Annotated in this window: 51 protein-coding genes and 1 tRNA gene (1 of these 52 cut by a window edge); 29 read left to right on the forward strand and 23 right to left on the reverse strand. The window is 61.6% G+C overall.

The window, feature by feature from the left end; translation table 11 throughout:
- Positions 1-43: 43 nt before the first annotated feature.
- The 4 genes from SM766_RS13370 to SM766_RS13385 all read left to right on the forward strand — a co-directional run bounded on the left by SM766_RS13370 (position 44) and on the right by SM766_RS13385 (position 3854).
- Positions 44-856: an ABC transporter ATP-binding protein gene (locus tag SM766_RS13370; protein WP_368948071.1), complete on the forward strand. Its 813-nt coding sequence runs from the start codon at positions 44-46 to the stop codon at positions 854-856.
- Between the two features lie 33 nt (positions 857-889).
- On the forward strand, positions 890-1807 hold the full coding sequence (locus tag SM766_RS13375; protein ID WP_368948072.1) for an ABC transporter permease: 918 nt from the start codon (positions 890-892) through the stop codon (positions 1805-1807).
- Entirely contained in the window at positions 1804-2649 is an 846-nt protein-coding gene (locus SM766_RS13380) for an ABC transporter permease (RefSeq protein ID WP_368948073.1), read from the forward strand. Before SM766_RS13375 ends, SM766_RS13380 begins: the two co-directional genes overlap by 4 nt.
- 218 nt (positions 2650-2867) lie before the next feature.
- Complete coding sequence (locus tag SM766_RS13385; RefSeq protein WP_065270519.1) at positions 2868-3854, forward strand: ABC transporter substrate-binding protein; 987 nt, start codon at positions 2868-2870, stop codon at positions 3852-3854.
- Between the two features lie 97 nt (positions 3855-3951).
- Here SM766_RS13385 and SM766_RS13390 read toward each other — a convergent pair whose 3' ends face one another.
- The 8 genes from SM766_RS13390 to acs form a co-directional block, all read right to left on the reverse strand.
- Positions 3952-4452 carry a flavin reductase family protein gene (locus SM766_RS13390; RefSeq protein ID WP_368948074.1) on the reverse strand — a complete coding sequence of 167 codons (501 nt, stop codon included), beginning with the start codon at positions 4450-4452 and terminating at the stop codon, positions 3952-3954.
- 15 nt (positions 4453-4467) lie between these two features.
- Positions 4468-5922 (reverse strand): 3'-5' exonuclease, encoded by a 1455-nt coding sequence (locus SM766_RS13395; protein ID WP_368948075.1) that lies wholly within the window; start codon positions 5920-5922, stop codon positions 4468-4470.
- Complete coding sequence (locus SM766_RS13400; protein WP_368948076.1) at positions 5922-6437, reverse strand: hypothetical protein; 516 nt, start codon at positions 6435-6437, stop codon at positions 5922-5924. The genes SM766_RS13395 and SM766_RS13400 overlap by 1 nt, the downstream gene beginning before the upstream one ends.
- A gap of 25 nt (positions 6438-6462) precedes the next feature.
- Entirely contained in the window at positions 6463-8286 is a 1824-nt protein-coding gene (locus tag SM766_RS13405) for a DUF294 nucleotidyltransferase-like domain-containing protein (protein WP_368948077.1), read from the reverse strand.
- A gap of 128 nt (positions 8287-8414) precedes the next feature.
- The gene (locus SM766_RS13410) at positions 8415-10196 is read right to left on the reverse strand and encodes a sodium:solute symporter family protein (RefSeq protein ID WP_274829061.1); all 1782 of its coding nucleotides are present in this window, start codon (positions 10194-10196) and stop codon (positions 8415-8417) included.
- A 2-nt stretch (positions 10197-10198) separates the two neighbouring features.
- A complete protein-coding gene (locus tag SM766_RS13415) occupies positions 10199-10483 on the reverse strand; it encodes a DUF4212 domain-containing protein (protein ID WP_065270513.1) in 285 nt (94 codons plus the stop codon).
- 217 nt (positions 10484-10700) lie between these two features.
- Positions 10701-11384 carry an adenylate kinase gene (locus SM766_RS13420; RefSeq protein ID WP_368948078.1) on the reverse strand — a complete coding sequence of 228 codons (684 nt, stop codon included), beginning with the start codon at positions 11382-11384 and terminating at the stop codon, positions 10701-10703.
- A 4-nt stretch (positions 11385-11388) separates the two neighbouring features.
- Positions 11389-13350 carry an acetate--CoA ligase gene (gene acs, locus SM766_RS13425; protein ID WP_368948079.1) on the reverse strand — a complete coding sequence of 654 codons (1962 nt, stop codon included), beginning with the start codon at positions 13348-13350 and terminating at the stop codon, positions 11389-11391.
- A 501-nt stretch (positions 13351-13851) separates the two neighbouring features.
- Between acs and SM766_RS13430 the strand changes: the two genes are divergently transcribed.
- The 4 genes from SM766_RS13430 (at position 13852) to SM766_RS13445 (ending at position 18937) form a co-directional block, all read left to right on the forward strand.
- Positions 13852-14868: a C4-dicarboxylate TRAP transporter substrate-binding protein gene (locus SM766_RS13430; RefSeq protein ID WP_065270510.1), complete on the forward strand. Its 1017-nt coding sequence runs from the start codon at positions 13852-13854 to the stop codon at positions 14866-14868.
- An 81-nt stretch (positions 14869-14949) separates the two neighbouring features.
- Positions 14950-15621, forward strand: coding sequence for a TRAP transporter small permease subunit (locus tag SM766_RS13435; protein ID WP_274829066.1), 672 nt, complete (start codon positions 14950-14952; stop codon positions 15619-15621).
- 9 nt (positions 15622-15630) lie between these two features.
- Positions 15631-17031 carry a TRAP transporter large permease gene (locus SM766_RS13440; RefSeq protein ID WP_065270508.1) on the forward strand — a complete coding sequence of 467 codons (1401 nt, stop codon included), beginning with the start codon at positions 15631-15633 and terminating at the stop codon, positions 17029-17031.
- Positions 17032-17443: 412 nt separating this feature from the next.
- Positions 17444-18937, forward strand: a complete 1494-nt coding sequence (locus SM766_RS13445) for a methyl-accepting chemotaxis protein (protein ID WP_368948080.1) — start codon at positions 17444-17446, stop codon at positions 18935-18937.
- A gap of 127 nt (positions 18938-19064) precedes the next feature.
- Here the strand turns inward: SM766_RS13445 and SM766_RS13450 are convergent, their stop codons facing one another.
- The 4 genes from SM766_RS13450 to SM766_RS13465 form a co-directional block, all read right to left on the reverse strand.
- Positions 19065-20366: an MFS transporter gene (locus tag SM766_RS13450; RefSeq protein WP_274829071.1), complete on the reverse strand. Its 1302-nt coding sequence runs from the start codon at positions 20364-20366 to the stop codon at positions 19065-19067.
- 74 nt (positions 20367-20440) lie between these two features.
- Entirely contained in the window at positions 20441-21586 is a 1146-nt protein-coding gene (locus SM766_RS13455) for an ABC transporter permease (RefSeq protein ID WP_368948081.1), read from the reverse strand.
- Positions 21583-22521: an ABC transporter ATP-binding protein gene (locus SM766_RS13460; RefSeq protein WP_368948082.1), complete on the reverse strand. Its 939-nt coding sequence runs from the start codon at positions 22519-22521 to the stop codon at positions 21583-21585. Before SM766_RS13460 ends, SM766_RS13455 begins: the two co-directional genes overlap by 4 nt.
- Positions 22518-23477, reverse strand: coding sequence for an HlyD family secretion protein (locus tag SM766_RS13465; RefSeq protein WP_368948083.1), 960 nt, complete (start codon positions 23475-23477; stop codon positions 22518-22520). The genes SM766_RS13460 and SM766_RS13465 overlap by 4 nt, the downstream gene beginning before the upstream one ends.
- A gap of 218 nt (positions 23478-23695) precedes the next feature.
- On the opposite strand from SM766_RS13465, the gene SM766_RS13470 reads away from it, so the two are divergent.
- Genes SM766_RS13470 through SM766_RS13515 form a run of 10 tightly spaced genes read left to right on the forward strand, consistent with a single transcriptional unit; the run spans position 23696 to position 31073 of the window.
- Positions 23696-24571, forward strand: coding sequence for a universal stress protein (locus tag SM766_RS13470; RefSeq protein ID WP_368948084.1), 876 nt, complete (start codon positions 23696-23698; stop codon positions 24569-24571).
- A 1-nt stretch (position 24572) separates the two neighbouring features.
- Positions 24573-26027: a F0F1 ATP synthase subunit beta gene (atpD, locus tag SM766_RS13475; RefSeq protein ID WP_368948085.1), complete on the forward strand. Its 1455-nt coding sequence runs from the start codon at positions 24573-24575 to the stop codon at positions 26025-26027.
- Positions 26024-26482, forward strand: coding sequence for a F0F1 ATP synthase subunit epsilon (locus SM766_RS13480; RefSeq protein ID WP_368948086.1), 459 nt, complete (start codon positions 26024-26026; stop codon positions 26480-26482). Before atpD ends, SM766_RS13480 begins: the two co-directional genes overlap by 4 nt.
- Positions 26479-26766 (forward strand): AtpZ/AtpI family protein, encoded by a 288-nt coding sequence (locus tag SM766_RS13485; protein ID WP_065270499.1) that lies wholly within the window; start codon positions 26479-26481, stop codon positions 26764-26766. The genes SM766_RS13480 and SM766_RS13485 overlap by 4 nt, the downstream gene beginning before the upstream one ends.
- On the forward strand, positions 26763-27050 hold the full coding sequence (locus tag SM766_RS13490) for an N-ATPase subunit AtpR (RefSeq protein ID WP_368948087.1): 288 nt from the start codon (positions 26763-26765) through the stop codon (positions 27048-27050). The genes SM766_RS13485 and SM766_RS13490 overlap by 4 nt, the downstream gene beginning before the upstream one ends.
- On the forward strand, positions 27050-27718 hold the full coding sequence (gene atpB / locus SM766_RS13495; protein ID WP_368948088.1) for a F0F1 ATP synthase subunit A: 669 nt from the start codon (positions 27050-27052) through the stop codon (positions 27716-27718). The genes SM766_RS13490 and atpB overlap by 1 nt, the downstream gene beginning before the upstream one ends.
- Positions 27719-27731: 13 nt before the next feature.
- A complete protein-coding gene (locus SM766_RS13500) occupies positions 27732-27977 on the forward strand; it encodes a F0F1 ATP synthase subunit C (RefSeq protein WP_065270496.1) in 246 nt (81 codons plus the stop codon).
- A 2-nt stretch (positions 27978-27979) separates the two neighbouring features.
- On the forward strand, positions 27980-28714 hold the full coding sequence (locus SM766_RS13505) for a F0F1 ATP synthase subunit delta (protein ID WP_368948089.1): 735 nt from the start codon (positions 27980-27982) through the stop codon (positions 28712-28714).
- Positions 28715-28717: 3 nt separating this feature from the next.
- Positions 28718-30262, forward strand: a complete 1545-nt coding sequence (locus SM766_RS13510; protein ID WP_368948090.1) for a F0F1 ATP synthase subunit alpha — start codon at positions 28718-28720, stop codon at positions 30260-30262.
- Positions 30216-31073: a F0F1 ATP synthase subunit gamma gene (locus tag SM766_RS13515; protein WP_368948091.1), complete on the forward strand. Its 858-nt coding sequence runs from the start codon at positions 30216-30218 to the stop codon at positions 31071-31073. Before SM766_RS13510 ends, SM766_RS13515 begins: the two co-directional genes overlap by 47 nt.
- Positions 31074-31084: 11 nt before the next feature.
- Here the strand turns inward: SM766_RS13515 and SM766_RS13520 are convergent, their stop codons facing one another.
- From SM766_RS13520 to SM766_RS13535, 4 genes are all read right to left on the reverse strand, one after another.
- Positions 31085-31444, reverse strand: a complete 360-nt coding sequence (locus tag SM766_RS13520; RefSeq protein WP_368948092.1) for a SpoIIAA family protein — start codon at positions 31442-31444, stop codon at positions 31085-31087.
- A gap of 72 nt (positions 31445-31516) precedes the next feature.
- Complete coding sequence (locus SM766_RS13525; RefSeq protein WP_274833447.1) at positions 31517-32896, reverse strand: MBL fold metallo-hydrolase RNA specificity domain-containing protein; 1380 nt, start codon at positions 32894-32896, stop codon at positions 31517-31519.
- 3 nt (positions 32897-32899) lie between these two features.
- The gene (locus SM766_RS13530; RefSeq protein ID WP_368948093.1) at positions 32900-33733 is read right to left on the reverse strand and encodes an LOG family protein; all 834 of its coding nucleotides are present in this window, start codon (positions 33731-33733) and stop codon (positions 32900-32902) included.
- A gap of 356 nt (positions 33734-34089) precedes the next feature.
- Positions 34090-34179: transfer RNA gene (locus SM766_RS13535), tRNA-Ser, on the reverse strand.
- Positions 34180-34515: 336 nt separating this feature from the next.
- On the opposite strand from SM766_RS13535, the gene dusA reads away from it, so the two are divergent.
- Positions 34516-35511, forward strand: coding sequence for a tRNA dihydrouridine(20/20a) synthase DusA (dusA, locus tag SM766_RS13540; RefSeq protein WP_274829097.1), 996 nt, complete (start codon positions 34516-34518; stop codon positions 35509-35511).
- A gap of 68 nt (positions 35512-35579) precedes the next feature.
- Here dusA and SM766_RS13545 read toward each other — a convergent pair whose 3' ends face one another.
- Genes SM766_RS13545 through ccmI form a run of 3 tightly spaced genes read right to left on the reverse strand, consistent with a single transcriptional unit; the run spans position 35580 to position 37538 of the window.
- Complete coding sequence (locus SM766_RS13545; protein ID WP_065273486.1) at positions 35580-35813, reverse strand: DUF1289 domain-containing protein; 234 nt, start codon at positions 35811-35813, stop codon at positions 35580-35582.
- Between the two features lie 4 nt (positions 35814-35817).
- Positions 35818-36291 carry a Holliday junction resolvase RuvX gene (gene ruvX / locus SM766_RS13550; RefSeq protein ID WP_274829099.1) on the reverse strand — a complete coding sequence of 158 codons (474 nt, stop codon included), beginning with the start codon at positions 36289-36291 and terminating at the stop codon, positions 35818-35820.
- Entirely contained in the window at positions 36288-37538 is a 1251-nt protein-coding gene (gene ccmI / locus SM766_RS13555) for a c-type cytochrome biogenesis protein CcmI (RefSeq protein ID WP_368948094.1), read from the reverse strand. The genes ruvX and ccmI overlap by 4 nt, the downstream gene beginning before the upstream one ends.
- Positions 37539-37784: 246 nt before the next feature.
- Between ccmI and SM766_RS13560 the strand changes: the two genes are divergently transcribed.
- The 5 genes from SM766_RS13560 to SM766_RS13580 all read left to right on the forward strand — a co-directional run bounded on the left by SM766_RS13560 (position 37785) and on the right by SM766_RS13580 (position 43714).
- A complete protein-coding gene (locus SM766_RS13560; protein WP_368948095.1) occupies positions 37785-39029 on the forward strand; it encodes a sarcosine oxidase subunit beta family protein in 1245 nt (414 codons plus the stop codon).
- Positions 39030-39135: 106 nt separating this feature from the next.
- Positions 39136-39477, forward strand: coding sequence for a sarcosine oxidase subunit delta (locus tag SM766_RS13565; protein ID WP_274829103.1), 342 nt, complete (start codon positions 39136-39138; stop codon positions 39475-39477).
- Positions 39478-39577: 100 nt separating this feature from the next.
- Positions 39578-42607 (forward strand): sarcosine oxidase subunit alpha family protein, encoded by a 3030-nt coding sequence (locus tag SM766_RS13570; RefSeq protein ID WP_368948096.1) that lies wholly within the window; start codon positions 39578-39580, stop codon positions 42605-42607.
- Entirely contained in the window at positions 42600-43166 is a 567-nt protein-coding gene (locus tag SM766_RS13575; protein WP_368948097.1) for a sarcosine oxidase subunit gamma, read from the forward strand. Before SM766_RS13570 ends, SM766_RS13575 begins: the two co-directional genes overlap by 8 nt.
- A 134-nt stretch (positions 43167-43300) precedes the next feature.
- The gene (locus SM766_RS13580; RefSeq protein WP_368948098.1) at positions 43301-43714 is read left to right on the forward strand and encodes a hypothetical protein; all 414 of its coding nucleotides are present in this window, start codon (positions 43301-43303) and stop codon (positions 43712-43714) included.
- Positions 43715-43732: 18 nt separating this feature from the next.
- Here the strand turns inward: SM766_RS13580 and SM766_RS13585 are convergent, their stop codons facing one another.
- Positions 43733-44518 (reverse strand): FkbM family methyltransferase, encoded by a 786-nt coding sequence (locus SM766_RS13585; protein WP_368948099.1) that lies wholly within the window; start codon positions 44516-44518, stop codon positions 43733-43735.
- Between the two features lie 118 nt (positions 44519-44636).
- On the opposite strand from SM766_RS13585, the gene SM766_RS13590 reads away from it, so the two are divergent.
- Together SM766_RS13590 and SM766_RS13595 are read left to right on the forward strand one after the other, a co-directional pair.
- Positions 44637-45236 carry a superoxide dismutase gene (locus SM766_RS13590; RefSeq protein ID WP_065270482.1) on the forward strand — a complete coding sequence of 200 codons (600 nt, stop codon included), beginning with the start codon at positions 44637-44639 and terminating at the stop codon, positions 45234-45236.
- 144 nt (positions 45237-45380) lie between these two features.
- Entirely contained in the window at positions 45381-45836 is a 456-nt protein-coding gene (locus SM766_RS13595; RefSeq protein ID WP_368948100.1) for a host attachment family protein, read from the forward strand.
- Positions 45837-45905: 69 nt separating this feature from the next.
- On the opposite strand, the gene SM766_RS13600 is transcribed toward SM766_RS13595, so the two are convergent.
- A complete protein-coding gene (locus tag SM766_RS13600; RefSeq protein WP_065273483.1) occupies positions 45906-46448 on the reverse strand; it encodes an LOG family protein in 543 nt (180 codons plus the stop codon).
- 121 nt (positions 46449-46569) lie between these two features.
- Here SM766_RS13600 and SM766_RS13605 point away from each other — a divergent pair, with 121 nt between their 5' ends.
- The 3 genes from SM766_RS13605 (at position 46570) to SM766_RS13615 (ending at position 51477) form a co-directional block, all read left to right on the forward strand.
- A complete protein-coding gene (locus tag SM766_RS13605; RefSeq protein ID WP_368948101.1) occupies positions 46570-48369 on the forward strand; it encodes a LysM peptidoglycan-binding domain-containing protein in 1800 nt (599 codons plus the stop codon).
- Between the two features lie 144 nt (positions 48370-48513).
- Positions 48514-50331: an ABCB family ABC transporter ATP-binding protein/permease gene (locus SM766_RS13610; protein WP_368948102.1), complete on the forward strand. Its 1818-nt coding sequence runs from the start codon at positions 48514-48516 to the stop codon at positions 50329-50331.
- Between the two features lie 63 nt (positions 50332-50394).
- Positions 50395-51477 carry an endonuclease/exonuclease/phosphatase family protein gene (locus SM766_RS13615; protein ID WP_368948103.1) on the forward strand — a complete coding sequence of 361 codons (1083 nt, stop codon included), beginning with the start codon at positions 50395-50397 and terminating at the stop codon, positions 51475-51477.
- Positions 51478-51576: 99 nt separating this feature from the next.
- Here SM766_RS13615 and SM766_RS13620 read toward each other — a convergent pair whose 3' ends face one another.
- Together SM766_RS13620 and SM766_RS13625 are read right to left on the reverse strand one after the other, a co-directional pair.
- Positions 51577-55383, reverse strand: coding sequence for an efflux RND transporter permease subunit (locus tag SM766_RS13620; protein WP_368948104.1), 3807 nt, complete (start codon positions 55381-55383; stop codon positions 51577-51579).
- Positions 55380-56626 carry the 3' portion of an efflux RND transporter periplasmic adaptor subunit gene (locus tag SM766_RS13625; protein ID WP_368948105.1) on the reverse strand. Its footprint extends 4 nt past the window's final position, so only the last 1247 of its 1251 coding nucleotides appear in the window; its start codon lies off the right edge, out of view; it ends in the stop codon at positions 55380-55382. The genes SM766_RS13620 and SM766_RS13625 overlap by 4 nt, the downstream gene beginning before the upstream one ends.

Below are 56626 nucleotides of genomic sequence, written 5' to 3' on the forward strand. Positions count from 1 at the left end.
CCGCACATGGTGGCCCGGCCTCCCGTCCTATTAAGGCAACGACATGTACAACGAAACGACTACCCAGGCCGGATCCCCCCAGGCCGTCGTCGAAGCGCGCAACCTGGACCTGGTGTTTGAAACCAACGACGGGCCGGTGCAGGCGCTGAAGGATGTAAACCTCACCATCAACAAGGGCGATTTCGTCAGCTTCATCGGCCCCTCGGGCTGCGGCAAGACCACCTTTCTGCGGGTGATGGCGGCGCTGGAACACCCGACTGGTGGCAGCATCACGGTTAACGGCATGACCCCGGATGAGGCGCGCCAGAAACGCGCCTATGGCTATGTGTTTCAGGCGGCGGGGCTGTATCCCTGGCGCACCATCGCCAAGAACATCAAGCTGCCGCTTGAGATCATGGGATACTCCAGGGAAGAGCAGGACAAGCGCGTCGCGCAGGTCCTTGAACTGGTGGAACTTTCCGGTTTTGGCGGCAAATACCCCTGGCAATTGTCCGGCGGGATGCAGCAGCGGGCCAGTATCGCCCGCGCGCTGGCCTTTGATGCCGATATCCTGTTGATGGACGAACCCTTTGGCGCGCTGGATGAGATCGTGCGCGATCACCTCAACGAACAGCTGCTGAAGCTTTGGGCGCGTACGGACAAGACCATCGGTTTTGTCACCCACTCGATCCCCGAGGCGGTGTACCTCAGCACCAAGATCGTGGTGATGTCGCCGCGTCCGGGCCGGATCACCGATGTGATCGAAAGCACCCTGCCAAGGGAACGGCCGCTCGATATTCGTGACAGTCAAGAGTTCATCGACATCGCGCACCGGGTGCGCGAGGGTCTGCGCGCGGGGCATTCCGATGACGCATGACCGCACGTTGATCCCGAATGGGGAGGGCAGGCCATGAAGAGCTTTTTTGCCGTTCTCACCGTTGTCGCCGCTATCATTGCCTTCTGGTATGCAGCCTGCGTTCCGATGAACATCAAGGGCGTTCTGGATCAGGCAGAACGGGCAGGGGCCGAAATCACCCCGGCGACTGCCAAGGAACGCCGCGATATGGGCACCTTTGGGTTGGTGGCGAAGAACACTTTTGCCATTGGGGACACTTGGGCGCAGGACCGCCCGCGTTTGCCCGCGCCGCATCAGGTCGCGGTGGAACTGTGGAAAACCACGGTGCAGAAAAAGGTCACCTCGAAGCGTAGCCTGATCTACCACGGGCAGGTGACGCTCTCTGCGACGCTGCTGGGTTTTGCCATCGGCACGGGCCTGGGGATCCTTCTCGCCGTGGGTATCGTGCATTCCAAGGTGATGGATATGTCGGTGATGCCCTGGGCCATTGTCAGCCAGACCATTCCGATCATCGCGCTGGCGCCAATGATCATCGTGGTGCTATATTCCATTGGGGTGCAGGGGATCCTGCCAAAGGCGATCATCTCGGCCTATCTCAGTTTCTTCCCGGTCGTTGTTGGTATGGTAAAGGGCCTGCGCAGTCCCGACGCGATGCAGCTGGACCTGCTGAAGACCTATAGCGCCAGCACCTCGCAGGGTTTTTGGAAGCTGCGGTTGCCGTCCTCGCTGCCGTATCTTTTTGCCTCGCTCAAGATCGGTATCGCCGCCTCGCTGGTGGGGGCCATCGTCGGGGAGCTACCGACTGGCGCGGTTGCGGGCCTTGGCGCGCGGCTTCTGGCAGGCAGTTACTATGGGCAGACGGTGCAGATCTGGTCGGCGCTGTTCGCAGCGGCCATTCTGGCGGCGCTTCTGGTGGCGCTTCTGGGGCTGATCGAACGGGTAGTTCTTAAACGCATGGGGATGAGCGCATGATCGAAGTTGTTATTGCTGCTCTGGTCTGGATCGCGGGCTGGTGGATCAACAGCCGTTTGGCCAATAGTCCCGCGGCCAAGACGCAAGCGGTGAAACTGGCCGTCCCGCTGATCTTTGGCGTGACCGTGCTGATCGTCTGGGAACTCTTGGTGCGGGGGCTTGAGGTCTCCATGGTGATCCTGCCTGCGCCTTCGCTGATCGCGGCGCGTTTTGCCACCTCGATCCCGATCCTGTGGCAGGATTTCTCCCAGACCTTCATCAAGGGGGCTTTGTCCGGCTACATCATGGGCTGCGTGGCTGCGCTGCTGATGGCGGTGGCTGTGGATCGCAGCGACTTCCTGCGCCGGGGGCTGCTGCCCGTGGGTAACTTTGTCGCGGCGCTGCCGATTGTCGGTACCGCGCCCATTCTGGTGATGTGGTTCGGCTTTGACTGGCAGTCCAAGGCGGCGGTTGTCGTGGTGATGGTCTTCTTCCCGATGCTGGTGAACACGGTTGCCGGTCTTCGGGAAACCTCGGCCATGCAGCGCGACCTGATGCAAACCTACGCGGCGAGCTATTGGCAGAGCTTTTTCAAGCTGCGCCTGCCGGCTGCGCTGCCCTTCATCTTCAACGGGCTGAAGATTTCCACGACGCTGGCGCTGGTTGGCGCAATCGTTGCGGAGTTCTTTGGCTCGCCCACCGTGGGCATGGGCTTCCGGATTTCCACCAGCGTCGGCCAGCTGGCGCTGGATATGGTCTGGGCCGAAATCCTGGTGGCCGCGCTGGCCGGGTCCGCCTTTTATGGCGTGATCGCACTGGTCGAGAAAACACTGACCTTCTGGCACCCTTCGCAGCGGGGCTGAAGAGTGATCCACCACCCGGAAATACGTCTTCGGGTGGTGGCAAGAACGGCGCTGCGGCCCATGGTTGAACGGTAAAAATGCCGTGGATAGCATGGGCGCAGCGCGCTGCTTAATCCTTGCGCGCGGGCAGCGATGCCCAAGTTTGATATAGAAAAAAACTTTGAACAAATGGTCAAATTCGCGCAAGCTCTATCCATAACAACAGGGAGAACCTACCAATGAAACACATTCTGACAGCCGCCGCGCTGGCGCTTGGCGCAGCCGGAGCCGCGCAGGCAGCCGACGACGTTAAGCTGCAGTTGAAATGGGTGACACAGGCACAGTTCGCTGGCTATTACGTGGCGCTCGACAAAGGGTTTTACGAAGAAGAAGACCTGAACGTCACCATCCTGCCTGGCGGCCCGGATATCGCTCCGACGCAGGTGATCGCAGGTGGTGGCGCTGATGTGACCGTCGAATGGATGCCTGCCGCGCTGGCAGCCCGCGAAAAGGGCCTGCCGCTGGTCAATATCGCACAGCCGTTTAAGTCCTCGGGCATGATGCTGACCTGCTGGAAAGACACCGGCATTTCCGAGCCTGCGGACCTGGCCAACAGGACCCTGGGCGTGTGGTTCTTCGGCAATGAATTCCCCTTCATGAGCTGGATGAGCAAGCTGGGCATCTCCACCGAAGGTAAGGGTGAGATGGGCGTCGAAGTGCTGAAGCAGGGTTTCAATGTGGACCCGCTGCTGCAGCGTCAGGCCGACTGCATCTCGACCATGACCTATAACGAATACTGGCAGGTCATTGACGCAGGCGTCTCCCCGGATGAGCTGGTGACCTTCAAGTACGAAGATCAGGGCGTCGCGACGCTGGAAGACGGTCTTTATGTGCTCGAGGAAAACCTCAGCGACGAAGCCTTCACCGACAAGATGGAGCGTTTCGTGCGCGCCTCGATGAAAGGCTGGAAATACGCCGAGTCGAACCCGGATGAAGCGGCCGAGATCGTGCTGGACAACGACGCCTCGGGCGCACAGACCGAAATGCACCAGAAGCGCATGATGAGCGAAGTTGCCAAGCTGACCGCAGGTAGCAACGGCGCGCTGGATGTGGCCGACTATGAGCGTACGGTTGAAACCCTGCTGACAGGCGGTTCTGCCCCGGTGATCACCAAGACGCCCGAAGGCGCCTGGACCCATGCCATCACCGATGCAGCCCTGAAATAAGGCTTTTCGGGCACGGCCCGGATTAAAATGACCCGCCGCTGCGCTCTGCAGTGGCGGGTTTTTTCATGCCTGTTTGGTTGAAGCCTGGGCTGGCGCCTCAGGATTGTTCCAGGAACCCGCCGTAAAGCCCCTGTTTGAAAACCAGCCCTTTGCCCGCCTGCCTGGTGAAGCCGATCACTTGGCCGAGGATGATCGTGTGATCGCCCGCGTGATGGGCGCTGTGGGCGGCGCAGTCAAACCGCGCAATCACTCCATCAAGGTGTGGTGTCCCATCCTCGGCGGCTTGCCAGTCAACCGGGGCAAAATCATCGCCGCTGCGGGCGAAATGGATCGCCAGATCCAGCTGGTCCTGCGCCATGACATGAATGGAAAACCGCTGCGCCGAGACAAAGGCATCGTGCCGCAGGGAACTGCGCGCCGGGCACCAGAGCAGCAGGGGCGGATCCATCGACACCGAGGTGAAACTGTTGGCGGTGATCGCCAGCGGCCCGTTTTCCGTCAAGGTGGTGATCACGGTGACGCCAGTCGCGAAACATCCCAGTGCGTCGCGATAGGCCCGGAGGGTCTCCGGGCCGGGGGTGATTGTGGTTTCCGGCATGTCGCGCGCCTTCTGTCAGGTCTTGCTCCCGACCTGCCATGCGTCGCCCTGTTTGTCCACAGGGTTCAGGTCCTGCAAAAGGCGACCGTGCTGGCGTGTCTGCGCGACCACATCCCTCAGCGTGGTAAACCCGCGTGCCTCCAGCATCGGCAGCATCCGGCACAGGACCTCGGCCGTGGCGCGGGCATCGCCAAGCGCGGTATGCCGCAGCGCCGCCGGGATGGTCACATCCAGCCTCTCACAGAGTGCATCCAGCGTATGCGGCACCGAGGCGCCGAACAGGACCGCGCTCAGCAGCACCGTATCCAGTACCGGGTGATCCCATGTCAGGCCGCTTTTCTTGGCGGCGCGGCGCAGGAATGCCATGTCAAAGGGCGCATTATGCGCGACGATTACCGCGTCCGTCGCGAAATGATGGAAGGTGGCAGAAACGCTTGTGATGTCGGGGGCGTCTTTCACCATGGCATCGGTGACACCGTGCACCCGGGTGGAGGCCGCCGGGATCGGCGCGCCGGGATTGACCAGAAGGTCCAGAGTTTCACCTTCGACGATGCGGCCGCGCAGAACCCGCAGCGCACCCAACTGCACAACGTGGTCCTTATGCGGCAGCAGACCGGTGGTTTCGGTGTCAAACACGGCAAAAGACAGATCGGACAGGGGCCTGTCCTCGATCCTGCGCGTCGCGGGATTGAGCAGGGCAAAGTCATAGATCAGCGGGCGGGCGGCCTCGGGTGGGATTTCCGCCTCGGCGCTGTCAAAGATCACGACATAGCCATGCGAATCCCCGAGCGGTTTCAGCTGTACGCCATAGGTCTGGCGTCCATCGGTGCCGGTGATACGGGCGCTGACCTCCTTGCCGGTGCGGATCATCTTCTTATGGGCGGCCTCCAGCAGGTCGCGTTCGAGGTAGTCACCCAGCGAGGCGCCAAGGCGGGCAGGGGCGATCTGGGACAGAACCGCCGCGGCCTGCGCGTCATATAGAACGATCCGGTGATCGGGCGCCGCCATCACGGTAGCAACGGGAACCTCGGAAAGCAGCGTTGTCAGCCGGGCCTTTTCCGCTTCCAGCCTCTCGGTCTCACGGGCGATGGCCTCGGCGGTGGAGAGGGTCGCGGCGCCCAGCTGACCAGCCAGATCCGAGGCCGCCGGGGCCAAATCGCCAAGGTAGCGCGCCGTGTTCTGATCCAGCGCGGAAGTGACGCCACCATGGGCCCGTGCGCGCAGATGCGCGGCCAGCCGTTCGATCGGCTTGGCGACGTTTTCATCAAACAGAAGCCAGATCCCGGCGCAAATCCCAAGGATGGCAAAGAGGCTGAGCGCGCCGGAAAACACGAAGGCATCCAAAAGCTCTGGCGCGGCGGCCCGGGTATAACCGATCCATAGGGCGACCACGACGGCGGCGATTGCGGCAAGCGCGATCAGGCAGAAAAACAGGAAAATCCGCAGTCTGAGGCTCAGCCGTGTCAGCATCAGACCGCTCCGCAGAATGTGGTCAGAAGGCCGTCGTCTTCGGGTGGGGTGATCCAGTCAACTGCCGCATCATTGGTCCCAAAGGCGCCGCCAGAGGCCACCACGGCGCGGCGCCAGCCGGTGCAGTCCAGCCGCGCGGTCAGGGTACTGACAGGGGACCAACGGCCAAAGAAATAGACTTCTGCCAGATATTGCCCGGGCAGCTCGGCATGGCGTTTCGCGCTGGCCACATCAACCGCGGCGAACCGTTCAGTATAGGGCACAAGATAGGTCCAGGGCCGGTAAAGGCTGCGGTTCTGACCGGTTTCAGCCACCACGACCCCATCGGGCAGGGCAGCGCGGGTGCGATCGTACCAGCCGTATTCCGAAGCAATCGTAACGCCGATCATTGCCAGGGCAGCGGCCACAGGCGCCAGCCATTTTGGCAGCCGTCCGCCGCTGATCCGTCCCGCCAGCATGACGACGCCTGCCACGGCAATACCGGCAAAAATCACCGCGATCAGTTCCAGAAACATCCGTGTTCCTCCCTCGTTGCTGGCCTCAGCCCAGCATTCCCTTGCCGTGTCCCAGCGCCGATTGCATGGTCTTTACCACAACAAAGGCATCGCGCAGATGACTTCGCTCAAAATCCGACAGATCGGAGGGCGCCAGGAAGTTGTCGGGCGCTGTACCGCTGCGAATCTGGTCTGCCTGATGGGTCAGCCGGGTTTCGGCAATCAGATCATAGGCATCCAGCAGATCCCGCGCGCCGGAAGGGCTAAGAGCCGAGGTCAGCGCCGCCGCCTCCAACCGGGCGCGCGTGTTGACCGGGGTGAGCCGCGCCTGCAAGGCATAGATCCGCCCCAGATCGACCACCGGCACCACGCCGTTGTGTTTCAGATCCAGCGTATTGCGATGCTCACCCGAGCGGATAGTGGCAATCCCGCGCAAGAGACCAAGCGGCGGCGTGTGTTTCAGCGAATTCGAAATCATATGGGCGGTAAAGATGGAGTTGGCACTGGCCGCCTGTAGCACTTCCTCTTGCAGTCCGTTGAACAGATCACGGTTGCCGCCGATGGGCCGCAGGTCAAACATCACCGAAGCCAGAATCTGCGCCATGGGATCGGGGGTCTTGATCCAGCCGTCAAAATACTGCCGCCATATGCGCAAGGGCTGACGCCAGCGCGGGGTGGTCGCCATCATGTCGCCGGGGCAATAGACATAGCCGCAGGTATTGAGCCCGTCGCAGACAAATTGCGCCAGCGCCTCGAAATAGGGGGCGTCATCCTCTTGCATGGCATCATCGATCATCAGGCAGTTGTCCTGATCCGAAACCCCCGTCTGTTCCTGCCGCCCCTGCGACCCGCAGGCCAGCCACAGGTAAGGCACGGGCGGCGGGCCAAGGCGCTCTTCGGCCAGCGCCAGCAGGCGCCGGGTGGCGGCATCGGCGATATCGGTGATCAGGCGGGTGACCACCTCGTGCCGGTTGCCGCCAGCCACCAGTTGCAGCAGCAGGGCCGGAATGCGGTCGCTGACCCTGGCCATGGCAGCGGCATCCGGAGCGCTGGCGATTTCGGCAATCATCTCGGCCGAGCTCATCGCCTGAAGGCGCGTCAGGTCGGTCTGGGTGACGATCCCCGACAGCTTGCCCGCATCCACCACGGGAACATGGCCGATCCGATGCTCCATCATCGCGTGCAGCACATCGGATGCGATGGCTGAGGAAGGCAGCGTCAGTGGATCGCGCGTCATGATCTTGGCGACGGGGGTGGAGATGGGCAGGCCCTCTGCCAGAACCTTTTCGGTCAGGTCGCGGTTGGTGAGAATGCCTTCCAGCGTGTCTCCATCGGTCACGCAGACTGAAGAGATATGATGCTCCCGCATCAATTGCGCGGCGCTTTGACAGGTGAGGCCGCTGGAGCAGGTGATCGGCTGAGTGGCCATGAAATCAGCAACCCGGCGGGTGGCAAGGCTGCTTTGCGCAGGTCCGCCCGGGCGGCGACGGTCGAAAAAGCGCGCCACCTTGGGTTCGGCCTGCATCAGCGCATCGAAATCGGCGCGCGGCAGGAGCAAAAGCGCGCTCTCGGCGTTGGCAGAGGCGGTGGTAACAGCGATGCCGTCCCGGGTGAGACCACGCTCGCCAAAGGAATTGCGTGGCCCCAGGATGGAGACGGCCATACCGTTCTCGTCAAAGACTTCCACCTCGCCGTGATGCACGAGGTAGAGACCCTGCATTGGCGCACCAAGGGCATAGATCTCTTCGCCCGCATTGGCGTGGATCACCTCGAACTTCGGCGCAAGCTGCGCAAGGCGCGCGGCATCTAGGCTGTCATAGGGGTGCACCGTCTTCAGGAACTGGATCAGACCGTCTGGGGAAAGGGGCATGTCAAAAGCCTGTTGGATAAGCCGGGATAAAAGTCATCCTGCCCGAGTGTGCCCGGACAGGATGGTGAGGAAAAGAGGGCGGGCCAGAATACCGAGGGAGGCGGCCCGCCCGGGGAGGAAACCCTCGATCAGTGGTCCTGGGCAGCCCCTGCACCGCGCGGGATGCGGACGCTTTCCACCAGCTCTTCGATCTCGGCCGGGATGGCGTCGGTCGATTTGGACACGAAATAGGCCACCGCAAAGTTCACCATCGCGCCAACCGCACCAAAGGAGGTGGATTTGATGGTGCCCAGCAGCGGATCTGCATCCGTGAAGCTGTTGGTGCCAGGGATGAAGAACCAGCCCTTATGCAGGAAGATATAGATCAGCGTGACCAGCAGACCTGCGATCATGCCTGCAACCGCGCCTTTGTTGTTCACCTTGGTGAAGATGCCCATCATCAGCGCCGGGAAGATCGAGGCCGCCGCCAGACCAAAGGCCAGCGCCACGGTCTGCGCTGCAAAGCCCGGAGGGTTGAGGCCCAGATAGGTGGCCACCGCGATGGCAACCGCCATGGCAACACGGGCCGAAAGAAGCTCGCCTTTTTCCGAGATGTTCGGATTGATCGAGCCCTTGATCAGGTCGTGCGACACCGCCGAAGAGATCGCCAACAGCAGACCCGCCGCAGTAGACAGCGCCGCCGCCAGACCGCCTGCAGCCACCAGACCGATCACCCAAGAGGGCAGGTTGGCGATTTCGGGGTTGGCCAGCACCAGGATATCCCGGTTGAACTTGGTCAGCTCATTACCCTGCCAGCCGTTCTCCTCGGCTTTGGCCTGCATCTCGGCGTTCTTGTCGTTGTAATACTGGATCTTGCCGTCGCCGTTCTTGTCTTCCCAGTCCAGCAGGCCGGTTTTCTGCCAGGTGGCCATCCAGTCATAGCGGGCGTCATTCTCGATCTGCTCGACCGAGACCGCTTCGCTGTTTGTGCCATTGGGCCACATCATGTCGGTGATGTTGAGACGGGCCATGGCGCCAACAGCCGGGGCAGTCAGATACAGCAGCGCGATGAAGACCAGCGCCCAGCCTGCGGACCAGCGTGCATCGGACACCTTGGGAACGGTGAAGAAGCGCATGATCACGTGCGGCAGACCGGCTGTACCGATCATCAGCGACAGGGTGAACAGCACCATGTTCAGCGTATCGGCGTGGTGGGCGGTATATTCATTGAAACCCAGCTCGCGCACGATGGCGTCGAGTTTCGCCAGAAGAGGCTCACCCGAGGCAACGTGATCGCCAAAGAGACCCAGCGCCGGGATCGGGTTGCCAGTGAGTTGCAGCGAGATGAAGATGGCCGGAATGGTATAGGCCATGATCAGCACGACATATTGCGCGACCTGCGTATAGGTCACGCCCTTCATGCCTCCGAAGACCGCATAGGCAAAGACCACACAGGCACCGATCAGCAGGCCTGCGGTGTTGGACACCTCAAGGAAGCGACCAAAGGCAACGCCCACGCCAGTCATCTGACCGATCACGTAGGTGGTGGAGGCGACGATCAGGCAGATCACCGCCACGATACGCGCGGTCGGGCTGTAGAAGCGGTCGCCGATGAATTCCGACACGGTGAACTTGCCGAACTTGCGCAGGTAAGGCGCCAGCAGCAGTGCCAGCAGCACGTAGCCACCGGTCCAGCCCATCAGGAAGGAGGAGTTGTCATAGCCGGTAAAGGCGATGAGACCCGCCATCGAGATGAAGGAGGCTGCCGACATCCAGTCCGCTGCCGTGGCCATGCCGTTGGTGACGGGATGCACACCCCGGCCGGCCGCATAGAATTCAGATGTGGAGCCAGCACGGGCCCAGATCGCGATGCCGATGTAGAGCGCAAAGGACGCGCCCACGAACAGCAGGTTGATGGTAAACTGGTCCATGATCATTCCTCCTCGACGCCGAATTCACGGTCGAGACGGTTCATCCGCCAGGCGTAGAAAAAGATCAGGCCCAAGAAGACCAGGATCGATCCCTGCTGGGCAAACCAGAAGCCCAGGTCGGTGCCGCCGACGGCGATGCCCGAGAGCATCGGGCGCAGCAGAATGCCGAAACCGAATGAAACGACAGCCCAGATCACCAGGCTGATGAGAATGATGCGCACATTGGCCTGCCAATAGCCCTTGTCGGCCTCGGCTGCCTTTGCGGCATTGGTTGTGTGGTCCGCCATGGCGGCTCCTCCTTGCTACGGGTTCTGCCTGCCTTGCGCCGGGCGCTGGGCAAGCCTTCTCTGTTTGCCTGCGGCGCCCGCGTTGAAACGGGCAGCCATCAGGCATTAGTCCTTTGGTCGCCAAAGCGGGCTTTGGCGGTCCATCGGGTATTTCAGGGTTTGGGATGGCCCCCCGGCGGCCGCAGGGGGCGACCGGGGATCCGGGTCTTGGCCGGGCCTAGGGCGCGGCGGTCTTTACAATCTTTGCCAACCCTTCGGCGACCGCATCGATCTGGCCCATGGCGTCGATCTTCTGCAGCACGCCCTTGCCGTCGTAATAAGCGATCAGCGGGGCTGTCTGTTCGTGATAGGCCGCAAGACGGCTTGCCACGGTTTCGGCATTGTCATCGGCGCGCCGCTTCATCTCGGTGCCGCCGCATTTGTCGCAGGTGCCAGCAACTTTCGGCTGTTTGAACGTGTCGTGATAGCCTTCACCGCAGCCCGCGCAGGTGTAACGCCCGGCCACGCGGGCCACCATGGCGTCGTCGTCCACCTCAAGGCTGATGGCGGCGTTGATCTTCTGACCGGTTTCGGACAGCAGCGCATCCAGCGCCTCGGCCTGAACGGCGGTGCGGGGGAAACCATCAAGGATCACGCCCTTGGCGCAGTCGGGTTCGCCCAGACGGTCGCGCAGGATGGCGATCACGATCTCATCAGAGACCAGACCACCGGATTCCATCACGGATTTCGCGGCTTTGCCGGCCTCGGTGCCTGCAGCCACGGCGGCGCGCAGCAGATCACCAGTCGACAGCTGCACCAGACCAAAGCTGTCTTCCAGCATGCGGGCCTGTGTGCCCTTCCCGGCGCCCGGAGGGCCGAGAAGGATCAGAACGGCAGGGCGGGTCATCACATTCGTCGACATGCGGTTACCCCTTGTTTGCGCGGTTGGCGATCAGATCGTCCACCACCGACGGATCGGCGAGGGTCGAGGTATCGCCCAGCGAGCCAAAGTCGTTTTCAGCGATCTTGCGCAGGATGCGGCGCATGATCTTGCCCGAGCGGGTTTTCGGCAGGCCGGGCGCCCATTGGATCACGTCCGGGCTGGCAATCGGGCCGATTTCGGTCCGAACCCATGTGCGCAACTCCTTAAGCAGCTCGTCCGAAGGCTCGCGGTCGTTCATCAGGGTGACATAGCAATAGATGCCCTGTCCCTTGATCTCATGCGGGTAGCCCACCACGGCGGCCTCGGCCACTGCGGCATGCGCCACCAACGCACTTTCGACCTCGGCGGTGCCCATGCGGTGACCGGAGACGTTGATCACATCATCGACGCGGCCGGTGATCCAGTAATCGCCATCTGCGTCGCGGCGGCAGCCGTCACCGGTGAAATAATAGCCCTTGTAGTCGGCGAAATAGGTTTTCTCGAACCGTTCGTGATCGCCCCAGACGGTGCGCATCTGACCGGGCCAGCTGTCCTTGATGCACAGGACACCTTCGACACCGTTGCCTTCGATCTCTTCTCCGGATTGCGGGTCCAGAACCACCGGTTTGACGCCAAAGAAGGGCTTCATCGCCGCGCCGGGTTTCAGCGCATGGGCACCGGGCAGGGGGGTCATCAGGTGACCGCCGGTTTCGGTCTGCCACCAGGTGTCGACGATGGGGCATTTGCCCTTGCCAACGACATCATTGTACCAGTTCCAGGCTTCCGGGTTGATCGGTTCACCCACTGTGCCCAGCAGGCGCAGCGAGGACAGATCGCATTTTTCGACCCATTCGTTGCCCTGACCCATCAGCGCGCGCAGAGCGGTGGGAGCGGTGTAGAACTGGTTGACCTTGTGCTTTTCGCAGACCTGCCAGAAGCGGCTGGCGTCGGGGTAGGTCGGCACGCCTTCAAACATCAGCGTGGTGGCACCATTGGCCAGCGGACCATAGACGATATAGCTGTGGCCGGTGACCCAGCCCACATCGGCGGTACACCAGTAGATATCGCCATCGTGGTAATCAAAGGTAATCTCATGCGTCATCGCGGCATAAACCAGATAGCCGCCGGTGGTGTGCACCACGCCCTTGGGCTGACCGGTCGAGCCGGAGGTGTAGAGGATGAACAGCGGATCCTCAGCGTTCATCTCGGCGGGCTTGCAGTAGTCGTTCGCCTCGATCGCCATCTCGTTGTAATCGTAATCGCGCCCGTCGACCCAGGTCGTCTGGCCGCCGGTGCGTTTCACCACGAGGCATTTCACCGTGTCCTTGCAATGCAGCAGCGCCGCATCGGCATTGGATTTCAGCGGCGTCTTGCGGCCACCACGGGGGGCTTCGTCGGCGGTGATGACAACCTTGGCGTCCGACCCGTTGATCCGTGCCGCCAGCGCATCGGGGCTGAAGCCGGCAAAGACGATGGAGTGGATGGCGCCGATCCGGGCGCAGGCCAGCATGGCATAGGCGGCCTCGGGGATCATCGGCATATAGATCACGACCCGGTCGCCTTTGCGCACACCCATGGTTTCCAGGATGTTGGCCATCCGGCAGGTGCGGCGGTGCAGTTCCTTGTAGGTGATGTGCTGAGCGGCCTCGTTCGGGTCGTCCGGCTCGAAGATGATCGCGGTCTGATCGCCACGGGTGTCGAGGTGACGGTCGATGCAGTTGGCCGCCACGTTGAGCGTGCCATCGGCGTACCAATTGATCGACACGTTGCCGAAGTTGTAGTTCACATCCTTCACCGAGGTGAAAGGCTTGATCCAGTCGATCCGTTTGCCCTGTTCACTCCAGAACCCTTCGGGATCTGCGATCGAGGCCGCATACATCTCTTCGTATTTGGCGGCGTCCACATGGGCGCGCGCAACAACGTCGTCCGACGGCGGATACACTTTGCCTTCAGGCTGCGTGGTCATCTTGTGTCCTCCCTGACTTCCCTTCAGTTTGTCACCGGACAGCCACGGGGGCCGGGTGTCAAACCGTTTCCTTCCTCGATGGCCATAATAGGGAAAGTTGAAAATTTGTGAATAAGGGGCCGGAAAGTAACGATTTGTTTGTGAATGAATTTCCTGTGCGCCTTGCGCCTGTAAATTTTCAGGGCAAAATCCCTGCAAAACCCAATTTTTACGGGTGATTGGGAGTCAACGATACCGGCACTCTGCCTGGGCGGGTATGGGGCTTCTGTGCAAGATTTCCGAAGGGAGGGGGTGGTTGCTGTCGATGCGGACATGCGGCAATTCGCGCGCGGATCCGCACGCCGTACCTTTTGCCGGGTTCTGAGGTGGGCTCACGGAGCTGTCAGCAAAACGTCCGGGCCGGGGCTTGGCAGTGCGCCGCCTTACAGGTAGCTTACTGCGCAAGCGTTCCAAAGGACAATGTCCACGACTGCAAGGAACGCAGAATGGGAGAGATACAACATGAATAAACTTCTGACTGCCGCCGTGGCGGCTGCCGCGGGATTTGCAATTGCCGGTGAGGCCGCTGCGACCGAATGGAACGTGTCGGTCTGGGGCAAACGCCGCGCCTTTACTGAGCATGTCGAGAAACTGGCCGAACTGGTCAGCGAAAAGACCGATGGCGCCTTTACCATGAACGTCAGCTATGGCGGCCTGTCGAAACCGCGTGAGAACCTGGACGGGATCTCCATCGGTGCCTTCGAAATGGCACAGTTCTGCGCCGGCTATCACCGCGACAAGAACCCGTCGATCACCGTGCTGGAGCTGCCGTTCCTGGGCGTGAACAACCTGGCCGAAGAAGTTGCCGTCAGCCACGCTGTCTATGCACATCCCGCCGCTGCCAAGGATCTGGCGCGCTGGAATGCCAAGCTGCTGATGACTTCGCCCATGCCCCAGTACAACCTGGTCGGCACCGGCGAGCCCCGCGACGAGCTGGCTGAATTCGACGGCATGCGTGTGCGCGCAACCGGTGGTCTGGGCAAGGCCTTCGAAGCCGTGGGCGGGGTCCCGACCTCGGTGCCCGCGACCGAAGCCTATAACGCGATGGAATCGGGCGTTGTTGATACGGTTGCCTTTGCGCAGCACGCGCATCTGTCCTTTGGCACCATCAACAAGGCAGACTGGTGGACCGCGAACCTGAACCCCGGCACCGTGAACTGCCCGGTTGTGGTCAACACCGATGCCTACGACATGCTGAGCGATGCCGAGCGTGAGGCGCTGGACAGCTCGGTTGACGAGGCGATTGCGCATTACCTCGACAACTACGGCAAGCTGCTGACCAAATGGGACAGCGTGCTGGAAGAAAAAGGCGTTGAGAAAGTCATGATTTCGGAAGAACAGCTGGCCGCGTTCCGCGCCAAGGCTGCCGACCCGATCCGTGAACAGTGGATCAAGGACATGACCGCTCAGGGCATTCCGGGCCAGGAACTCTATGACCTGGTGATGAAAACTCTGGAAGACACACGCGCGGGCAACTAAATCCCGCGTTGCAGGGGCAGGCCGGGACCACTCTCCCGGCCTGTTTTTGTTTCCGTTCTCTTGAAATGAAAGGTGGGGGCCATGGCGGGAAACGCCGCGGTATTGGAAGACGACAGTCTTGTCAGTCGTCTTGACAGACGTTTGTTGCAGGTCGAACAGGTGCTGGCGCTGATCAGCGGTCTGGCGGTCTTTTCTCTTATGGTGCTGGCAGTGGTTTCTGTGGGCGGGCGGAATGCCTTTAACGCCCCGCTGCCGGGGTATGTCGACTGGATCGAACAGGCGATGCCGCTGATCGCCTTCATGGGCATTGCCTATGTGCAGCGCGAAGGTGGTCATATCCGTATGGATATCGTGATTGGTGCCCTGCGCGGCCGGGCCCTGTGGCTGTTCGAACTGTTCTCGGTGCTGTTGATCCTTGCGTTGATGATCTGCCTCGTCTGGGGCAGCTGGGCGCATTTTGCGCGTTCGTTCGATTTCGCCGCGCCCCTGTGGAGCCGTGACAGCTCGATCGACATCGGTATTCCACTCTGGCCGGCCAAATTGCTGGCGCCGGTGGCCTTCTCGGTTCTGTGCTTGCGTCTTGTGCTGCAGGTTTGGGCCTATGGGCGGGCGCTGGTTCTGGGGCTGGACGCTCCGGCAGCAGTGCCGCTGATTCAGGATGCCGCCGCGCAGGCCGCCCATGAGGCAGAGATGCTGACCGGCCATGACGACGCGCCCGGCGACGGCGCCGACAGCCGAAACTCTCAAGGATAGGAAAAGCACATGGAACCGATTGAAATCGGCCTGTGGGTCACGGGTTTTCTGTTGATCCTGGTCGTCACCGGCATGCGCGTTGCCTTTGCCGCAGCTCTGGCCGGTCTGGTGGGGCTGACATGGATCTTCTGGGCCAAGTTTGGCTATGATCCCTCCCGCTTTACAAAGGCGCTGACCATTGCCGTTAAAACCGCCGGGCAGGTGCCGCATTCCAAGGTCTCAAGCCAGGCATTGTCGCTGATCCCGACCTTCATCCTGATCGGCTATCTGGCCTATTACGCAGGTCTGACCAAGGCGCTGTTTGAGGCAGCCAAACGCTGGATCGCCTGGTTGCCGGGCGGGCTTGCGGTTTCGACCGTTTTTGCGACCGCCGGCTTCGCCGCCGTGTCTGGCGCCTCTGTTGCGACTTCGGCGGTGTTCGCACGGATCGCGATCCCGGAAATGCTGGCCATCGGATATAACAAGCAGTTCGCGGCTGGCGTTGTGGCAGCAGGGGGCACGCTGGCCTCGCTAATCCCGCCCTCGGCGATCTTGGTGATCTACGCCATCATCGTTGAACAGGACGTGGGCAAGCTGTTGCTCGCGGGCTTTATCCCCGGCGCCTTCTCCGCAGTGATCTACGGGCTGCTGATCGTCGGCATCGCGATGATCTTCAAAACCGTCGGCCCACCGGTCAAAGGCTTCACTTGGAAGCAGCGGTTTGCGGCCCTGCCGGGCGCGCTGCCGATCATGTTCGTGGTCGTGATCATCATCTTCTTTGTCTACAATCCCTTTGGCGAAGCCTGGGGCACCCCGACAGAAGGGGGCGCACTCGGCGCCTTTGTGGTCTTCCTGATGGCGCTGTGGCGCGGCATGAAATGGGCCGAGCTCAAGTCGGCGCTGCTGGAAACTGCGAAACTGGCGGTGATGATCTTCTCGATTATCTGGGGCGTTCTGATCTACGTGCGCTTCCTCGGTTTTGCCGATCTGCCGGGCGCGTTTTCGGACTGGATCACCTCGCTTGAGATGTCGCCGATGCTGATCCTGATCTGCATCCTCTTGGCCTATGCGGTGCTGGGGATGTTCATGGACGCCATCGGGATGCTGCTGCTGACCTTGCCGGTTGTCTACCCGGCGGTGATGGCGCTGAACGGCGGCGAAGCCGTGTCGGCTGCGGATAGTGCATTCGGCATGAACGGCACCATGTGTGCGATCTGGTTCGGCATTCTGGTTGTGAAGATGGCTGAGTTCTGCCTGATTACACCGCCAATCGGGCTCAACTGCTTTGTTGTGGCCGGTGTGCGGGATGACCTGACGGTGCAGGACGTGTTCAAGGGCGTGACACCCTTCTTCATCGCCGATGCCATCACCATCGCGCTGCTGGTCGCCTTCCCGGGGATTGTGCTCTACCTGCCATCGCTGGCTGGATAAACGCAAACCGCAGCACAAAGAAAGCATGCCGTCCCTCATTCTGTGAGGGGCGGTTTTTTGTTTGAAAGCCGGAAAATGGGTAGCGGGTATGCCTTGGGGTACTGGCTTTTCCTGATTCGAAACGCCGGTGCGATCGTTAAATGTACGATAAATGAAACTGCGGTCGCAATGCGATCACTTTGCTGCCTGCTCATTTTTTGAGCGTTATCCTTTTGAAAAGTAAGTAGACATCCCAATCCACATGCGAAAGCGCGCTTGATTACGCCTTTTGGATGTTACAGCCACGCATCTGCACTTTTGATCGGAGAAACACAATTGTCTAAATCTTAAATATTGAAGGCGCTAATTCCGCAAATTCATCGTGAAAAATTGTATCACGATGAGATCTTGTAAATTGTAGTGAGGACAAACAATGGTGCGTGACACTCAGGATACCCTTGCAAAGTTTGCTTTGACGGGGAACGACCACGAACAATTGGTTCGGGCTGGCAAGATGGTCATGCCGATCCTTGATGATGCCCTCGAACATTTTTATTCGTTCGCGGTCGCAGATCCCGAGATCGCGCAATTCTTTCCGGACGACAGCGTGATGGACCACGCCCGGTCCGCGCAAAAAAAGCACTGGCAGCGGCTTCTGTCCGGTACCTTTGACGAGGCCTACTTCGCCTCAGCGGAACGTGTCGGCACGGTGCATTTCAAGATCCAGTTGCCCTTTTCGATGTACCTCTCCGGCTATTCGCGGGCCAATGCATATATCCAGCAGCGCTTGCTGGAACGCTCTGGGGCGCTTTTGGGTAAATTCGCCAAGCGCAAACATGGGGAAATCCTTGGCACATTGACCCGTGCCTTTGCCTTTGACACCTATCAGGTGATTGAGGCCTATTTCGCGGCGCAGAAGGCAGAACAGGACACGGCGTTTAAGTATCTGAGTGACGGAATTAAGCGGATGTCGGAACGGGATCTGTCGCAGAGCATCCCCGGCCCGGATGAAAGCGATTACCCCGCGCGGTATGATCAGGTGCGCCAGTCGTTCAACGAGTTGATGGGCTCTATGCGGGATATCATCGTTACCATTCAGGATTCGACCGGCAATCTGAACCGCGTAGCCAGCGAGGTGAGCCAGTCTGCTGGGGATCTGTCCCGCCGGACCGAAACCCAGGCGGCGACGCTGGAGGAAACCGCCGCGGCGGTGGAAGAGATCAACAACAGCATGCGGTCCTCAACAGAATCGACGTCAAAGACCGAAGAGGTGGTTCTCGTCACCCGGAACAACGCCGCAACAGGAAATGAGGTCGCCGAACAGGCGGTCCTGAAAATGCGCGAGATTTCGGAGTCATCGGTGCAGATTTCCCAGATCATCAGCGTCATCGACGACATCGCCTTCCAGACCAACCTGCTGGCGCTGAATGCCGGGGTCGAGGCGGCCCGTGCAGGCGATGCCGGTCGTGGCTTTGCCGTGGTAGCCTCCGAGGTGCGGGGACTGGCGCAGCGTGCCGCCAATTCCGCAAAAGAGATCAAAAGCCTCGTGACGTCCAGCACGCAGCATGTCGATGCAGGCGTCGCGATGGTGGATCAGGCGGGGGCCGCGCTTACCAGTATCGTTCAGGAGATTGAGACGGTTTCGGGGCTGACGGCAGATATCGTCAACTCGGCGCGGGCTCAATCGACAGGCCTGTCTGAGATTTCGGTTGGCGTCTCGCAGCTTGATACCGTGACGCAGCAGAATGCGGCCATGGTCGAGGAAACGGCTGCCGCCATCATGTCCCTGCAGCAGGATACACAGGTCCTGTCGGATCTGGTCGGAACCTTCCGGGTGTCAGGGAACGCACCAGTGCCTATCGGAGTCTCCAGGGCGGGCCTGTCGGAGGCTCCGTTGGAGTTGCTGCCGCGCGCAGTCGGGTACTGAGGCTCATGCCCGGCCTGTAGACCGTGGGGGGCGGAGAACAGCCCGAAAGAGGGCGCCCGATAACCCAAAGCGACGCTTGATCGGCGCGAACTCTGCGGACAAGCCTCGCAGGTTGACGGCGCTTGCCTCAGCGCAACGCGGCACGGCTGCGGTCCGGGACGAAGGCCAGGCATAACACTGCGAGTGCGCAGGCCAGCATCATGTAAAGCCCGGGGGCGGTTGCGATCCCGGTGCTGGCGATCAAGCTGGTTGCGATCATTGGCGTGAGGCCCCCGAACACGCCGACCCCCAGGTTGAACGCAACCGAATATCCAGACAGGCGATCCTCTTCGGGGAACATCTCTACGAACAACGCCGGGCCAGAGCCAAGCGGAACCGACAGCAGGGCGAAGGCAAGCACATGGAACAGCACGACCGGCAGCATCGCGCCACCAGATCGCAGCATCCAAAGGTGCATTGGCCAGCTCAAGAGACCCAGCCCCAATAGTGCCACGGCGATCCACGTGCGCCGGGCGAGGAACCTGTCCCCGACGATGGCGCCAAGCGGCATCAGGGGGATGACCAGAATCGTCATGGCGGTGTTGATGGTCAAGGCTGTGCTGCGCTCCACCAAGTTCTGACCTGACAGCCATTCCGGCAGGTAGACGAAGGTGATGTAAAAGCACGTCCCATAGCTGGCAGCAAAACCCAGCGCGAGGAGGGTTTCTTTCAGGTTGGTGGTGAAGGCCTGCAAGAGGGGAGAGGTTTCCTCGCGTGCGGCGTCATGTTGGCCGAAACGTTCGGATCCATGCAGGTTGCGCCGCATCAGGATGGCGGTAACGCCAAGCAATGCTCCGCCCAGAAACGGAAGGCGCCAGGCGCCGTCCTGCATGGTTTGCGCATCAAACAGGGTAGTGACCAGCGCGGCCGCGCCGACCCCCAGGAGCGATCCAGTCATGGAGCCGATATTCGCCCAGCTGCCGGTCAGACCGCGCCGTCCCGTCGGTGCGGTTTCAACCAGATAGGTCGCAGAGGAGGAAAACTCGCCTCCGACAGAAATGCCCTGCAGGATCCGCACCAGAACCAGCAGCACCGGTGCCAGAACGCCGACCTGCGCATAGGTTGGCAGCAAGCCGAGCAACAGGGTCGGAAGCGCCATCATAGCTACCGAGATCTGCATGGTGCGTGCGCGCCCATAGCGATCTCCGAACCAGCCAAAGACCGCCGCCCCGAGTGGCCGCATCAGAAAACCGGCCGCGAAGATACCGTAGGTGGCGATCAGGCCTGCGGTCGGGTCTTGGGATGGAAAGAACACCGGCGCGATAATGCCCGCCAGATAGCCATAAAGCGCAAAGTCGTACCATTCCACGACATTGCCGATAAAGCCCGCCATAATGCGGTGCCTGAGTTCGGGGTCTTGAATTGCGCCGGTCTGTTGCTGCACGATCATCGGCCTTGATCCGCTCCTTTGGCGTGTTTCGACATCGCCCTTCTCTGCGGTGTCATGTTTCCAAGCATCTGCATTCAATCAAGCCTTTTCCTGAACCGCAGCGATGCAATGGTCATTCCCAGCACCGCGAAGCCGATCAACCAGGCAGCTTCGGGCAGAACGTCGGCCAATCCGGCATCGCGTAGAAAGACGCCGCGGATGATCCGCAGAAAATGCGTGACCGGCAGCAGATCGGCCAATCGCTGCGCGCCTTCCGGCATGCCCTCGTAGGGAAACATGAACCCCGACAAAAGGATCGAGGGCAGCAGCACGAAAATCGTCATTTGCATCGCCTGCAGCTGGTTCTTGGCAATCGTGGAGATGACCAGCCCAAGCGACAGACTCGCGATGATGAAAAGCAGGGTCACCACCAGCAAGGTCCAGACCGACGCGGTGGTGGTGACCGAAAACAAGGCCCATCCAAGCCCGAGGATGATGGTAACCTGTATCAGGCCGATCCCGACGAAGGGCACGATCTTCCCGATCATCAGCTCCAGCGGACGGATGGGGGTCGCGATGAGCATTTCCATATTGCCCCGTTCGGATTCGCGTACGATTGCCGCGGCGGTGAACATGATCATCGTCATCGTCAGGATGATCCCGACCAGACCGGGCACGATATTGACCACGGTTCGTTGCTCGGGGTTGTAAAACAAGGCGACTTCAAAGGTGGGGGTGGGACGGGTCGATGGTTGGCGCAGCAGCGCCTCAAGCGGCATGGTGCGCAGGGACCGGATCGCGCCGGCCACCAGCGTGTCCGACCCATCCGCGATCCATTGGGCGACGGGGCGCGCGGTGGTGTCCGTTGCGCCCTGGGAAAACCGTGCGCCCACCGCCGGATTGCGGACAAGGCGCTGGCTGACGTCCTTCGGAATGATGAAGGCCGCTCGGACTTCGGCCCGCATGATCGCGCCTTCGGCCTCTGCCACCGTGGCGAACCGGCTTTCAAAGCGGACCACCTGCGTGGCCTCTACCATCTGCACCAGCGCGCGGCTGACGTCCGTATTGCTCTGATCGACGATGGCGGCGGGGATGTGGCGCACCTCCGTGTTGATCGCATAGCCGAACAGGACCAGCTGGATCAGCGGGATCATCACAATCATTCCAAAGGTCAGCCGGTCCCGACGCAGTTGCAGTAACTCCTTGCGGATGATGGCGAGGATATGCCGGTAGGAGATCACGCCGTCCTCTCCGCGGCTCTTTCCCCTGTGGCCAGCACGAACACGTCCTCAAGGTTGGGGCGCGTGGGCTGCGTTTGGATCTCTGCAAACTCCGTAACGGCCGCTGCCACCGTCGCTTGCGGATCATTGGTTTCCGGGGCGACAAGCACACGCAGCCGCGATCCGACCTGCGCCACCGACAAAATACCTGTGGTGGTCGAAAGATGGCGGCGAACGGGCCTCAGGTCCGGACCCGAGACTTCGATGACGCGCCCCTGCACGCGCGCCATCAGATCACGTGGCGCACCTTCTGCCCGTTTTCGCCCCTGATCCAGGATCGCGATCTGGTGGCAGCGTTCGGCTTCATCCATCAGGTGGGTGGACACGATGATCGTGGTTCCACCCTCGACCAGATCAAACAGCTGTTCCCAGAAACTGCGCCGTGTTTCCGGATCGACCGCGGCAGTGGGCTCATCCAGAAACAACAACTCGGGCCGGTGTAGAACCGTCGCGGCCAGCGCAAGACGCTGGCGCTGCCCCCCGCTCATCTCACCGGCAAATTTATCGGCCTGCGCGGCCAGATCGTAGGTATCCAGAAGCTCTTCGATCCGGGCGCGTTTTCGGCTGCCCCCGAAATCGTGGATATCGGCGATGAAGCCGAGGTTCTCCAGAACGGTCAGGTCGCGGTAATGCGTGAAACCCTGCGTCATATATCCGATGTGGCGTTTGAGCGGTTCTGCATTGCCCGGAAGCCGCGTACCCAGAACCAGAGCCTCACCGGCGGTGGGTTTCAGCAAACCAAGTAGCATGCGCATGGCGGTGGTCTTGCCCGATCCGTTTGGGCCCAGCAGGCCGTAGACCGTACCTTTGGTGATCTTCAGATCAACCTTGTCGACCGCCGTCTTGGTCCCGAACATGCGGGTCAGCCCATGGGTTTCCACCACAACTCCGCTCATGGCAGATAGGCCGTCACGGGCAATCCGACCGGAAGATCACCGGCCTGCGGTGGCATGTCCACTTCGGCCATATAGACAAGGCGGCTGCGCTGTTCCTTGTTCAAGGCGTAATAGGGCGTGAAGGCAGGCTCGGACTTGATCCAGCGAACGGTGCCGGAAAAGCGGCCCTCGATCCCATCGACCTCAACCTGCACTTCTGCGCCGATCTTGAGGCCTGCCCGGGCGGGTTCCGGAACATAGATCCGGGCAAAGGGTCGATCATCCGTCAACAGGATTGCCACCGGGCTACCCATCGGCACACGCTCTCCAAGGCTCCAGGGCAGGTTGTCGAGAATGCCATCACGGGATGCGACGATTGTGAGGTTCTGCAGTCGGATCCGCTCGGCAGCGACCTGCGCATCGGCTGCTCTCAGCTTGGCCTCGGCAATGCGAATGTCCTCTTCGCGGGCGCCGGTTTCGATTTCCAGCAAGGCCTGTTCGGCGCTTTGCAGTTCCGCCAGGGCGGCATTGCGCCGCGCGATGTCCTGATCAAGGCTGGCCTGCGTGATCGTTCCGCGTTTCAGCAACTGGCTGTTGCGCTCGACCGTACTCTGCGCCTCGTGATAGACGGCCCGGGTTCCATCGACCCGGGATTGTGCAATCGCGATTTCTTCCTCGCGCGCGCCGGTTTGCAGCCGCTCCAGATCGGCCTGCGCCTGCGCCCGGTTTGCCAGCGTCACATCAAGGTTGGCTTGCGCCAGCCTGTCATCAAGTTGGACTAGAACCGTCCCCGCCGTCACGCTCTGACCTTCGGCGACGGGCAATTCGGTTATGATCTCGTTGGCGGTCGCGGTGAGAGCAACGCGTTCGCGCGCAAGCACGCCCAGCGCCACATGCGTATCGGGTCCCTGACAAGACGGAATTAGAAAAGGCAGGGCGAAGAGCGCCCGTGTCGCCTGCACCATGAAACTCATCATTGCGATACCGGTCTCCCCGTCATGACAGTCTCAGCCAGTCTGCACATGTTTTGAACGTCAGGTACATAGGCGCGACCATAGGAACGGCGGCAGCTGCGATCCCTGATTTATGTCAAAGCGTAGGCGCAGGACCGCTTTATCGTCGGTCGGGAATTGGAGGCGATCCCAGCTTTTTGGTGGTCTCCTAGGATAAGGCAGCGTCGGTAAAGGGACAAAACATGGCAATGCGGAACATCGTGATGCCGATTGCACCGGGGCGCTATGACCCGTCAAGCCTGCGCCGGGCCATCACCCTGGCCAAGCGTCTGCCCTGCCATCTGGACGTGGTCTTTCTGCTTCCGGACCCGAAAGAGACATTCATCTATACGGGCATTGAGCCGACCGAACAGGACGGTCCTTTGTCCGACATCCGCGACCGCATGGAAGATCACGGGCGCAGCGCGGCCGAGGCGTCGCGCCGGATGTTTGCCAAGCTACGTAAGGAGGCCGGGTTGGAGCTGCGGCAAAAACCGTCGCTCGCATCGACTGCCAGCGGCGCATGGCACCGGATCAAGGGGGAGCCGCAGGAGATGATCACCCCCCTGGCCAGACGCGCAGATGCGACGATCTTTACGCCTGAGACCGCCAGATACACTCTGATGGCGGATAATGTTCTGGAGGCTGCCTTGTTGCGGTCAGGGCGCCCGGTGCTCTATCTGCCGGGGGAAGACGGCCAGCAGGTAGATATATCCCGCGTCATGATTGCCTGGGATGGCAGCAGCGCCTGCGTGCGGGCGATCTCGGCCTGGCTCGTCAGTGGTTTGCCGTTGCAGGAGGTTTTTCTCGTGCACGCGGCGGACCCGCATGAGGACCAGCCGAACAGCGACAGTATCCGCGACCATCTTGCCTGGCACGGTGTTCCCTGCACGGTCGAGACCCGCCGCAAGGGCGCCGAGCCCGTCGGTGCCGTGCTGGCAGAAGCCGCAGTCGATCTGCACTGCGGGCTGATCGTCATGGGTGGATATGGTCATTTCCGCAGCTGGGAGGCGATTTTCGGAGGCGTCACGCGCTATATGATACACCATGCCCAACGTTCTCTGTTTATGATGCATTGAGATGAGCGAGACCGTAGCAGATATCCAGACACCCTCGCCAAGCGACAGCACAGGCGCGCATGGGGCCGTCTCCCGCATTGACGGCTCCGTCATTGAGGTGCGCTTTGCAGAGGGCGATTTGCCAGAGATCAATAGCGCACTTGAGGTAAAGTGGGACCGCCCGAGCAAACTGCTGCTGGAGGTACAACAACACGCCGACCCGACCCATGTGCGCTGCGTTGCCATTCATGAAACGGCGGGGCTGGCCTGCGGAATGCCTGTCCTGGCGACCGGCAGCCCGATCACTGTGCCAGTTGGAGAGCAGGTGTTGGGCCGTATGATTAACGTGGTCGGAGAGACGATCGACAAGGGGCCGGACCTGCCCGAAAGCACGCCACGCCGCGGCATTCACCGGCGCGCCCCGCTATTGTCGGTGCAGAATGCAGGCACCGAGGTTTTTTCGAGCGGAATCAAACTGATCGACCTTCTTGCCCCGCTTGCACGCGGCGGAAAGGCCGCCATGTTCGGTGGCGCCGGGGTTGGCAAGACCGTTCTGATCATGGAACTGATCCGCTCCATCGCTGACCGTTACAAGGGGCAATCGGTCTTTGCCGGGGTTGGTGAGCGGTCCCGCGAGGGACATGAGCTGTGGCTCGACCTCAAACGCTCCGGCGTGATCGACAGAACGGTTCTAGTCTTTGGTCAGATGAACGAGCCACCCGGTGCGCGCTGGCGCGTGGCGCTCTCTGCCCTCACCGTTGCCGAGTATTTCCGAGATGAAATGGCGCAGGACGTCTTGTTCCTGATCGACAATGTTTTTCGCTTTGTTCAGGCCGGTTCAGAGGTCTCGGGTCTGCTGGGGCGTTTGCCGTCGCGCGTGGGCTATCAGCCAACGCTGGCGACGGAAATCGCAGAGCTGGAGGAACGGATTGCCTCGGTCCGCAGCGCAGCGGTTACCTCGATCCAGGCGGTCTATGTCCCGGCAGATGATTTCACCGATCCGGCGGTCGCGGAAACCTTCACCCATCTCGACAGTGCTATCGTGCTCAGCCGGGACATGGCCAGCGAAGGTCTGTATCCCGCGATTGATCCGCTCGCCTCAAGCTCATCGCTCCACGATCCCCTGATTATCGGTCAGCGCCACTATGATACTGCCGAGCGGGTGCGGCGCCTGATCGAGCAGTACAGGGAACTGCAGGAGATCATCTCGCTGCTCGGGATCGACGAGCTGAGCGCGACGGACCGGCAGGCCGTCGGGCGCGCGCGGCGCCTTATCCGGTTCATGACGCAGCCGTTTGTCGTGACCTCACAATTTACCGGACGGGCCGGGGTCTCGGTCAGTCTTGAAGACACGCTGACCGGATGCGAGGCCATTCTGGACGGTGAGACCGACGATTGGGACGAAAGCGCACTTTATATGGTGGGCACGCTGGAAGACGCCCGGGCGGCGCAAGCCAAGTTGCGGCAGAGCACATGAAACTTGTCGTCGCCACCCCTACGGAGATTGTCGAGGACGTCGATGACATCGTCTCGGTCCGTGCAAGCGACGATACCGGCGCCTTTGGTATCCAGCCCGGACATGCGGATTTCCTGGCGGTCCTGCCAATTTCGGTTGTCAGCTGGCGGACCAAGACGCGTTCCGGAGTGGTTGTCATCCGGGGCGGCATCCTCACGGTGCAGGGCGGGATCAGGATCGACATCGCCGCCCGCGGCGCCTGGCGCGAGGATCAGCTTTCCGATCTCGGGCCCAGCGCACTTGCGGAATTGCAGCGCGAGGACAGCGACGAAGATGTGACGCGCAAATCCGAACACCGCCTGCATCTGGCCACTATGCGCCAGATCGAACGGTTGCTGCGGGGCGCGCGCAAGGAGACGACCACGCCACGACTGGACGCCGGGGCCAGCCCGGGGGCAGGGGAGGCGCGATCATGAGCGATCCGGACAACAACGAACGCGATGAAATGCTGAAGGTCATCCGCACAACTCAGGACCGGCGCCAGAAATGGCAGGAGGAGGGCGAACGTCCCCTGTGGAAGAACCTTTCGATGATCGGCGCGCTGGGCTGGCTCATCGTCGCGCCAACGCTGCTCGGCGTTTTTTTGGGCCGGTGGCTTGATAGCAAGCTGGGCACCGGTGTTACTTTCAGCGGCGCCCTGACATTTGCGGGCGCCTGTTTCGGCTTTTTCCTTGCATGGCACAGGATGAATGAGAAATGACATTATACCTTTTGTTGAGCCAATTCCTGAACCTGCTCCCCTGGCTGCTTGCGGGCCTCGTCCTGGGGGCTGTCTATTTTGTCCTTTTGGGGCGGACGGTTGCGGCAATCGAAGCTGATGCGGGATGGCGCCGCGCGGCGGTGTTCGTTGGCCTGCGGCTGGTGCTGGCAACCGGGGCATTCGCATTGGCGGCCATGCAGGGCACGGCGCCGCTGGTCCTGACGCTGCTGGGGTTCATCGCGGCGCGCATGATCGCCATCCGGCGGGTCAAAGGACAGGGCTGATGGACGCGAGCCCGCTGCTGCCCGATATCCTGTTTCACATCGGCCCGGTGCCGATCAGCCGCGCCGTGGTGACGACCTGGGCGTTGATGCTGGCCATGGCAGCGTTCCTGCGCATCGCGTTACGCAGACCCGCCCATGATGCCGGCCCTGTTCAGGCGGCGCTCGAAGTTGTGCTGCTCGCCATTGTGAAACAGCTGCGCGAGATCCTCGGGCGTGATCCCTGGCCCTTCCTGCCGCTGCTTGGGTCACTATTTCTGTTCCTCTGCCTTGCCAATCTTGCGGCTGTGCTGCCCGGTGCCACACCGCCCACCGGACATATTGAGACGCCCGCCGCGCTGGCGTTGATCGTCTTCCTGTCGGTGCATTTCTACGGTCTGAAGATTCGCGGCACGGGGCCATATCTGCGGCACTATCTGGAGCCGAGCCCGCTTCTCCTGCCGCTGAATATCCTGTCGGAGCTGACGCGGACCTTTTCGCTGATGATCCGCCTGTTCGGCAACATGATGAGCCACGAGTTCGTCCTGGCCATCGTGGTGTTTCTGACCGGCCTACTGGTTCCGGTCCCGTTTCTGCTGCTCGGGATCCTGATCGGGATAATCCAAGCCTACATCTTCACCGTTCTCGCCGCCGTCTACATCGCTGCCGCTGTCGGCGCGGTCGAGACATAAGGAAAGGGAAATCATGGACTATATCGAACATGTCAGCGTCATCGGAGCGGCAGTCGCCGTGTCATTCGGTGCGATCATGCCGGCCTATAGCGAGGGGCGTGCCATCGCTGCGGCGATGGAGGCAATTTCCCGGCAACCAGAGGCCGCCGCGACATTATCGCGGACGCTGTTTGTCGGCCTCGCCATGATCGAAACCATGGCGATCTACTGTCTCGTCATCGCGCTGCTGCTTCTTTACGCCAATCCGTTTGTGGGCTGAGAATGCAGATCGACTGGTGGACACTGGGACTTCAGACGGTCAACTTCCTGATCGTCATCTGGCTTCTGAGCCGGTTCCTTTATCGTCCGATCCGCAGGATCATCGAAGAGCGTGAAGCGGCGGACAAGGCCGCAAGCGATGCGGCCAAGGACCAACTGGAAGAAGCGCAGGCCGTCCGGCGCACCTATGAGGACAAGACTGCGCAGCTTGCTGCAGAGCGGCAGGAACGGGAAGCCGCCTTTCACAAATCCCTAGAGGCCGAAAGGGATAAACGCCTTGAGGCGGCGCGCAAAGAGGCAGCGCAGCTGCTGACGGATGCGCGTGCAAAAATCGAAGAGGACAAACATCAGGCGCTGCAATCGCTCAAACATCAGATTGAGGCGCTTGCGACAGATCTGGCGCGGGTGGCGCTTCGTGGTCCCTGTACAGTTCCGGAAACGCTTGCGCAGGTTCAGGCCCATCTTGACGGTCTGGCACAGGGCGATCTCGACAAGCTCAAGGACGACCTGCAGGCCAAGGATGCTGCAATGACCGTGGTGATGGCTCATGGCCTCTCGGATGAGGAGAAGGTGGCCTGGAATGCCTGCCTGTCCAAGTATTTCGGGGCGGACGTAGCCGTGGTTTTCACTGAAAAGGCCGAGATCCTTGGCGGGGCGGAATTGCATTTCCCACATGCCGCCCTGCGGTTTTCCGTGGCCGACCGGCTGAAACGCGCCGCGCAGTCGCTGGAGGTCTGAGCCATGGTTCTGGAAACCCCGCTTTCTGATTGGATATCCGGCGCCCGCGACCGGCTGGAGCAGACCCGTCTTGCGCCTGAGCTGGAGCAGGTCGGACGCGTAGAGCAGATCGGGGACGGTGTCGCGCATGTTTCGGGATTGGGGCAGACGCGTCTTGATGAGCTTTTGCGTTTTGAGGATGGCAGCATGGGAATGGCGATGACTATCGCCGAAGACAGCCTGGGCTGCGTGCTGTTGTCGCCCTATGAGGAAATCACCGCAGGCAGCCGGGTCTTCAACACCGGGACTATCGCGCGGGTTCCGGTTGGCGACGGGTTGCTGGGGCGTATCATATCACCGCTTGGAGAACCTCTGGATGGTGGGCCGCCGGTTGTCGCGGCGCGGTATGATCCGATCGAAAAACCTGCGCCTGGCATCGTTGATCGTGATCTTGTCACCGAACCCTTGCTGACTGGCCTGACCGTGGTCGACGCGATGATCCCCCTTGGGCGGGGGCAGCGTCAGCTCATCATCGGGGACCGGAAGACGGGGAAGACCTCGATCGCGGTCGATACGATCATCAATCAGCGCGACACCGATGTCGTCTGCATCTACGCCTCCATCGGGCAGAAAAGCTCGACCGTGTCGCGCGTGGTCGAATCCATCCGCGCGCATGGGGCCATTGATCGTTGCATCTGCGTTGTGGGGGCCGCTGATGCCGCGCCCGGGGCGCAGTGGATCACCCCCTTTGCGGCCTGTAGCATCGCCGAATATTTTCGCGACCGGGGCCTGCATGCGCTGCTGGTGATGGACGACCTGACCAAACATGCGATGGTCTACCGACAATTGTCGCTTCTGCTGCGCAAGCCCCCGGGGCGCGAGGCCTATCCCGGCGATGTCTTCTACCTGCATTCGCGTTTGCTGGAACGGGCTGCGAAACTGGCGCCCGATCTTGGTGGCGGCTCGCTGACGGCCCTGCCGATTGCGGAGACGCAGGCCGAGAACCTGACCGCCTATATTCCCACCAACCTGATCTCGATCACCGATGGGCAGATCATCGTGGGGCAGAAACTGTTCTATGAGGGGCAAAAGCCCGCGGTGAACGTCGGATTGAGTGTCAGTCGCGTCGGTGGCGCCACGCAGGCCAAGGCGATCAAGTCTCTCGCCCAATCGCTGAAGCTGGACTACGCGCAATACCTTGAGCTGGAAATCTTCACCCGTTTTGGTGCGATGGTGGATGACAAGACTGCCAGAACCATCGCTCATGGCCGTCGGTTAAGGGCGATCCTCGCGCAGCCCGAGTACCAGCCCTTGCCGCTGTCGCTGCAGGTTGCCCTGCTGCTGGCCATATCCGACGGCATGCTGGATGAGATGCCGCTGCCGGATATTCCCAAGTTTCGGGAGATGCTGGCGCAGCGCCTGCCAAGCCAGCGCCCCAATGTGGTGGCCGAAATAGACAAAACGCATGCGCTTTCTGATGAGGCGCGCGATGCGCTGCGTGAGTTCGCGCGGTCCTGCGCAGATGAGTTCAACCGCATCCACCGCGCTGAGGGCGCGTCAGGTGGTTGAACTTGCCCGCATAGAGGCCCGGCTCGAAAGCCTCGGGCAGCTTGGCGTTCTGGTCACGGCGATGCGGTCCATGGCCGCTGTGCGGGCACGCGAAGCTCAGGAGGCGCTGATCGGCACACAGGCTTTCTGTGCCACGGTGGACCGCGCGATCGCGAGCCTTAGCCAATTGCCTGGGCGCAAGACACCAGACGAGACTGGCGCGCCTGTCCTGCTGGTGATCACCTCGGAAAACGGATTCGTGGGCGGCTTCAACACGCGCATCATGGAGCATGTGCAAGAGATCCGCATGCCAGAAGAGAGGCTTGTGCTGATCGGGCGGCGCGGTCAGATCCTGGCGGGCGAGATGCACATGCAGCCGGAGGTCGCGCTGCCGATGACCTCGCGAGTGAGCGGTGTGACGCAACTTGCGCGGCGGGCGACCAACCGGTTGATGGGAGCGACACACGCGCGGGTGGTCTTTGCCCAGCATGAGAAAAGCGGCACCTACGCGGTCGTGCATCGCTCTGTCCTGCCGCTTGCGGCAGATCCCCCGCAGAATGCCGCTGCTGCGCCGCCGTTGCACCATTTGCCCACGCCAGAGCTGCTGGACCGGCTCGCGGGGGAATATCTCTTTGCCGAGATCGCCCATGCATTGATGGAAAGCCTTGCCTGTGAAAACAATGTGCGGCTGCTGACCATGGATGCGGCGACGCGCAATATCGACTCCCGTTTCGACAAGTTGCGCAGAGAGGAACGACAGGCCCTGCAGGAGCAGACGACATCGGACATGCTCGATGTCATCGTTGGCTCCGAGGCGGTCGAAGGCAAATAACGCCGACAGGGTTAAGCCCGCACCCAAGCCCAGGCGGCATCAAGCGCATCGCCATCGAACACCTTGACCTCGCCCTTCATCAGGAACGCGCTGAGCTTGAGGCACCAGACGACCCAATCGGGCGCGCCGACAAGGGCGAGACGTTCAAAATCCGAGGCATGCTTTAGCCCGAAAGACATGTCGTCCCAGGCGGCCCTGATATCCCACCCTTCAAAACCACTGTCCGCGAAGAACAGGAGGCGCAGTTTGCCGTAGGTGTCAAAACGCGCTTCGAGTTCGGGCAACAAGGTGGTGTAGTCCTCTTCGTGCAAAAGTCCGGAGGCCCGTATACCGACGACGGGCCCGTCGCTTTCTTTCATGATTTTGAGCATCGTCCTGCGGTCCTTTCTGCATTGCGTCTGTTTGGCGGGCATCGCCGATGGCGGGTTCGCTCCGGCGCGCCGTCAGATTTCGAAACTCTGATGCATGGTCGGAAACTCGATCCGCTCCGATTTAAGGCCCTTTGCAAAGGTTTTTCGTGCGTCTTCTTCCCCGTGGATCAGGAAGGTAATGTCGGGCGTGCGGTTCTTTTCATGCCAGGCGCGCAGTTCCTTTTTGCCTGCATGGGCGGAAAATCCGTTGATCGTGTGGATGCGAGCCCGGACCGGGATGTGATCGCCGAACAGTTTCACCGACTGAGCGCCGTCGATGATGATACGCGCGAGCGTGCCCTCGGCAGCGAAGCCGACGAAAATGACGCTGCATTCTTCGTGGGCGAGGTTGTGCCTCAGGTGTTGCCGGACGCGACCCCCCGTGCACATGCCCGACCCCGCCATGATCACCGCGCCAGAGTGTATGTGGTTGAGCTGCATCGATTCTGCCGTCTCACGCGTGAATTCCAACTCGGGCAGTGAAAAGGGATCTTGCCCCGACCGGATCTGCTCCGCGATTTCGCGGGTCATCGCCTCGGGATGGTTGCGAAAGATCTTTGTGGCCGAAATCGCCATCGGGGAGTCGAGAAATACCCTCAAATCCTGTGGCAGGATATCCCGTTTGATGCCTTCATTCATGAAGAAGAGCAGCTCCTGCGCCCGCTCCAGGGCAAAGGTTGGAATGATGACATTGCCGCCCCGTGCCTGCGTATCAGCGATGGCTTCGAGCAATTCATCCACCGAGGCCTCAAGCGAGCGGTGATCGCGATCGCCATAGGTGGTTTCCATCACGATGATATCCGCATCACCCGGCGGCTGAGCATTACTCAGGAACGGCCTGTCCGATGGGCCGATATCGCCCGAGAACAGGATGCGGCGATTGCGCCCGTCCTCGGTGACGCTAAGCAGGATGCTGGCCGAGCCAAGGATATGGCCCGCCTCATAGAAGATGGCGCTTGCGTCGTGCCCGATGCGGATGGGCTCACCGTAGTCAGCGATGCGATTGAAGTGGTCAAAGCTCATGACCGCGTCGAGCGTGTCATAGAGCGGCTGATGTTTGTGCCCTTTCTCGGAGTGCCGTTGCCGCCGACGCGCCTCTTCTTCGTGAAGATGCGCGGAATCGAGGATGACCAGCCGGGCCAGATCCCGGGTTGCGGCAGTACAGATGATGTCGCCCCGGAAGCCCCGGTTCACCAGCAGCGGAATGCGTCCGCAATGATCCAGATGCGCATGGGTAAGGAGCAGGACGTCGATAGAGGCAGGGTCGAAGCCGAAGTCGCCGACATTTTCTTCCTTGAGTTCGTGGCCGCCCTGAAACATGCCGCAATCCACCAGGATCTTGAGGTTGCCAACCGTCACCAGATGGCAGGACCCGGTGACAGTACCAGCGGCGCCGTGAAACGAAATCTGCATCCTCTATTCCTCCTGTTCGACGATGGATTTTCCGGCACGGGCGTACCAGCGTTGGATGTCCTCCCAGATTTCCTCGGCCGTTTCGGCGAACCAGAAAAGGTCCCGGTCCTCGGGGGCGATGACACCCTCGTCGACCAAAAATTCGGGATCAAAGGCGCCGCGCCAGTAGTCTTCTCCGACCAGGATCAGCGGCATCGGCGCGATCTTACGGGTCTGGATCAGGGTTAGGGCCTCAAAGAACTCATCAAGCGTGCCATAGCCGCCGGGAAAGATCACCAGGGCACGTGCCCGGAGCAAGAAATGCAGCTTTCTGATCGCGAAATAGTGGAACCGGAAGCAAAATCCGGGGGTCAGATAGGGGTTTGGGAACTGCTCGTGCGGCAGGGTAATGTTCAGTCCCACGGTTGTTGCGTCCATATCATGCGCACCGCGGTTTGCGGCTTCCATCAGGCCCGGCCCACCGCCCGTAACCAGTGCCAGCTTGTCGCCGTTCGTTTGCTCCTGTGCCCCGACGATGCGTCCGAATTCACGCGCAACCTCGTAATAGTGGCTTTTGTCCAGTAGACGCCTTGCGATCCTCAGATCGCGTTCGAGGCCCGAAGGCCAGTGCTCTGCAGGACCGTTCTGAACCGCCTCGAGCTCTGCCACCTTGCGCTGGGCGGCTTTCGGCTCCGGGATCCGGGTGCTTCCGAACACCACAATGGAGTGTTTGATCCGATGGTGCTCAAGGAGCCGCTCTGCCTTGAGATAGTCCAACTGCAGCCGGACACCGCGGGTGTCTTCACTTTGCAGGTAATCGATGTCCTCGTCCGCGCGCCTGTACTCTGGTGACCTCATGATCGCCTGGACCAGAGACAGAGCCTCCGGGTCTTCATGAGAGGGCTTCGGGGTTTTCCAAGGCAGGTCCGTTTGCCGCCGCTCGGGGTGCGCCGGCTCCGGTTTATGCGATTGTTTCGATCTGTGTTTCACCCTGTGCCTCCGCAGGGCGCCCGCTCTGTCGGGCGCTGGGGCATTATCGCAGCCCACAGGTCCAGCACGTTGACAAAGATCAATGGCGTGGAGCGTTCATGTGACCGCTCCTGTAGCCATGGAGGCGTAAACGCCCGGCGCTGGGCCGCGCCCACATGGTCGCCTGAAATGGCAACGAAATCCAGCCACAAACGGGTCTGAAAAGTGAGCATCTAAGGGGGGTATGGCGGAGAGACAGGGATTCGAACCCTGGAGACGGTTTCCCGCCTACACACTTTCCAGGCGTGCGCCTTCGACCACTCGGCCACCTCTCCGTGAGGCGCACTTCTGATGTATTTCGGGGGGGATTGCAAGACCATTTTCGGCAAAAAATCCAATGTTTTTCGAGGGGCGAAATGTCCGGTTCTAAGGTCCTTCAGGATGGCCTGTCTGCAATGCTCGCAGTGGGCAATTCCTGCCTTGTTCGGGGCGGTTATTCGCCGCGAAATCTGGTTTGGGGCAGGGGGGCGACGTTCACGGCGCTGTGGGTTTCCCGTGGCTCCCTGTTGCCTCCGGTGAAATGTGCTACACCCCAGCCCTGTCGAATCGTGTATGACTGGGCACCCCGGCCTGCGCCGAAGGCAGGCCGTATTGAGGATGGAGCCAAGGCTGTGAATACCAAGCTGGAACAAGCAGCGCGTCTGAGTGTGGCGCCGATGATGGACTGGACCGACAGGCACTGTCGTTACCTGCATCGCCTGTTGAGCCGTGAGACACTCCTATATACAGAAATGGTCACCGCACCTGCGCTGGTGCGGGGTGGGGCCTTGCATCTGCTGGCCTTCAATCCCGAGGAGCACCCGGTGGCGCTGCAGCTGGGCGGGTCCGAGCCGCAGGAACTGGCCGAGGCCGCGCGGCTTGGCGAAGAGGCGGGCTATGATGAGGTGAACCTCAATTGCGGTTGTCCCAGCGATAGGGTGCAATCCGGTGCCTTCGGGGCGGTTCTGATGCAGACGCCGGATCTTGTGGCGGAGTGCGTGGCGGCCATGCGCGCCAAGGTCCAGGTCGATGTCACCGTGAAATGCCGCATCGGCGTTGATGAGCAGGAACCGCAGGACATCCTGCCGGTGTTTCTGGAGAAAATTCGCGCTGCGGGTTGCCGCCGCGTGACGATCCACGCGCGCAAGGCCTGGCTGCAAGGGCTGTCACCCAAGGAAAACAGGGATATCCCGCCGCTAGATTACGATCTGGTGCATCAGATGAAGGCGGCGTTTCCCGATCTGCATATCTCACTGAACGGTGGCATTGCCTCCCTGGACGCGGCGCGGGAACATCTGGACCGGGGTCTTGATGGCGTCATGGTCGGACGCGCGGCCTATCACCAGCCCGCCGATATTCTGTCGGCTGCCGACCCGGTGATCTATGGCATCGGCGAGCCGCGCGACGCATCCGCCGTGGTGCATGAGATGCTTCCCTATATCGAGCGGCAGTTGAGCGATGGCGCGCGGCTGCATCAGATTACCCGACATATGCTGGGTCTTTTTGCCGGTAAACCCGGCGCGCGTGCATGGCGGCGGATCCTCTCCGAGGGCGCGAACCGTCCGGGGGCCGGTCCTGATCTGGTGTTGGAAGCGCTGTCACAGGTGGCAGAGCGCTCTGCCGCCTGAGGCATCCGTCAGCCGGAGACCGGTGAACCATCAATCCTGTGCTGACTGACCGCTGTACGCGGGCGGCGTTATTTGCGCTCCAGTCGGGCAGCGCGACCGCCACGGCGTTTGGTCAGCCCGGCGGCACGCCCCGGCAGTTCTTCCATCACCGCAGCGCGTTCATCATTGCTCATCCGCGACCACTGGGTAATTTCGTCAATCGAGCGGTAGCAGCCAGTGCAGATCCGCTCTGCGGGGTGAACCACACAGATCTTGATGCAAGGCGACTGAATTTCGTCGCGTTTCCAGACCTTGTCGCTCATGCCGTCATCCATTGCCCAAATGCCTCATCCGATCCAGCGCTCCCTGCAGGATATAGGAGGCGGCGACATGGTCGATCACCTCGGAGCGGCGTTTGCGGGACGTATCCGCCTCCAGCAGGGCTTTTTCGGCGGCAACTGTGCTCAGCCTTTCGTCCCAGAAGCCGATCGGCAGTTCGGTCAGTCGCGTCAGGTTGCGGGCAAAGGCGCGGGTGGATTGGCAGCGTGGTCCTTCGCTGCCATCCATATTGCGCGGCAGGCCGAGCAGGATGCCGCCTACCTCGCGTTCCTTGATGATCTCCAGCAGGCGCGCGCTGTCGAGGGTGAACTTCTTGCGCCGGATGGTTTCCAGCGGTGTGGCCACCGCGCCGATCCGGTCCGAGACGGCAACCCCGATGGTTTTCTCGCCCAGGTCCAGCCCGACCAGCGCAGAGTAAGAGGGCAGGGCGGCGGCGAATTCTTCAAAGGTATCAAGGATCATTCGGCCACCCCTGCCTGACGGGCGGCCTGGGTGATCATGTCAAGCGCGGCGGCGTCCCCGGCAAAGGTCTGGCGAGCTTCGTCATAGATGACGCGGGCCTGATCCAGATCGCCAAGCACTCCCAGCGCCCCGATCAGACGGGACCATTCCTGGACCGTGCCACCTTCGGTCGCGAGCCTGTCCGACAGGCGAGCCACCATGCCGCGGATCATCTCGGCCTGGTCGGCTTCGCTCATCTCGGCGGCGTTCTCCACGTCCGCCGCACCGGGGCCGGGCATGGCGCCAGCAAAGGGCGGGGTCGGCGCGCCTTTGGGCTGGATCGGCTGATAATCGACCCCGGCACGCACGGCCATCTCTTCGATCTGGCTTTGAATGCCGCGGACCCAGGGATCATCGGCATTGCCCTTGCGCAGGGTTTCCGCCCAGATCTGGTAGGAGAGGTCAGGCCGTCCCACCTGTCCCAGCATCAACCCGTAGTAATAGCGTGCCGGTCCGTTTTCCGGGTCCAGCCGCAGCGTCTGGCTCAGCGCCTTTTCCGCTTCTGGAGAGACATAGCCACCGGCTGCCATGATCATCAGCTCGGCCAGCTCGCCGAAATCGGCGGCTTCCACATCGCCGGACATGATGTTGATATACTTTTCCTTAGCCTGATAGGCCGCGATGAAATTGCCGAGGTTCGCTTCGTGCTGTACCAGCAGGGCCTGACCCTGAGCGTCGTCTTCACGCTTGGCCACGGTCTGGCGCAGTTGATCGACGAGCTGACGGTAGCTGTCTTCGACTTCGGGCGTCGGGAAAGGCGGCACCTGGGCTTCAGCCTCGCCCTGGCTGGGGCGGCTGTCGGCGCGCTCCTGCGCCATGGCGATGCGGCTCTTGAGGCTGAGGTCACCATAGCCTGGTGCGCCCAGCGTCGCGTATATCGCCAGTGTTCCGCCACAGATCCCCAGAACGATGATCACCGCCACCGCGCGGGTCGCCATCCGGGGTTGCCGCGCACCTTCGGTCTGTGCCTGCAGCTGCGCGTCGGCGGTCAGAATGCGGCGGGAGACCTCGGTGCGAATGCGGCCGGCGTCGGCTTCGTTGATCACGCCACGGGCTAGATCCTTGTCCACGTCGCGCAATTGCTGGCGATAGACGCGCAGGTCATAGGCGGCTGGCGGCTCTCCCGTTGCGCGGCTGCGCAGCAGAACCAATGCCATCAATCCGGCGATGGCCAGGGCCATGAATGCGATGAGGATCCAGAAAACCATGCTTACTCCGATGTTTGATCTCCATCTATATCTCCGCAGGCGCGGAAAAAAGGCCTAACTGCTGCGTCACCCTGTCGTGCCCGGTATGTCAGTCGGCTCACGGGCGAGGCAGACCCCGTGCGCCACGGTCGCAGACGTGGTAGAAAGGTGATGTCGCAACTATGCACAAATGCGACGATAAACGGCACGGCCCGGAACCGCCCCTCGGGCATACCCAAGAACAGACACGCATCATCGGATTCGCTCATGAAACGCTATTCAGCCTTTGCAGTCGCGCGGGAGGCCCTGCGCTGCCACACCGGATGGGAACGCGCCTGGCGCGCCCCCGAGCCCAAACGCCACTATGATGTGATCATCGTCGGCGCGGGCGGGCACGGCCTTGCCACGGCCTATTACCTTGGCAAGAATTTCGGCATCACCAATGTGGCGGTGCTGGAAAAGGGCTGGCTGGGCGGCGGCAACACCGGGCGCAATACCACCATCATCCGCTCGAACTACCTGCAAGATCCGTCGGCGGCGATCTATGAAAAGGCGCGTTCCCTATACGAGGATATGAGCCAGGATCTGAACTACAACGTGATGTTCTCCCCGCGCGGCGTCATCATGCTGGCCCAGACCGAGCATGAGGTGCGCGGCTACAAGCGCACGGCCCATGCCAACGCGCTGCAGGGCGTGTCGACCGAGTGGATCGAACCCGCGCGGGTCAAGGAACTGGTGCCGATCATCAACCTTGAAGGGCCGCGTTACCCCGTGCTGGGTGGCCTGTGGCAGGAGCGCGGCGGCACCGCGCGCCACGACGCGGTGGCCTGGGGCTATGCCCGGGCATGTTCAGCCATGGGCATGGACATCATCCAGCAATGCGAAGTCACCGGCGTGCGCACCGAAGGTGGCCGGGTGATCGGCGTCGACACCAGCAAGGGCGCGATTGATTGTGACAAGCTGGGCATGGTGGTTGCAGGCAACTGTTCGCACCTGTCCCAGATGGCGGGCTTCCGCCTGCCGGTCGAAAGCGTGGCGCTGCAGGCGCTGGTGTCCGAGCCGATCAAGCCCTGCATGGATGTGGTCGTCATGGCCAACACCGTGCACGGCTACATGAGCCAGTCCGACAAGGGCGAGATGGTGATTGGTGGCGGCACCGACGGCTACAACAACTACACCCAGCGCGGGTCCTTCCACCATATCGAGGAGACCGTGCGTGCGCTGAACGAGACTTTCCCGATGGTGTCGCGCCTGAAGATGCTGCGCCAGTGGGGCGGTATCGTGGATGTGACCGGCGACCGCTCGCCCATCATCTCGAAAACGCCGGTCCAGAACTGTTTCGTCAACGCAGGCTGGGGTACTGGCGGTTTCAAGGCCATTCCGGGATCTGGCTGGGCCATGGCCGAGCTGATGGCAACCGGCCATTCGCCGCTGGCCGAGGAATTTTCGATGATGCGCTTCAAGGAAGGCAAGTTCATCGACGAGAGCGTCGCGGCAGGGGTGGCGCACTGATGGTTGTTTCCCTTCGTTCATCCAATGTGACGCCCTGCGTCGCATCGTGCCCGATCCCCGCCCTCGGTTCGGGGGCAGTAGACCAGACCAAACCGGAGCATGGCCCATGCTGATCCTTGAATGCCCCTATTGCGGCGTCAAAGCCGAAGAAACCGAACTGCACGGTGGCGGTGAGGCGCATCTGACGCGCTTTGGTCCCGGCTCCTCGGATGATGAGTTCCATGATTATCTGTTCATGCGGGAAAATCCCAAAGGCGTGCATTTCGAACGCTGGCGGCACGTCAATGGCTGCGGCAAGTGGTTCCACGCGGCCCGCTGCACCATGACGCTTGAGGTTTTTGGCACCTATTCGGCGCAGACCACCGAGCCGCCGCAGGAAATTCGCGACGCGATCACCGCCAAACGCCCCGGCTGGAGCTGGCGCGAGTTTTCGGATGCCAAGTCATGACAGGCGTACTTCGTCGCACAGACCGACCGCAGCCGGGCATGGCCCGTTTCGCGGAACACACACCGAATACCACCGCCTTTTATCGCGAAAGGTTCGCAGCATGAGCACGCGTCTTGCCAATCAGGGCCGGTTGATCGACCGCTCCAAACCCATCGAGTTCACCTTTAACGGCACGCGGATGACAGGCTATGCCGGGGATACGCTGGCCTCGGCGCTGCTGGCCAATGATCAGCTGCTGGTGGGCCGGTCCTTCAAATACCACCGCCCACGTGGGCTGGTTGCCTCGGGCGCGGAAGAGCCCAACGCGCTGGTTGGCCTCGGCTCCGGTGCGCGGTTCGAACCGAACCAGCGCGCCACCACGACCGAGCTGTTTTCCGGCCTCAGCGCCCAGTCGCAGAACCACTGGCCCAGCCTTGAGTTCGACGTGGGCGTCGTGAACAACAAGCTGGCGCGTTTCCTGCCTGCTGGTTTCTACTACAAGACGTTCATCCACCCCAAACCCTTCTGGAAACACGTCTACGAGCCGATCATCCGCAAATCCGCAGGTCTGGGCCAGGCGCCGGACCGCGAACTGAAGGATGCGGACACCTACGAACACTTCTATTTCTTTGCCGATGTTCTGGTGGTTGGCGGCGGTGTTGCCGGCCTTCAGGCGGCGCTGACGGCGGCTCGTTCGGGCGCCAAGGTGCTGGTGATGGAACAGAACGCCCATTGGGGCGGTCGGGCGCCGGTCGATGGTGGGACCATCGATGGCGACGATCCCGAAGCCTGGGTGGAACAGGCGCTGGCAGAACTCACCGCGATGGAGAACGTCACTCTGCGCAACCGCTGCATGGGATCGGGCGTCTATGATCACGGTTATGCTCTGGGATACGAACGGCTGACCGATCACACACCGGGGCAGGGTGGTCCGCGCCACCGCCTGTGGCGGATCCGTGCAAAACAGATCGTCACCGCAACTGGCGCCATCGAACGGCCGCTGTCGTTTGCTGGCAACGATGTGCCCGGCGTGATGCTGGCCGCAGCGATGCGCGATTACGTGGTGAACTGGGGCGCGACCCCGGGGCAGCGCGTGGTGGTAGCGACCAACAACGATGATGCATATCGCACCGCGCTGGCGCTGCATGGTGCAGGCGTCGAGGTTGTACGCGTGCTCGACACCCGCGAAGCCGGTGGCGGCGCCCTAATGGATGAGGTCCGCGCGCTTGGTATCCGTGTCGAATGCGGCCGCGGCATCGCCAAGGTCAAGGACGGCAAGCATGTGACCAAGGTCGCGATCTGCGCCCAGAATGGTCAGGGCGGCGCCCAGGAAGAGGTCGAAGCCGATGCGGTCGCCATGTCCGGCGGTTGGTCTCCGGTGGTGCACCTGTGGTCCCATTGTGGCGGCAAGCTTACTTGGGATGATGCTCAGACGCATTTCCGCCCCGATCCCTCCCGTCCGCCGCTCGGCGCAGATGGCGAAGGTTTCGTGGTGACCGCTGGCGCTGCCAGCGGCCCGCTGACACTAGATGCGGTGCTGGCCGATGGCGCCGAGGCCGGGGCCAAGGCCGCCGCTGCGGCCGGGTTCAAAGCCGATGCTACTGCCGCCAAGGGCGAAGCGCAGGACGAAGCGCCGATGCAGCCGGTCTGGCTGATGCCCGCCCGCGCTGAAATCAACCTGCGCATGAAGGCCTGGCTGGACTTCCAGAACGACGTCAAGGTTTCCGACGTGCAGCTGGCGGCGCGCGAAGGCTATGAAAGCGTTGAGCATACCAAGCGTTACACCACGCTTGGTATGGCGACGGATCAGGGTAAACTCAGCAATATCAACGGCCTGGCGATCCTTGCTGACAGTCTCGGATCGGAAATCCCGCAGGTGGGCACCACCACCTTCCGCCCGCCCTATCACCCCATTTCCATGGGTGCGATCGGCGGCGAGGCGCGCGGCGAGATCTTCCAACCCCTGCGCAAGACGCCGATGTACGACTGGCACGATGGCAATGGCGCCGACTGGGAACCGGTCGGCCACTGGCGCCGCCCCTACGCCTATGTGCGCAGCGGCGAAAGCGTGAAGGAGGCGGTCAACCGCGAGATCACCAACACCCGCCAGAACGTCGGCATGCTGGATGCCTCAACCCTGGGCAAGCTGATCGTCAAAGGCCCTGATGCCGGGCGGTTCCTCGACATGATGTACACCAACATGATGTCGACCCTGAAAGTCGGCAAATGTCGCTATGGTCTGATGTGCTCCGAGAACGGCTTCCTGTCGGATGACGGCGTGGTTGCCCGCATCGACGAGGACACTTGGCTGTGTCACACCACCACCGGCGGCGCCGACCGCATCCATGCCCATATGGAAGAATGGCTGCAGACCGAATGGTGGGACTGGAAAGTCTATGTTGCCAATGTGACCGAGCAATACGCCCAGATCGCGGTGGTCGGTCCCAAGGCGCGCAAGGTGCTGGAAAAGCTGAACGGCGAGGCCGGTGGCGGTCTGGATGTCTCCAAGGAGGCGTTGCCCTTCATGGAGTGGAAGGACGGAGAGATCGGCGGCTTCAAATGCCGGGTCTACCGGATCTCCTTCTCGGGCGAATTGTCCTACGAGATCGCTGTTGCTGCTTCTGACGGTCAGGCCTTCTGGGATGCGCTGATGGCGGCGGGGCAGGAGTTTGGCGTGATGCCCTATGGCACCGAATGCCTTCACGTGTTGCGCGCGGAGAAGGGCTTTATCATGATCGGGGATGAAACCGACGGTACGGTCATTCCGCAGGATCTGGGCCTCAACTGGGCGATTTCCAAGAAGAAGGAAGACTTCATTGGCAAGCGCGCGCAGCTGCGCAGCCATATGGCGGATCCGGAACGCTGGAAACTGGTGGGGCTTGAGACGACCGACGGGTCGGTGCTGCCGGACGGCGCCTATGCGGTCGGCAATGGCGTCAATGCCAACGGCCAGAAAAACACCATCGGCCGGGTCACCTCGACCTATTATTCCCCAACCTTGGGCAAGGGGATCGCGATGGGACTGGTGAAACACGGCCCCGACCGCATGGGAGAGGTTCTCGACTTCCCCGGCACCGATGGCACCATTTTCAAGGCACGGATCGTCGATCCGGTCTTCTACGACAAGGAAGGGGAAAAGCAGAATGTCTAATCCTGTGAGCGCCCTGGGCGGCGCCAGCTACGCCGGAATGGCCACGCTGGAAGAGGCCGGTCTGCAGGGGATGATCACCCTGCGCGGCGATCTGTCCTCCAAGACCCTGCAACAGGCGGTGAAGGTGGCCACCGGCGCAGATGTGCCGGCGCCTCGCCGGATCACCACCGCCGAGAGCGGCGCCGTGGCCTGGATGTCCCCGGATGAGCTGCTGCTTCTGGTGCCTTATGCCGACGCCGAAGCCAAGACCGTGGCGCTGGCCGAGGCGCTTGCGGGCGAGCACGCTCTGGCGGTGAATGTCTCTGATGCGAGGGCCTTTTTCCACCTCTCGGGCGCAGGTGCGCGCGAGGTTCTGGGCAAGGTCTGTCCGGTGGATTTCGATGCGGCAGCCTTCACCCCCGGCGATTTCCGCCGCACCCGCATGGCGCAGGTGGCTGCGGCCTTCTGGCTGGATGAAGAGGAGACCTTCCACATTGTCTGCTTCCGCTCGGTCGCGGGGTATGTCTTCAACCTGTTGAAAGCATCTGCCCACCCGCAATCAAAGGTTGGCGTCTACTGACATCGGCCCTTTTGGGTTGTGCGAAATCGATCCATTCAATAACGTGCCCCGAACCCCCGGGGCACGTTTATTGTTTTTGATCAGGTGTTTGTTCTGCTGTCTTGAGGTGCTGAAGTTTGAAGCAAGGATTGCACATGTTTAAAGGATCTATAGTAGCGGCGGCTCTGTCGCTGTGCGCGCTGCCATTGGCCGCCGCAGGCGCGCCCATTGTTTATGAATGTGAATATACCGCCCATACCAGCTATGGCTGGATCCCGGAAAAGGCTGCCTATGTGGTGGATGAGGCCGCCGGAACCGCGATGGCCTACGATGCTTACATTCACCACGTCAATAAGGCCCCGTTGCCTGTGACATTCAGCGTGGCGAAGGAGCAGAAATACCTCATGAAATGGACCCTGACGGGTTTGCCCGTTCAGGGAAATAGGACAGCCACGGCGACCTACACTGTGCGGCTTGATGCAGCGCGGTCCAGGGCAACGATCAGCGCGCGCGTTCATGGCGGAGACGGAAGCCACCGCGGCACCGGCGCGTGTAAACGGGTCAAATAATCTGCCCCGCAGGACGCTTCACTTGAACAGAAACGTGGGGAACTGCGTCAGGGCGCGGGTGGTGGTGAGAGCCTCAAACCCGGCCTGCGCCCCATTGTCAGGGTGGCATTCGCCGTAAAAGGACAGAAGATCGGCCAGCTCTGCCATCCGCGCCTTGCGGGTCTCTTCAGGTAGGAAAGGCGCGTGGGTGGAAAGGTAGAGGGCCGGGCGCTGTTCTTTCAGCCAGGGGATCATCTGCGGTAGAACGTCGAATTCGGCGCCTTCAATATCGAGCTTGACCAGCGACACGCGCGACAGATCCGCCTTTGCTGCGAAATCCTGCCAGCCGATCGTCATCACGTCGGATCCGTGATCGCCATCGTTCAGAAGGCTGCTCATGCTGTCTCCGGCCTCACCGCCAAAAGATGCCATACGGGCAAGACCAAAACCGCCGCTGATGGCGACTGAGAAGGCCGAGACATTGTCGACGCGGTTCAGTTCCAGGTTCCAGGCCAGATGGCGGAAAGCAACCGGGTCGGGTTCAAAACACATCACGCGCCGTGCCTTGTGCGCGCCGTATAGGACGGTGGGACCGATCCAGGCGCCGATGTCGAGATAGTCGTGATCCTTGTCGAGATGGGCATCCAGCACCTGAAAGGTCTCCGGCTCCCACTTGCCTGCCGCGGCCTTGCGCCAGAACTTGGAATGATAGGGATCCAGCCGAAAGGGAACGCCGTTCAACTGACCTACATAGTGGCCCCGCATGCGGTAGAGCGCTTTGCGGGCGCGGATCCAGGCCTCGGCGATCATGGCGGTCTCTCCCATTTGCGCACATAGACGTCGCAGTCAGATGGCGCGGATTTCTTGTCTAGGCCCTTGACCTGCCGAATGCTGCGCCGCATGTATCTGCATAGGAACGCAACAAAATTGACAGGGGTCCGATATGGCTTTTGAACTTCCCGATCTTCCTTATGCACATGATGCGCTGGCTTCCAAGGGCATGTCCGCCGAAACCCTGGAATACCACCACGATCTGCACCACAAGGCCTATGTCGACAACGGCAACAAGCTGATCGCCGGAACCGAGTGGGACGGCAAGACGCTGGAAGAGATCATTGTCGGCACCTACGACAAATCCGCCGTCGCCCAGAACGGCATCTTCAACAACATCTCCCAGCTGTGGAACCACAACCAGTTCTGGGAAATGATGGGTCCGGGCGCCTCCGCGATGCCGGGTGAGCTGGAAAAGGCACTGGTCGAAAGCTTCGGCTCCGTCGACAAGTTCAAGGAAGAATTCTCCGCCGCAGGCGCGGGTCAGTTCGGCTCCGGCTGGGCTTGGCTGGTGAAAGACACCGATGGCGCCCTGAAAGTCACCAAGACCGAGAATGGCGTGAACCCGCTTTGCTTTGGCCAGACCGCGCTGCTGGGTTGTGATGTGTGGGAACACTCCTACTACATCGATTTCCGCAACAAGCGCCCGGCCTACCTGACCAACTTCCTCGACAACCTGGTCAACTGGGAAAACGTCGCTTCGCGCATGTAATCCGCGACAGGATACGAGATACGAAACCCGCGCCGGACCGGCGCGGGTTTTTTCGTGGCAGTTTGATACGCGTCAAGGTTCCCTGCCATGTTTTCCGGTTGGCTGGCGGCACAGAGGAAGCGGAACGGAGGAAAGGGAACACGCATGATTAAATTGCCCAAAGGACTATGGATCATCGTTGCAGACGGCCAGAAGGCGCTGTTTCTGGAGAACGTCAGCGATACGGTGGATGCGGACCTGCGCGTGATGCGCGCCGACGAGATCGCCAACCCGTCGAACGAAGCGCAAGGGTCAGAGGCGCCCGGTCGGCTCAGCGGGGCAGCAAGAGCTGCGCTTGGCGCGGTTGAACCTGCGGACTGGCATCAGATGGCCGAAGATGACTTCGCTGCCGGGGTGGCATCGCTGGTCAACAAATGGGTGGCCGCCGGGGCCTGCTCCGGGCTGGTTTTGATTGCACCGCCGCGCAGCCTTGGCGCGCTGCGCCCCGAGCTAAGCGGGGATGCTGCCAAACTGCTGATTGCGGAGCTGCCGAAAGATCTAACCAAACACCCGGTGCCAGAAATTGCCGAGGCCGTGAAAACCGCGCTGGCACCTGTTTGAGTGATCTCTGACCCCGTTTTGCCGGGGCCAGGGTGCTGGGTTTGGTCCTGAACCGGAGTGCCTTCCGGTTCAGGAGTTCAGCTTGGCCAGTGCCTCTTCGGCGCTGTCGACCCAGGTCAGGTAATCCTGCATCTCTGCGCCCGCGAATTCCTGTGCCACCACGTGTTCCAGAAGGTCGCGCAGCTTGTCCCAGTAGCCATCGGTGTTGACCACTATTATCGGTTTGTCGTGCAGGCCCAGCTGGCGCCAGGTCAGCACTTCGAACAACTCGTCCAGCGATCCCGGGCCGCCGGGCAGCACCACCACGGCGTCGGCGTTATAGAGCATGACCTTTTTACGCTCATGCATGGTTTCGGTCACCACATAGGTTGTGAGATCCGATTTGCCGACCTCGCGCCGTTCCAGATGCACCGGGATCACGCCAAAGGTTTCACCACCTGCAGCCTGCGCCGCCCGAGCGACGGTGCCCATAAGGCCGACGTCTCCGGCACCGTACACGAGCCGCTGACCTTGTGCGGCGAGCCCTTTTCCAAGGGTCTCGGCGGCTGCGGCATAGCTGGCCATTGCTCCAAAACGTGATCCGCAATACACACAGACGGATTTTATGCTCATGAGATAGCCTTTCGACAGGGTTTGGCAGCGAAACAGGTATGCTGTTTTGACCCCAGATACCCCCATTGGTAGGCTGGCTCAACCAAGCGAGGGAAAACATCTCGCACAAGGAAGGAACAAGATGGCGCAAACATCTGGAAGTGGGGGGCTCAGCCCCCTGGCGATGGGGGGTATTGCTTCTGTCGTCGTGATCGTGGGCGGCGTCGTGCTGATGCAGCTGGGGGTGTTTGACCGGGGCGAGGGGCCTGAAGAGGCCGCATCGCGCACGGTGGTGCAGCCCGAGGTGACGGTGTCCCCGGCGGCCAAAGAGCCGGTTGGCGTGACCACCACGGTTGAGACCGCCAATTCCGCGGCTGAACCTGAAACTGCGACCGCTTCGGAAAGCGCGCCTGAACCTGCGACCGATGTGCCGCAGCAGACAGCCGCAGAGGATGCGGCCCCTGCGGCAGTTGAGGAGACGGCAGATGCCGTTGTCGAAACCGCCGAGCCAACAGAGACAGTTGAGAGCGAAACGGCGGTAGCCCAGGCACCTGAGGCAGAGGTTCCCGCGGCGGATGACAGCGACACCGTTGCAGATACGCAAAAGGCGGATGTTGCTGCTGATACCGCGACCGAGGAGGCAGCGGTTTCTGAAGACCCTGCGACCACCGCAGAGGCGCCCGTGGAAGAGGCGGCGCCGCTGTTGGAAGCGCCAATGCTGGATCTGGTGCGGGTCGACCCCGACGGTGCCCTTGTGATTGCAGGTCGTGCACAGGCCGGAGCCGCGGTCGAGGTACTGCTGGATGGTACGGTTTTGGAACAGACCGAGGTTCAGGGCAGCGGCGATTTCGTGATTTTTTCCAGCATCCTGCCCAGCGACCAGCCGCGGGTGATTTCGCTTCTGGCGCGGTTCGAGGATCAGAAACAACCCTCTGAGGATCAGTTCATTTTGGCACCGATCTCCGCGGCGCCAGAGCCGCAGGTGGCGGATGCCGAGGATGCCGCGAAGCCCGAGGCCGAGTCTGCGGCTGTATCCAAGGACACCGCAGCTCCGCAGAGCGAAGAGGCCGTGGAGGTTGCGCAGGCTGAAACATCTGAGGCCGTTTCACAGGAACAGTCGACTGAGCAGAGCGGAGCGCCCGCTCCGGTCGCAGCCGAGGGAGAAGTACAGCCCGTCGTAGCCGAAACCACCACGCCGCAGGTCGAGGCGGAAACGGCAGCACCGGAGCAACCGGTGGAGGCTGAGGCCGCACAGGTCGAGGTGGCAACCGCGGAGGGCGAGACCGGCACTGTTGGCCCCGACGATACCACACCGCCCCAAAGCGAGCCGGTGGCCGAGGAAACACTCGCCAGCGCGGAAACCGTTCCTGCGCCGCAGCCGGAGCCAACGGCGGTTGCCGTGCTAAGGGCCGGTGCAGACGGTGTAGAGCTGGTGCAGCCAGCCACGCCGGTTCTGAATGGCAAGGTCGCGCTTGATACCATCAGCTATTCCGACAGCGGCGAGGTGCTGCTGGCTGGGCGTGGCCGCGCGGGTGCCTTGGTGCGGGTCTATGTGGACAATGCGCTCAAGACCGAATTTCTCGTGGCCGAGGATGGCCGCTGGGGCGGCGCGCTGGCTGCCGTGGAACCGGGCATCTACACTCTGCGTCTGGATGAAATTTCCGCTAGCGGCGAAGAAGTCCTGAGTCGTCTTGAAACCCCCTTCAAACGCGAGGCGCCCGAGGTGCTGCAACCGCAGACGCAGCAGCCGGGACAGGCGCCGGATCAGCCGGTTCCGCTGGTACGGGCCATCACGGTGCAAAAGGGCGATACCCTTTGGGCGATCTCGCAGGAACGCTATGGCAGCGGGTTCCTTTATGTCCGTGTGTTCCAGGCCAACCAGGATGCGATCCGCGATCCCGACCTGATCTATCCCGGACAGGTGTTCAACCTGCCGGACTGATCTGTTCGGTGTACCAGAAACGCGCCGTGTCCCCAGCCACAGGGGGCGCGGCGTATCCTTTCCCAGCTTTGTGCTTGGGATATGTAGTAGGCGATACGCATCAGACATCGCCAGCCCGCCGGAAGGCCCAGCCGCAGGAACGCCATGAGACGATCCCCCACCACCATCGATTCCATCTCGGCCGAGGAACGCCGCTCAAGCCTGCGCACCCTGCGCAAGGTGGTTCCTTACCTGTGGCCCGCAGACCAGAAGAGCGTGAAATACCGGGTCGTTCTGGCCATGGTGGTGTTGATCCTGGCCAAGCTAATCGCCGTTTATACGCCGGTTCTGTACAAGGGCGCGGTGGATGCGTTGGCGGGTGAAGGCGTGCCGCCGCTGGCGCTCGGCGCGGTGGGGCTGACCGTCGCCTATGGTGTGGCGCGGGTGCTGACGAACGGATTCCAACAGCTGCGGGATGCGGTGTTTGCGCCTGTCACCCAGCGGGCGCTACGCGGTCTGGCGCTGGAGACATTTCAGCACATTCACCGACTGTCGATGCGCTATCATATCACCCGCAAGACCGGCGGATTGTCCCGGATCATCGAACGCGGGGTCAAGGGCGTCGAATTCCTGCTGCGGTTCCTCTTGTTCTCGATCGGTCCGCTGGTGCTGGAACTGGTGCTGGTGGCCATCATTCTGACGGTGCTGTTCGACGCGCGCTATCTGCTGGCGGTCGGTGTCACCATCGCGCTTTATGTCTGGTTCACGCTGGCGATCACCGAATGGCGGGTGAAACTGCGCCGCGAGATGAACAAGCAGGACACTGACGCCAACCAAAAGGCGATCGACAGCCTGCTGAATTTCGAAACGGTCAAATATTTTGGGGCTGAAGAGCGCGAGGCGGCCCGCTATGACGGGGCCATGCGTGCCTATGCGCAGGCGGCGCTGAAGACTGCCTATTCGCTGGCCTTCCTGAACTTTGGCCAGAGCGTGATCATCACTGGCGGTTTGATAACGGTAATGGTTATGGCGGCCATCGGCGTGCAGGACGGCAGCCTCAGCGTTGGTGATTTCGTGATGGTAAACGCCTACATGGTCCAGATCACTGTGCCTCTGAACTTCCTCGGCTCGGTCTACCGGGAAATCCGCCAGAGCCTTGTTGATATGGGTGAAATGTTCGACCTGCTGGAACAGCCGCCGGATGTGAAGGACCGTCCGAATGCGGCTGAGCTGAAGGTCAGCAAGGGGCATATCCGGTTGGAGGACCTGCATTTCGGTTATGACCCGGAGCGCGAGATCCTGAAGGGTATCACCATGGAGGCCAAACCAGGTGAGACGGTGGCCATCGTCGGCTCCACCGGGTCCGGTAAATCCACCATCGGGCGGCTGTTGTTCCGGTTTTACGATGTCACCGGCGGTGCCCTAACCATCGACGGGCAGGATGTGCGCAGCGTCAGCCAGAAAAGCCTGCATGCCGCCATTGGCGTGGTGCCGCAGGACACGGTGCTGTTCAACGACACCATCCGCTACAACATCGCCTATGGCCGCGATGGCGCCACCCAGCAAGAGATCGAAGACGCCGCGCGCGCGGCGCAGATCCATGATTTCATCGCCGGTCTTCCGCAGGGCTATGACACGCAGGTTGGCGAACGCGGGCTGAAACTGTCGGGCGGTGAGAAACAGCGCGTCGGCATTGCCCGTACCCTGCTGAAGGATCCGCCGATCCTGCTGCTGGACGAGGCAACTTCGGCACTGGATACCGATACCGAGCGCGAGATCAAGGAAGCGCTGGCGCGGGCCGGGCAGGGGCGCACGGTGATCACCATCGCGCACCGCCTGTCCACCGTCGCCGAGGCGGATCAGATCGTGGTGCTGGAGCAGGGGGAGATCGCGGAAGCAGGCTCTCACGAGGATCTTCTTGCGCGCGGTGGCCGTTATGCCCATCTGTGGCAGCGCCAGCAAGCGGATCAGGATGTCGCCTGAGCCTGTCAGCGCGGGTGGCGTTCCAAAGGCGCGCGGTAGGGTGAACGGGATAAAGAGTGTAAGATGAACGTGTTACTGGACTGGGCTCTTTTTCTGTTCATCTGCGCAGTGCCGCTTTTGACCCTGCTGCCGCTGCTGCGGCACGAAGGCTGGTGGGTGCGGGGCTTTGAATTCCCGGCCTTGCAGATCACTACGGTCACCGTTGCTGCCTTGCTGGCCTATGTCAGGGTCTACGGCTGGCAGGGGCAGGGCGATAAAGCGCTGATCGTTCTGTTGTTGCTTTGCTCGGCGCTGCAGTGCGTGCGGATCATCCGCTATACGCGGCTTTTTCCCTATCAGATCCAGTCAGCGCGGCAGATGCGGCCTGACGATCAGCTGAACCTTCTGGTGGCCAACGTCCTGATGACCAACCGCAACGCGCAGCCGCTGCTGGACCTGATCCGCGAGACACAGCCGGATCTGGTGCTGACGGTAGAGACAGACGCGTGGTGGGAAGAACAACTGGAGCAGATCGAGGCGGACTACCCTTACCGGGTGAAGCAGCCGCTCGATAACCTTTACGGGATGCATCTTTATTCCCGGCTCGAGTTGATCGACCCGCAGGTCCACTTTTTGGTGGAGGAGGGCGTGCCCTCGATGCATGGCTCCGTGGTTCTTGCCTCGGGACAGCGGGTTGCCTTGCATTGCCTGCACCCGGCGCCACCCAGCCCGACGGAGAACCCGACCTCTGCCGAACGGGATGGAGAGCTGTTGCTGGTGGCCAAGACCATTGACGCCAGCGCGGGACCGGTGGTGGTCATGGGGGATCTCAACGATGTGGCCTGGTCGGCATCGACCCGGCTGTTCCAAAAGTTGAGCGGTCTTTTGGATCCGCGCATTGGGCGGGGGATCTTCAGCACCTTTCACGCATGCTACCCGCTGCTGCGCTGGCCGCTGGATCACGTCTTCTGCTCGGGTGATTTCACGCTGGTTTCGATGAAGCGGCACCGCAACATCGGCTCGGATCACTTTCCCATTCAGGTGGTTCTGCAGCACACGCCGCGGGCGCGTCAGTTGCACCCGGAACCGGCGCCCGGCCCAGGCGATGAAGAGCTTGCACAGAAGAAGATTGAAAACGTATCCGCGGATGAAACCGCCCTTTTGTAAGTCGTGCTGGCGCCAGAGGCGCAATGCTGCGCAGAGAAAAGAAAGGCCCCGCATCTGCGGGGCCTTTCTTTCATCTGGTTGTCTGCCCAGACACGGCGTTTACTCCGCTGCGCGCAGGGCGGGGCCTGTGCCCGGTCCTGTGTCGGGCTCGCTATCGTCTGCCGGGCTCCTGTCGATCTCTACCCAGAGCAGCTCGGTCGTGGGCAGTTTGCGCGCTTTCTTGGCCAGACGCATATCCTGCGCGATCCGGCTGGACCGGCCACCGGTGATGCGCGCCAGCAGGCGGCCCATCCACGACAGGTAGGTCGCCAGCCACACCCGGATCGACAGCAGCGATGGCGTCACCACCAGCGTCAGCACGGTAGCAATGCCAAGGCCAAAGACCACGGCGGTCGCCAGCTGCTTCCACCACAGCGCGGTGGGGCTGTTGATGGAGTAGCCACCGTCGATGAAGTCGAGGCTGATGCCGAACATCATCGGAGCCAGACCGGCCATGGTTGTGACGGTGGTCAGCAGCACGGGACGGATGCGTGCCTCGGCGGTGCGGATGATCGCCTCGATCCGGGGCATGTGCTGGCTGAACTCCTGATAGGTGTCGATCAGAACAATGTTGTTGTTCACCACGATCCCCGCCAGCGCGACGATGCCGGTACCCGTCATGATGATCGAGAACGGCTGCTGCATCACCATCATGCCGATCAGCACCCCGGTGGTGGAGAGCACCACCGCCAGCAGCACCAGCGCCGAATTGTAGAAGCTGTTGAACTGCGCCAGAAGGATCACGAACATCAACCCCAGCGCCCCGGCAAAAGCCTTGGACAGGAAGGCGCCGCTTTCCTCTTGCTCCTCCTGGTCGCCGGTCCATTCCCATGTGATGGATTTCGGGAAGGGATCGGTGTCCAGCCATGTGGTGATGGCCGCCAGCCGTTCATTGGCGTTGACCGGCAGGATTCGGGCGTCCTCTGCGACGGCGGTGCCGAGCTCTTCAGCCGTATCGGCCTGATCCAGGGCGAAGATCGTATAGCGGTTGCCATTGGCAGCGGTGATTTGCCCCTCGGCCGCCGTCACGGTGTCGGGGACCGCTTTTAGCAGGCCCAAAACCCTGTCCTCGCCAGTCTCGGGATCGGCTGTGACGACTTTGCTGAGACCCGGCTCCACATCCGCCTTCACATCATAATACCGCTGCTGCTGCACGCGGCTGATCTGCGCCAGTTTCGGAACCGGCTGGCGGGTGATGAAGTTGCTGAGCGGAACCAGGCCATCGGTGGTGCGGACCTTGAGGTTGTCCAGCGTCGACAGCACACGATCTTCATCGGGCAGGCGCACGCGGATCTCGATTTCCTCATCCGAGCTGTCCACCCGCATGGTGTCGAGCAAGATACCACGCGTCACCAGCTGCACCATGGCGCCCACCGTGGCCACATCGGCGCCATAGCGGCCCGCCTTTTCCACATCCACGTCGATCTGCCAGTCGATACCGGGCAGGGGCAGGGTGTCCTCAACCAGCGTCAGCCCCGGCATTTCGTCGAAATAGGCGCGCGCGGTTTCGGTGGCGGATGTCAGGTCCTCCCAGCCGTCGCCCTTGATCCGCAGATGGATGGGTTTGCCCGACCCGGGGCCTTGCTCGAGTGCCTTTAATTCGGCCACAAAGCCCGGCAGTTTTTCCAGCTCGGCGTTCAGTTCGTCTATCACTGTATGGCCGTCATAGGCTGAAGCGGTCACCTCGCGGGTCAGCAGATCGAAGAACCATGTTTCCGTCTGCGTCGGGCGATCTTCCCAGGGGATGATTTCGAACTGGACCTGACCAACGGTATCCTGCGGCGATTGCCCGCCGCCGGGGCCACCGGTATCAAGACCACCTTCACCTGCAAAGGAGAAGACGTTGATCACCGCCGGATGCGCTTTGATGACCTCTTCGGCTTGGCGCACCATTTCGTCCTTTTCATGCAGCGAGATATTGCCACGTGCCCTCACAAATGCCGTGGCTTGCTCCGGTTCGGATTCCACGAAGAACTCGACGCCATAGTTGTTCTCGCTGAACATCTGGAACACCGTCATGATGCTGAAGGCAACCGCTGCAATCGTGACCAGAGGCATGATTGGATTGCCCGCGATGAACTTGATGAAATAGCCGAACGGCGTATGGCGGTAGCCTGCAGAGACCACCTTTGGTTTGCGCTCGATCCGGGCGGCACCCAGCGCGGTGGAGGCGGCAAAGGCCGACAGCACAAAGACCAGCGCGCCAAAGAGCGGCGGGATGGCACCGGGCATGGCGGCAGCAGCGGCGTCGGGCAGTAGGTAGCCCGGATTCAGCATCTGCATCAGACCGGCGAACATGCCCCAGATCGGCGGCGGCACCAGCAGCGCCCGTGCCCACCATGGCAGCACCGCACGCAGGCCTTGCGAGGTGCCTTCGAACACCCGGCTAATACGACCGGAGACGCCGCCCATGACCGGCAGGTAGACCAGCGCCACCACCAGCGATGCGGAGAGGACGAAGATCAGCGTTACCGGCAGCATGCCCATGAATTCACCCGGCACACCGGGCCAGAACAGCATCGGCAAGAAGGCGCAAAGCGTCGTCGCGGTCGAGGAGACAACCGGCCAGAACATGCGCTGCGCAGCCTCCACATAGGCGTGCATCGGGCCGGTGCCTTCGCTGATGCGTTTGTCTGCGTATTCCACCACCACGATGGCGCCATCGACCAGCATGCCCACGGCAAGGATCAGACCGAACATCACGATGTTGGAGACAGAGATCCCCATCAGCGCCAACAGGGCAAAGCACAGAAGGAAAGAAGTCGGAATGGCAAAGCCCACCAGCAGCGCCGCTCGGCTACCCAGCGAGGACAGAACCACGATCATCACCAGCGCAATCGCGGTCAGGACCGAGCCTTCCAGCTGGCTGACCATGGAGCCGACCACGCGGCTCTGGTCGTTGGAGGTACCAAGCGAGATCGCCGCGCGCAGTTCTGCGGGCCACTTCTGCTCGGATTTGGCGATGGTTTCTTTCACCAGATCCACTGTGTCGATCAGGTTGAACCCTTTCCGTTTGACCACTTGCAGGGCAACGGTGTCTTCGCCGTCGAACCGTGCGGTGCCTTCGCGATCTTCGAAGGTATAGTTGATCTGCGCCAGTTCCCCCAGCTTGACCACCCGGTCGCCGTTGGTCTTGATCGGCAGGGCGTAAATGTCGCGCACATCGTCAAAGGACGACGGGATCTTGATCGAGAAGGTGCCTTGCGCGGTTTCAACCTCACCCGCCGCGATCAACTGGTTGTTGTTCTGTACCACGTTGATCAGTTCAAGCGCGGTCACGTTGTAGGATTCCAGCCGCAGCGGGTCGATCACCACCTCGACCATCTCATCGCGGTTGCCCGCGATGGGGGCCTCCAGCACCGCATCCAGCGATTCCAGATCGTCCTGCAGGTCCTTGGCGATGCGCGCCATGGTCCGTTCCGGCACATCGCCGGTCAGGTTGACGATGACGATTGGGAATTCGGAAAAGTTGATTTCCTTGATGACGTATTGCTCGGCCGCTGACGGGAAATCCGCCTGCGCCGTATTCATCGCATCGCGCACATCGGCGATTGTGGCGCTCTTGTCCCAGCCAAAGTCGAACTCCAGCAGGACACCGGCGTAATTCTCTGCCGCGGTGGAGGTCATTTCCTTCAGCCCGTCCAGATCGACAAGCTCCGATTCCATCGGCTTGACCAGCAGACTTTCGCTGTCTTCGGCGGAAATGCCGGGAAACTGCACCGAGACGTGCAGCATCGGAATGTCGATGTCCGGCTCGCCTTCTTTTGGAAGGCTGACATAGGCAAACCCGCCCACCAGGAGCGAGATCACGATAAAGGCCAGAACCATGCGGGCCCGGTCTGCGGCCCAGGAGACTATGCCGGTCATTGCATCGCCTCCTGATAGGTGGGTGCAACGGGCACGCCTGCGGTGACGAAGTCCTGACCGACGACGATCACGTCAGCCTTTTCCGGCAGGCCGCTGACCCAGACGCCCTCGGCCGTGTCGCGCAGCAGGGTGACCAGAACGAAGCCGGCAGTTTGATCCTCGCGCACGATCCGCACGCCGAGCCGCCCATCGTTGTTGAGGGTCAGCGCCGATTGCGGCAGCAGATGCGCCTTGGTGCCCTCTGCGGAGATCACGATATCGGCGGTCTGCCCGTCGCGGATCTTCAGGTCGGGATTGTCGACGGTGATTTCGACCTCAAAGGTGCGTGTGGTCGGATCAGCCGAACGGCTGACGAATGTGACCTCGCCCTGAACCCGCGCGCCATTGGCCAGTTCGGCCCCGGCCAGCGCGCCAAGATGCACCCGGTTGACTTCGGTTTCAGGCACAAAGCCCACCACCTTGATGGTGTCCAACTGGATGACGGTCGCACAAAGGCTGCCCGGCTGCATCAGGCTGCCGATTTCTGCGGTGTCGCTTTCCAGGAGGCCATCAAAAGGCGCTGTAATACGCAACCGGTCAATTTCCTTGCTGGTGGAGGCGACCAGCGCCAGCGCGGATTCGATGCCCGCACGCGAGGTTTCCAGACCACCCTGCGCCGCAGCGATCCCGGCAACCGCCGTGCGTTCGGCCGCCCGCGCCGCCGCCAGCCGTGTTTCCGAGGCATAGCCTTCCTGCGACAGTTTTTCAGCCGCCGTCAGGTTGATTGTCGCTTCTTTCAGGCGGGCGTTGGCTTCTTCCAGCTTGGCTTCGGCTTCGGGGGTACGGGCGCGCGCTTCGAGCAGACGGGCCTGCGCCTCCTGGTGCGCGGCCAGCCGGGTGCCCGGATCCAGCTCGCACAACAGATCGCCCGCCTTGACCTGCGTGCCCTTGCGCAGCGGCTCTGACAGCACGGTGGATGTTGTTTCGGCCTTGACCTCGACCTGACGTGCGGCCTGTGTCTGGCCGCGCAGGATTACGGCGCTGTCGAGCGGCCGCGCTTCGCTGCGTTTGACGACGACGCCGACGCGTTTTTCTGCAGTGACCGTGACACTGGCCGAGCCTTCGGCAGAGGGTTCGCTTTCAACGGTCTCTGTTGCTTCGACAGCAGTCTCGCCACGGGCGAAGGCAAACAGATCCTCCCGCTGCAGGACCAGGAAATACAGTCCGGCGGTGACGGCAATCGCGGTCAGAAGGGGTATCAAAC

The organism is Pseudophaeobacter sp. A-200-2 (genome assembly GCF_041008815.1).
Lineage (GTDB): Bacteria > Pseudomonadota > Alphaproteobacteria > Rhodobacterales > Rhodobacteraceae > Phycobacter > Phycobacter gallaeciensis_A.

Coding starts and splice junctions, on each gene's coding strand:
- SM766_RS13580 (WP_368948098.1), top strand. CDS start 43,301: ATGTTTAAAGGATCTATAGTAGCGGCGGCTCTGTCGCTGTGCGCGCTG.
- SM766_RS13600 (WP_065273483.1), bottom strand. CDS start 46,448: ATGAGCATAAAATCCGTCTGTGTGTATTGCGGATCACGTTTTGGAGCA.
- SM766_RS13405 (WP_368948077.1), bottom strand. CDS start 8,286: ATGCCCCTTTCCCCAGACGGTCTGATCCAGTTCCTGAAGACGGTGCAC.
- SM766_RS13605 (WP_368948101.1), top strand. CDS start 46,570: ATGGCGCAAACATCTGGAAGTGGGGGGCTCAGCCCCCTGGCGATGGGG.
- SM766_RS13515 (WP_368948091.1), top strand. CDS start 30,216: ATGAGTTCAACCGCATCCACCGCGCTGAGGGCGCGTCAGGTGGTTGAA.
- SM766_RS13370 (WP_368948071.1), top strand. CDS start 44: ATGTACAACGAAACGACTACCCAGGCCGGATCCCCCCAGGCCGTCGTC.
- SM766_RS13450 (WP_274829071.1), bottom strand. CDS start 20,366: ATGATCGTGCAGCAACAGACCGGCGCAATTCAAGACCCCGAACTCAGG.
- SM766_RS13400 (WP_368948076.1), bottom strand. CDS start 6,437: ATGTTTCTGGAACTGATCGCGGTGATTTTTGCCGGTATTGCCGTGGCA.
- SM766_RS13420 (WP_368948078.1), bottom strand. CDS start 11,384: ATGTCGACGAATGTGATGACCCGCCCTGCCGTTCTGATCCTTCTCGGC.
- SM766_RS13380 (WP_368948073.1), top strand. CDS start 1,804: ATGATCGAAGTTGTTATTGCTGCTCTGGTCTGGATCGCGGGCTGGTGG.
- SM766_RS13575 (WP_368948097.1), top strand. CDS start 42,600: ATGTCTAATCCTGTGAGCGCCCTGGGCGGCGCCAGCTACGCCGGAATG.
- atpB (WP_368948088.1), top strand. CDS start 27,050: ATGGACGCGAGCCCGCTGCTGCCCGATATCCTGTTTCACATCGGCCCG.
- SM766_RS13480 (WP_368948086.1), top strand. CDS start 26,024: ATGAAACTTGTCGTCGCCACCCCTACGGAGATTGTCGAGGACGTCGAT.
- SM766_RS13510 (WP_368948090.1), top strand. CDS start 28,718: ATGGTTCTGGAAACCCCGCTTTCTGATTGGATATCCGGCGCCCGCGAC.
- SM766_RS13615 (WP_368948103.1), top strand. CDS start 50,395: ATGAACGTGTTACTGGACTGGGCTCTTTTTCTGTTCATCTGCGCAGTG.
- SM766_RS13530 (WP_368948093.1), bottom strand. CDS start 33,733: ATGAGGTCACCAGAGTACAGGCGCGCGGACGAGGACATCGATTACCTG.
- SM766_RS13375 (WP_368948072.1), top strand. CDS start 890: ATGAAGAGCTTTTTTGCCGTTCTCACCGTTGTCGCCGCTATCATTGCC.
- SM766_RS13445 (WP_368948080.1), top strand. CDS start 17,444: ATGGTGCGTGACACTCAGGATACCCTTGCAAAGTTTGCTTTGACGGGG.
- SM766_RS13440 (WP_065270508.1), top strand. CDS start 15,631: ATGGAACCGATTGAAATCGGCCTGTGGGTCACGGGTTTTCTGTTGATC.
- acs (WP_368948079.1), bottom strand. CDS start 13,350: ATGACCACGCAGCCTGAAGGCAAAGTGTATCCGCCGTCGGACGACGTT.
- SM766_RS13435 (WP_274829066.1), top strand. CDS start 14,950: ATGGCGGGAAACGCCGCGGTATTGGAAGACGACAGTCTTGTCAGTCGT.
- SM766_RS13470 (WP_368948084.1), top strand. CDS start 23,696: ATGGCAATGCGGAACATCGTGATGCCGATTGCACCGGGGCGCTATGAC.
- SM766_RS13545 (WP_065273486.1), bottom strand. CDS start 35,813: ATGAGCGACAAGGTCTGGAAACGCGACGAAATTCAGTCGCCTTGCATC.
- SM766_RS13525 (WP_274833447.1), bottom strand. CDS start 32,896: ATGCAGATTTCGTTTCACGGCGCCGCTGGTACTGTCACCGGGTCCTGC.
- SM766_RS13500 (WP_065270496.1), top strand. CDS start 27,732: ATGGACTATATCGAACATGTCAGCGTCATCGGAGCGGCAGTCGCCGTG.
- SM766_RS13595 (WP_368948100.1), top strand. CDS start 45,381: ATGATTAAATTGCCCAAAGGACTATGGATCATCGTTGCAGACGGCCAG.
- SM766_RS13465 (WP_368948083.1), bottom strand. CDS start 23,477: ATGATGAGTTTCATGGTGCAGGCGACACGGGCGCTCTTCGCCCTGCCT.
- SM766_RS13590 (WP_065270482.1), top strand. CDS start 44,637: ATGGCTTTTGAACTTCCCGATCTTCCTTATGCACATGATGCGCTGGCT.
- SM766_RS13395 (WP_368948075.1), bottom strand. CDS start 5,922: ATGCTGACACGGCTGAGCCTCAGACTGCGGATTTTCCTGTTTTTCTGC.
- SM766_RS13620 (WP_368948104.1), bottom strand. CDS start 55,383: ATGACCGGCATAGTCTCCTGGGCCGCAGACCGGGCCCGCATGGTTCTG.
- SM766_RS13460 (WP_368948082.1), bottom strand. CDS start 22,521: ATGAGCGGAGTTGTGGTGGAAACCCATGGGCTGACCCGCATGTTCGGG.
- ccmI (WP_368948094.1), bottom strand. CDS start 37,538: ATGGTTTTCTGGATCCTCATCGCATTCATGGCCCTGGCCATCGCCGGA.
- SM766_RS13520 (WP_368948092.1), bottom strand. CDS start 31,444: ATGCTCAAAATCATGAAAGAAAGCGACGGGCCCGTCGTCGGTATACGG.
- SM766_RS13565 (WP_274829103.1), top strand. CDS start 39,136: ATGCTGATCCTTGAATGCCCCTATTGCGGCGTCAAAGCCGAAGAAACC.
- SM766_RS13570 (WP_368948096.1), top strand. CDS start 39,578: ATGAGCACGCGTCTTGCCAATCAGGGCCGGTTGATCGACCGCTCCAAA.
- SM766_RS13410 (WP_274829061.1), bottom strand. CDS start 10,196: ATGGACCAGTTTACCATCAACCTGCTGTTCGTGGGCGCGTCCTTTGCG.
- SM766_RS13585 (WP_368948099.1), bottom strand. CDS start 44,518: ATGGGAGAGACCGCCATGATCGCCGAGGCCTGGATCCGCGCCCGCAAA.
- SM766_RS13560 (WP_368948095.1), top strand. CDS start 37,785: ATGAAACGCTATTCAGCCTTTGCAGTCGCGCGGGAGGCCCTGCGCTGC.
- SM766_RS13610 (WP_368948102.1), top strand. CDS start 48,514: ATGAGACGATCCCCCACCACCATCGATTCCATCTCGGCCGAGGAACGC.
- SM766_RS13430 (WP_065270510.1), top strand. CDS start 13,852: ATGAATAAACTTCTGACTGCCGCCGTGGCGGCTGCCGCGGGATTTGCA.
- SM766_RS13490 (WP_368948087.1), top strand. CDS start 26,763: ATGACATTATACCTTTTGTTGAGCCAATTCCTGAACCTGCTCCCCTGG.
- ruvX (WP_274829099.1), bottom strand. CDS start 36,291: ATGATCCTTGATACCTTTGAAGAATTCGCCGCCGCCCTGCCCTCTTAC.
- SM766_RS13505 (WP_368948089.1), top strand. CDS start 27,980: ATGCAGATCGACTGGTGGACACTGGGACTTCAGACGGTCAACTTCCTG.
- SM766_RS13415 (WP_065270513.1), bottom strand. CDS start 10,483: ATGGCGGACCACACAACCAATGCCGCAAAGGCAGCCGAGGCCGACAAG.
- SM766_RS13390 (WP_368948074.1), bottom strand. CDS start 4,452: ATGCCGGAAACCACAATCACCCCCGGCCCGGAGACCCTCCGGGCCTAT.
- atpD (WP_368948085.1), top strand. CDS start 24,573: ATGAGCGAGACCGTAGCAGATATCCAGACACCCTCGCCAAGCGACAGC.
- SM766_RS13485 (WP_065270499.1), top strand. CDS start 26,479: ATGAGCGATCCGGACAACAACGAACGCGATGAAATGCTGAAGGTCATC.
- SM766_RS13385 (WP_065270519.1), top strand. CDS start 2,868: ATGAAACACATTCTGACAGCCGCCGCGCTGGCGCTTGGCGCAGCCGGA.